Source organism: Micromonospora sp. DT4 (genome assembly GCF_049841675.1).
Classification (GTDB): domain Bacteria; phylum Actinomycetota; class Actinomycetes; order Mycobacteriales; family Micromonosporaceae; genus Micromonospora.
Map to the genome: position 1 here is coordinate 1 of NZ_JBNCKT010000013.1, position 57,105 is coordinate 57,105.

Here is a 57,105-nt window from a genome sequence, read left to right on the forward strand (position 1 = left end):
GTGAAATCCTTGTTCCGCAAGCCCGAAGTCCGCTACGCCGCCTCCTGACCATCAACTATTTGCCTTACGGGTCAATAGAAGCGGAAGTTCACGGCGGCGCTGGCCGGAACCAGCAGCCCGGCCAGTCGCCCGTCGTCGTGCAGCAGGGTGAGGGGCACGTCCGGGTCGTGGGCGACCCCGCGCAGGTCCGCGTACCGCCACTCGCGCCGGTGCTCGCGGCCGGCGAAGGCCACGCGGTGGCTGGTCACGACGGCCACGCCCGTGTCGACGGTCCGCAGGCCCGCCGGCAGCGCGGCGTCGACCGGGTCGGTGAAGGGACAGCCGCCGGGCGCGGGCAGGCCGGCGACGTGCCGGGCCTGGGCCTCGACCAGCTCTGCGAGGGGTACGACCCGGAAGACGAGTTCGTCGAGGTCGAGGTCGACGGGGAGGCCGGCGCGGGGCTGCGTACACCCGAGGAAGCCGGCGGCTTCGATCCGCAGCCGGACCAGGTGGTCCTCGCGTCGACGCCAGGCGGCGGTGGCGTCGCGGTACGCACGCCGACGCCGCTCGTTCTCGCGCTCGGCCCAGGCGAGCCGCCACGGGGAAGGTACCAGTGCGGTCACGGTCACACGCAGTACAACCGCTCACGTACGTGACAGGCAACGCCGGTCGAATCGATGTATCCCTTTGCGCCCGAAAGGAGAGAATTGGCGGGCGGGTCAGGCCGGGGCGGGCTGGAAGAGTTCGACGGGGTTGCCGGCCGGGTCGTCCAGGACGATCTGCCGACCGCCCGGGCCCTTGACCACGTCACTGCGGAAGGAGACTCCGGCCGCGCGCAGCCGGGCGACCTCCGCGTCGATATCGGCGACGATCAGATGGATGCGGTTCCAGCCGCCGGGCTGCGGACGACGACCGTCGGGCAGATCCCGGCCGGCCGAGCTGGCCGGGCCGGAGAGCAGCAGCCGCAGGTTGCCGCGCCGCACGTCGGCGAACGCGGGCAGGAGGGCGCTGTTCGAGGTGAAACCGAGGTGGACGGTGTAGAAGTCGATCGCGGCGGCGACATCGTCGACGAGGTACCGCACGCTGACCGTGCTGTCCTCGATGGGGCTGGTCATGATGCCCTCTCTCCTGGATGGACGAGCGTGTACAGCAGGAAGTCGATCCGCTCGGCGAGGTCGTCGGCGACCCGTTGGAACGCGGGCAGCCCGTCCGGGGCCACGGCCGGGTCCGGGATGCTCCAGTGCGCGCTGCGCGGGCATCCGGGGAACTCGGGACAGACCTCCTTGACCCGGTCGCACAGGGTGATCACGACGTCGAACCGTTCACCGGTGAACTCGTCGAGGTGTTTGGGTCGGGCCGAGCCCAGGTCGATGCCGCGCGCCGACATGACGCTCACCGCGTGCGGGTGGACCGGCTTCGGTCGACTCCCGGCGCTGTACGCCTGCACGGCACCGGCAGTGCGTTCCCGCAGCAGCGCTTCGGCCATCTGCGAGCGTGAGCTGTTGCCGGCACACAGGAACAGCACTCGTCCGGCCACCGAGGTGGCCGGCGACGGCGGGTCGAGCCGCAGCCCGGGATGCAGGGCCGCGCCAGCGCCGGACAGCAGGCCGGCGCAGTGGGCCAGGGCGAGCGAATAGTAGGTGTCGCGGCCGTCGGCGCTGCTGCGTCGGGCGGTCACCAGCGCGGCCTTGCGGAGTTTGCCGAGGTGGTACGAGACGAGGTTCTGCGGCTGGCCGAGGCGTGCGGTCAGTTCGTGCACGGCGAGGTCACCGCGGGCCAGCTCGCTGAGCAGACCCCACCGCACCGGGTGCCCGGCGGCGGTCACGAACCCGGGCGGCGCGCTGGTGCCGGATGACGTCACACCCGCGCATTACATCAAACTGATTTGATGCAATAGTGGTCAGCCCGCGCGTCGGCGGTGCGGCAGGGGGCCGAGCAGCGGGTCGTCGGCCGGGAACCGCGATCGGGCACGCGGCGGGTACGCCTCGCAGTGCCCGGCCCACTGGTCGGCGGCGACAGCGAGGGCGTCAGCCGACACGGTGAGGATCAACGGGTAGATGGCGGTGGCCGGTCGGCGCATCCACGGGGGCAGCGACTCGGCGGAGAACTCGACGATCAGCTCCAGCCGGCGGCGGCGGATCACCCGGGCACGCAGGGCCAGGTTGGGTTCGGTGAAGCGGACCATCGCCGGTGACGGATTCGGCCCGCCGGCCGCAGCCGCCTGGCCGTGCAGCCAACTGCCCAGCGCGCGGGCCTCCTCGACGAGGAGGCTCGGGTAGTGGTGCGACCACATCTGGCCGTCGGCGGTACGGGCGTCCACCTCGACGAGCAGCCAGTCCTGCCAGCCCGGCACGACCCGCTCGGGGTCGTCGGGCGGGTCGATGCCAGGCTGGTAGCCGACCGGGCGGATCCGCACCCGGGCGCCGTCGTCAGACCGGATCTCCACCCGATCATTCTCGCCGACCGAAGCGGACTATCACCCCAGAACGGCTACTTCGTGACGGTCCGCCGGACGCCCCGGTGCTCAGCGCACCCGCCCGCCCGGCCACCCGCGAGGCTGACCGAGCCGTCCCGGCACTGCACCAAATAGCCCCGGCCCGCCCAGAACTGCGGCACGCAGTCGAACCAGTCGCACACCTCGGCGGCGGGCCGACGGATACGTGTCCCGCCGCAGAAGTCGTACCCGAGGGGGTTCTCCGGCGCCCCACAGCGCGGCCCGGACGTCGCGCTGGGCGAGGGGCGTGGCGACGGCTTCCGCTTCGGCGCGGTGATGTGCGCGGGCGGCGGGATCGCCGGCCGCAGCAGCGCGGGAGGCGCGCTGGCGGCCAGTGCCGGTGTGGCCGCCACGGCGACCTCCGCGCCACCTTTCGGGTCCGACGGGTTCGAGTCGACAAGCGCCGCCGGCACCAGCAGCGCGACGGCCGCCGCCACCGCGATGGACCGACGGCCACCGGGCACGAGCGAGGAGAGCCGGGCCTGCGCCGGCGTGGCCGCCGCCGGCCGGAACGGCTTGAGCTGGTCGTGTTCCGCGATCAGCTCGTCGAGCTGGGCGAGCACCGCGGCGCGCTGCTCGATCGAGTCGGCGAAGGCCAGCGTCAGCTTGAACCGGAAGTCCGCCGCCGCGTCGGTGGGCAGCAACAGGCCGGAGGTACGCCGCCGGTCCAGCACCTGCACGAGAGTCACCGGGGCTGCCGGGTCGTGGGCCAGACCGGTCATCCGGCCGTACGCCCAGTCGCGCCGGCCCCGCCCGCCGAGCAGCACCAACCGACGGCTGGTAATGACGGCCATGCCGGCATCGGTGACGCGTACGCCGTCCGGCCGACGCGGACGCAGCGGCGCGGTCGGCACGGCGACCGTCAGGTCCGGTGCGGGAAGCACTGTCGTGTGCCGCACCTCGACCAGTTGCGCGGCGGGCAGCGCCCACAGCACCACCTCGTCGTCGACCAGTTCGAGTGGAAGGCCCGCGCCGGCCGCCGCGGAACCGTGGAAGTCGGCGGCCAGGGCGCGCAGCCGCCGCAACTCGTCGTCGCGTCGCCGCCAGGCCGTCTCCGCGCCTCGGTACGTGCTGACCCGCCGCACGTTCTGCCGCTGCGCCCAGCGGTACCGCCAAGTGGAACCCGTCGAATCAGTCTTTGCCACGCCGACTCCTTCGCCGCGCAGGCCACCAATCTGGGGTGCACTCGGACTAACAGTCGTGATGGTCGGCCGGGACACGCCAAGAAGGGCGAAATACCCGAACGATGGAGCAATCCGGACGATAGGGCGATACTGCTGCGTCAATTCACCTTCCCTCGTGTCGTGCGAGGCGGTCGCTGTCTCGGTAACGTCAGCCGCAGCCGGGTGGCGCCGCCGCCGCACCGCCCGCACGGAGGGGGTGAAGCTCATGCCGCCAGACACCCTGCCCGGTGTGGTGGTCGGGGTCGACATCGGCACCACGAGCACCAAGACCATGGCGTACGACACCGACGGGCGGCTGCTCGCCAGCCACTCCGCCGCCTACCCCCTCGACGACCCGCACCCCGGGTACGCCGAGCAGGACCCGGAGGTGATCCTCGCCGCCGTCGTCGAGTCCATCCGGACCGTGGTGACCGAGCTGACCGTTCCGGTCTCCGGCCTGGCCTTCTGCTCGGCCATGCACAGCCTCATCGGGCTCGACGCGGCCGGCAACCCACTCACGCCATCGGTGACCTGGGCCGACTCCCGGGCCACCCGCCAGGCCGAGCGGCTGCGGGCCGTGCCGTCCGGGCTGGCCCTGCACCGACGCACCGGTACGCCCATGCACCCGATGTCGCCGCTGCCCAAGCTGCTCTGGTTCGCCGAGCAGGAGCCCAGGCTCTTCGAACGCGTCGCGCACTGGGTCGGCATCAAGGACTGGGTGCTGCTGCGGCTCTGCGGAGCGCTGGTCACCGACCACTCGATCGCCTCGGCCACCGGCCTGATGGACATCCACACCCTCGAGTGGGACACCGAAGCGCTGACCGTCGCCGGCATCACCGAGGAGCAGTTGCCCCAACTGGTCGCCACCACCGCCGTCCTGCCCGGCCTCACCGCGCAGGCCGCCACCGCCCTCGGCCTACCTCAGTGCACCCCGGTGGTGGTCGGCGCCGGGGACGGACCGCTGGCCAACCTGGGTCTGGGCGCCGTGCACCCCGGCATCATGGCCTGCTCGATCGGCACCAGCGGCGCCCTGCGGGTCATGGTCGAACGCCCCGGCGTGGACCCGCTGGGCGGGGTGTTCTGCTACGCGCTGACCGAGGATCGCTGGTCGGTCGGCGGCGCGATCAACAACGGCGGCATCGTCCTCAAGTGGGCAGGCTCGACGCTCGCGCCCGACCTGGGCGAGCACTCCGAGGAGGAGCTGGTCGCCCTGGCGGCCCGCGCCCCGGCCGGCTCGGGCGGGCTCATCATGCTGCCGTACCTACACAGCGAACGCGCTCCACACTGGAGCGCGCTGCCCCGCGGTGCGTACGTCGGGTTGACCCACGGGCATCGTCGCGAACACCTCGTCCGAGCCGCGATGGAGGGGGTCTGCCAACAGCTCGCGCTGGTGCTCACCTCCGTACGTGCCGCCGGCAACGAGGTCCGCGAGATCCGGGCCGGTGGCGGCTTCGCCCGCAGTGGCCTGTGGCGGCAGATGCTCGCCGACGTGCTCGGCATGCCGGTGAGCTTCCCGGCCGGCCACGAGGGATCGAGCTTCGGCGCCGCGCTGCTCGGCATGCAGGCGCTGGGCCTGATCCCCAGCATCGACGTGGCGGCCGATCTGGTCCGCATCGAGGAGGTCATCCGCCCCGACCCGGCCGCCACGGCCACGTACGCGGCGCTACTGCCACTCTTCGCCGAGCTGTACGACGCGCTGGTGCCCACCTTCACGTCGATGCGTCGACTGGCGCCCGGCCTGCCCGCCGAGCCGACCACCCCCGCAGGACCACCGATGTAGGCCCTTCGGCCGGCCCCGCCCAGGGTCGACCCCCGCCCCGAAGGTCGTGATCGCCATGCTCCCACCCCTCGCCGAACCGCTGACCTCCCTCGCCGCGCCAGCCTCCCTCGCCACGCCGGCCTGGCTCACCACGCCGGCCTGGCTCACCACGCCGGCCGCTCTCGCTGCGCCGGCCGCGTTCGGGGCCCCGGCTTCGCTTGCGGCGCAAGCTTCGCTCGCCGCGCCGGCCGAGCCGGTCACCACCGCTGGCGACGGCCAACTCGTCCTCGCCGCGCTGCTCGGCATCGTCGCCGTGGTGCTGCTGATCGCCTGGGCCAAGGTCCACCCGTTCCTGTCGCTGATCCTCGGCGCGGCGGTACTCGGCGTGGTCGCCAGCGTCGCGCCCGACAAGATGATCACTTCGTTCACCGGTGGCGTCGGCACCACTGTGGGCGGCGTCGGGCTGCTGATCGCGCTGGGGGCCATGATCGGCGGTTTGCTCGCCGAATCCGGCGGCGCGGACGGCATCGTCAACCGGGTCGTCGGCCGGGTGTCCGGCCGCGCGCTGCCCTGGGCGATGGCCGGGGTGGCGGCGCTCATCGGGTTGCCGCTCTTCTTCGAGGTCGGCGTGGTGCTGCTGGTGCCGATCGTGCTGCTCGTCTCGATGCGGACCGACGTACCGCTGATGAAACTCGGCATCCCGGCACTGGCCGGCCTGTCGGTGCTGCACGGACTCGTGCCACCGCACCCTGGCCCACTGGTGGCGATCTCGTCGCTCGACGCCGACCTGGGCCTGACGCTCGGGCTGGGCCTGCTGGTGGCGATCCCCACGGTGATCATCTCGGGGCCGGTCTTCGGCAACCTCATCGCCCGGTACGTGCCGGCGACCGCACCCGCCGCGCTGCTGCCCACCCGCCGCCAGCCCGCCAACTCCACGGGCACAGCCGAATCGACCGGTACCGCCGGAACGACGGATCGGCGCGACGTGGATGGTGACCTGCTCACCGACGACGATCTCGTCAACCCGGGCGGCGGTCGACCGGGCGAGCCGGTGGACGACAGCGGCACGGAGGCCGCCCGGCGTACCCCGGCGTTCTGGCCAGCGGTGATCACCGTGCTGCTGCCGGTGGTGCTGATGCTGCTACGCGCGATCGGCGAGCTGACGCTGGACGAGGGCACGGCCGTCCGCAAGACGCTCGACATCGTCGGCACGCCGATCGTGGCGCTGCTCGCCGGGGTGATCCTGGCGATGTTCACCCTCGGCTACCAGGCCGGCTTCAGCCGGTCCCAGGTCTCGTCGGTGCTCAGCGGTTCGCTGCCCCCGATCGCCGGCATCCTGCTGATCGTGGCGGCCGGCGGCGGGTTCAAGCAGGTGCTGGTGGACGCCGGTGTGGGCAACCTGGTCGCCGACGCCGCCAAGGACGCGAACCTCTCCCCGCTGCTGCTGGGCTGGCTGGTCGCGGTCGGCATCCGGGTGGCCACCGGCTCGGCGACGGTCGCCACCATCATGGCGGCGGGCATCGTGGCACCGCTCGCCGCGACCCTGGACCGGCCCGGGGTGGCCCTGCTGGCGCTGGCCATCGGCTGCGGGTCGCTGTTCTTCTCGCACGTCAACGACGCCGGGTTCTGGCTGGTCAAGGAGTACTTCGGCTTGACCGTTGGCCAGACCATCAAGAGTTGGTCGGTGATGGAGACGCTCATCTCGGTGATCGGCTTAGCCGGCGTACTCCTGCTCGATCTGCTGGTGTAACGCCCGGGCGGGGTCAGGCCGCCTCGGGGCCGGTGTCGCTGATGCCCCTGATACCACCGAGTCATTTTTATACCTCTGAGGTATATCGCCCGGGACGCACCGACTCCCGGACGGGTGACGACGATCCCGGCAGCCCCATCCGTCTCCCACGCTTTTTATCGTGCAAACGTGAAAAAAAGCGACAAGAGGTGCTCATCTTCCCTGTTCGCGCCCCACCCCCACGTACCCCTCAGGTGGCTGGCGGCGGCGGTCGCGCTGGTCGTCGTCGCGACGACCGGGCCCGCCACCGCCGACGGCCCCGGCCCGGACCACCAGGGCGCGCCGGGATACGGAACCGGGCCAGCCAACGACGGGCCGGGCGACGACGGGCCCGGCGACGAGGGCGGGCCGGCCGACCACGGGCCCGGCGACGAGGGCGGGCCGGCCGACGAGAGCGGCCGAAGTGACGAACCGGGTCTGGAGCCCGCGCCGGAGCGGGCGCCGACCAGCGAGGTGTCCTGGCTGTCGTTCCCCGGCGGGGCGTTCGCGGTGGATTCGCTCGGTCACACCGTGCGGTACCGGGCCTGCGACGGCGACACCGGCCGGGTCGCCGATCCGGGCATGCGGGTCGCCGCCGCGGTGGCCAGCGGCGAGGTCACCGTCGACGGCAGGAGCTTCCGGTACCGGGTGCCGCTGGTCGGGCGCAGCACGGGCACGCTCGTGGTGTCCGGGCCGCAGGCCCAGCCGGTGGAGTTCTCCGGCGTCGTGGTCACCAGCCCACAGCCGCCCACCGACCCGGTCGAGGGCACCCGGCTGTTCCCGCTCAGCGGGCAGCTCGCCAGGGTCGTCGCCGACGCCAGCCTCAACCCCGCCGGCGCCACCGTCCGGGACCTGTCCGGCCGGTACGGCGACCAGCAGATCTCGGTCAACGGCGCGCTGCGCCCCAAGGCCGCGAGCGTCATCAAGCTGTGGATCCTGGTCGAACTCCTGCGTCGGGTCGACTGTGCACAGGTCTCTCTCGACGACGGTGTGCTGGTCACCCCGGCCGACGTGGTGGGTGGCACCGGCCAGCTCCAGTTCGAGACGTTCCCGCAGGTGGTCACGCTGCACCGGCTCGCCCAGTACCTGATCAAGTACAGCGACAACGTCGCGGCCAACGTGCTGATCACCTACCTGGGTGGGTTCGCGCCGGTCAACGCCCTGATCGACTCGATGAACCAGCGCTCCACGATCCTGGCCCGCCGGATGCTCGACACGGCGGCGGCGCAGCGCGGCGAGGAGAACTACACCAGCCCGGACGACGTGGTGTCGCTGCTCGGCGCGGTCTGGGACGGCGAGATCCTCACCCCGGCCTCCCGCGACCTGATGATCGGGTTCATGCGCGAACAGACCCTCAACACCAAGATCCCGGCGGCGCTGCCACCCGGCGTCCCGGTGGCCCACAAGACCGGTGACCTGCCGGACGCCTCCCACGACGTCGGCTACTACCTGATCCCCGGCACGGAGACCGCCGTAGCGTTCCTCACCGCCGGACCGATGGAGACCGGGGACGAGACCGTCCGCCGGATGGCCAGGACCGTCTACGACTTCCTGGTCACCCCATCCGGCGGGGCGCTCGAGGAGTGAGCCGCCGTCAGGCCCGGCTGATCGCGTTGGCGTGAATCGCCTCGCTCACGTACGCGGCAAGCCCGGGAGCGATGTTCTCGAAGTACGCGGTGAACCGCTCGTCGGCCAGGTACATGTCGGCCAGCCCGGTGTGTATCTCGTACGAGCACTCGTAGAACCAGCGGCTGATGAGCTGCCGGTGCTCCTCGGCCAGGTCCATCGCCTCCGGGCTGTCCGCCGGCACGCCCGAGGTCAGCAGTGCGACGATCCGCCGACCCCAGTCCTCGTTCTCCGCCTTGTTCCGGAGCCAGTCCTCCTTGCTGTACCGCGCGACCCGCCGGTTCGACTCCCGGTACGCGTCGGTGTCCCCCCAGCGCTGCTCCGCCTCGGCCTCGTACTCCTCCGGCCGGAAGTCACCGAAGACCTCGAACCGCTCCTCGGGTGTCAACTGGATGTTCAACTTGCTCGCCTCCATCGCGAACTCGATCGCCGTGACCATCTCCTGCAACCGCTTCATCCGTACCGTCAGCAGCTCGTGCTGGCGACGCAGGTGCGCGGCCGGATCGGCCGCCGGGTCGTCGATGATCGCGGTGATCTCCTCAAGCGGGAAACCCAGCTCGCGGTAGTACCGGACGAGTTGCAACCGTTGCAGGTCCGCGTCGTCGTAACGGCGGTAACCGGTCGAGGTCCGGCCGCTCGGCGAGAGCAGACCGATCCCGTCGTAGTGGTGCAGCGTCCGTACCGTCACGCCGGCGATCTTCGCCACCTGACCCACCGTGTACGCCATGGTTCCCCTCCCTTCCGGAAACCAGGCTCCCGCCTGCCGTTACGTCAGGGTCAAGCCCGATTCTGACCCACCGTGGCGGGGCTGTCCGGACGCCCGTACAGATAGCCCTGGCCGCGCGGGCAGCCGATGGCGGTGACCGCGTCGTGCTGGCGCTCGGTCTCCACCCCCTCGGCGATCACCGCCAGGTCGAACGCGCCGGCGAGTCGGGTGACCATCTCCACCGTGGCGTACGCCCGCTCGTCCGAGCCCAGCCGCGCCACGAACGAACGGTCGATCTTCAGCTCGGTGGCCGGGATGCGGTGCAGATAGCTCAACGAGGAGTAGCCCGTGCCGAAGTCGTCGATGGCGATCTGGATGCCCAACTCCCGGAGCTGGTGCAGACGTTCCAGCACCGAGTCGGTCCCCTCGATCAACGCCGACTCGGTCAGCTCCAGCGTCAACGCCCGTGGCGCCAGCCCGGCGCTGGCGGTGGCCGCCGTGACCGTGGCGATCAGGTCCGGCCGACGCAGGTGCGCCGCCGCGATGTTCACCGCGACCGTCGCCTCCGGCGCGCGGGCCCGCCACGTCGCCGCCGCCCGGCACGCCTCGTGGATCACCCAACGGTCGATCGGGAGGATCAAGCCGGTCTCCTCGGCCAGCGGCAGGAACCTCGCCGGCGGCAACATCCCCAGGCGGGGGTGCCGCCAGCGCACCAGCGCCTCGGCGCTGCGCACCGCGCCGGTCGCCAGGTCGACGATCGGCTGGAACTCCAGGCGCAGTTGCTCCTCGTCGACGGCCCGGCGCAGGTCGGCGATCAGCTCCGCCCGGGACACGGCCGACTCGCGCAACGCCGGGGTGCACGTCCGGTACGCGGACTTACCGGAGGCCTTCGCCGCGTACATGGCGATGTCGGCGTCGCGCAGCAGGTCGCTGTGGGAGGCGTGCTGCGGCCCGTACTCGGCGATGCCGATGCTCGCCGACGGGTGCACGCCCACGTCCTCCTCCCCCTCGGAGGGGCGCAGGGCGGCCAGCAACCGTTCGGCGAGGCGCTCGGGGGACACCTGCCGGTCCCCCTCGACCAGCACCGCGAACTCGTCGCCGCCGAGCCGGACGATCGTGCCGTCGCCGTCCACGGCAGTCCGCATCCGGGCCGCCAGTCCGGTCAGCAGGGTGTCCCCCGTGGCATGCCCGAACCGGTCGTTGACCTGCTTGAACCCGTCGAGGTCGAGCAGCAGGACGGCCACCGGTCGGCCATCGCGCAGAGCCAGCCGCAGCAGTCGGTTGAACAGCAGCCGATTCGGTAGGCCGGTGAGCTGGTCGCCGTACGCGAGCCGGCGCAGTCGCGCCACCAGGCGCAGGTTCTCGTTGGCGGCCAGCCCCTGGCGTACGGCGAGGGCGGCGAGCAGCGCCATCATGGTCACGAAGACCAGCGGCGGGGTCTGGCCGGTGGGCCGGCGGGCTAGCAGCACCGCGATGATCGCCCCTCCGACCGGCAGGTACGGCAGCGCCACCCGCCACCACGGCGGCAGCGGGGACTCGGCGGTCTCGTCGGTCCCGTCGCAGTCCGGCGGCGGACCGCTACCGGTGGCCAGGCCGATCAGGAGGTAGCTCAGCGGCCAGCACAGGTCGATGGGGTGACCGGCGGCGTAGTCACCACGGGCGACCAGCGAGACGTACACGACGTCGGCGACCACCCGGATGGTGAGGCTCGCCGCGAGCAGGCGCATGGGCCGCCATCGGGGCCATGCCGGACCGGCCACCGACACCAGGATGGTGAGCTGCATCAGGTCGAACATCGGGTAGAGCAGCCCCAGCGTGCGCGCCGGGTTGGCCAGCTCGGCGGAGGCGACCCCACGGAACACCAGCACCCAGCCCATCGGCACCAGGGCCAGGGCGACGATCACGCCGTCCAGCAGCGTCCGGGCACGCCCCACCGCCGTACGCGGCCCGGACGGCGAGCTGAGCAGCGCGGCCGTGCCGGTGAGGATGCCGGCGGTGAAGACCACCCCGACCAGCGGGGTGTGCGGCAGGTCGCCACCGGCGAGCCGCTGCACCGTCCAGAGCGCCCGACCCAGCGCGGCGAGAGCCATGGTGACGGCGAGCAGCGTCCAGAACCTGCGCAGTGGGGCGGGATGTCGACGGGCCACGCCGGCACAGGCGACTGTCGCCCAGCCGGCCACCAGGAGCGCGCCCACATCGCTGACCAGCGCGGCGCCGGGGAGCGCGGCGGCCAACCAGCCCGCCTCCACGGCCAGGACCGTAACCGCGACGATCGGGCCGGCGGGCTTTAGCTGCCCTGCGGCCTGCTTCACGTCCTGTCGCGACACGGTCGCTCCGGCTCTTGGTCGTATGTGCACAATCGGTCGGACCGGTCCACGGCAAACCCCGAAAGCCTAGCCACCGCCCGGGTACGTCGCCAGGGCCGAACATCCAAGTCGATGCGGCCTCCCCGGGCGATCATCGCGGCCTGAGTCCTTCGCCCCGGGTCGGGCACCACAAGTCCATGATCGGCAGCGCGCGGGCCGACGGATCAGGTCAGCGGCCGGCCGAGCGGTTCCAGGGTGAGCGGGGCAGCGCGGTCCCGGCCAGCGGGCGGCGGACGGGCCGGCGTCGACGCCGGCCGGGGGTGCACGGCGGGCGGGCGGCGGTGTGCACCCCTGGCCCGGCCGACGACGGTCGGCCGATCAGCCAGCACAGGAAGCGGGCCATGTGCGGCTCAGCCGACCGGGAGGCGCTGGGCGTCGGACTTGGCGATCTCGTACTGCGCTCCGCAGAACGTGCACTGCTGCGCGTACCGGGTGCGGATCGGGATGAGCGGAACGAAGAAGAGGGTGAATTTCGTCGACCGGCGGGTGATCACCTGCGCGGCGTGGTTACCGCAGTGGCGGCAGACCTCCTGCACGACACCGGACCTGTCGACCTTGGTACGCAGACCAAAGATGAAGAACATCGCCCGGCAGTACCCACTCCACCCCGAAAAGTCACCGAACCAGCCACACCTATCGGTTCGACAGCCGCAGCGACCTTGTATAGCTATTGGTATACTCGCTCAGTGCCGCAGGATGAGTGGGACGTCTTCGTCGTCGACGAGGTCCGTGCCTGGATCGACAGCCTGGACGAGGCGACATTCGTCCGGGTCGTCCAGGCCATCGACGCGCTCGCCGAAGCAGGACCCGGGCTCGGCCGCCCGCTGGTCGACACGATCAGGGGGTCGTCGCTGGCGAATCTCAAGGAGTTGCGACCCGGCACCGTCCGCATCCTCTTTGTCTTCGACCCGTGGCGTGCCAGCATTCTGCTGGTCGCGGGCGACAAGGCGGGCCAATGGCAGAGCTGGTATCAGCAAGCCATCCCGCTCGCCGAACAACGCTACGAGATCTACTTGAAGGAACGCGCACAGCAGGAGGGAGGTCAGCGGTGAGTGGACATGTGCGGTGGTCGGACATCCGCTCGGAGTACGTACAGCGGGCCGGCGGCGAGGAGGCCGTCGAAGCCGGAAAGCAGGAGCTGCTCGCGCAGGTCGTCGGGCACCGCCTGGCCGAGGTACGACGAGCCCGCGGCTTCACTCAGCAGCAGATCGCCGAGCGCATGGGCGTGACGAAGGGACGGGTGTCCCAGATCGAGCAGGGTCGGATTTCCGGCCAGGAAGTGGTGGCCCGGTACGCCGTCGCCCTCGGCGGTCGACTCCACCAGGCCATCTACTTCGACGACGGTGACATCGCCGCCATCGCGTGAGGCACCCGGCGCAAGCCCCACCGGAACCGCCTCGACAGGCGCTTGATCGTGCTCGATCCAGGAAAGAGTGCCCTCGGAACGCACCGGAGACCACCCCTTCCGTGATCGAGCACGATCAAGCGGACCGCGAACCCGTCAGACGGTGGGCTGGGGCTCCAGGCCGGGGACCTCGACGTCGACCCAGATCGGCTGCCAGGCCGGCATCTCGTGGAAGCGACGCAGCTCGGACAGGCCGGCCACCGACCCGGACCAGGCAGCGTACGGGGGGTTGGTGTCGTCGAAGCCGCTCTGCACGAAGGTGAGCGTGGTACGGCCACCGGATTCGGCCAGCTCCCAGCTCGTGACGCCGGGCGGTCCCCAGTCGACGGACATCCTGCGGCCGGGCTCCAGATCGACGATCTTGGCGGCGTACCCGTGGTAGTAGACGCGCTGTGGCGTCTGGTCGAGTCGGGCCGCGACCTCGGTGCAGGTGCGCGGTTCGGCCAGTTGCCGCAGCACCTCCACACGCTGCGGCTTGAGCAGGACCTCGGCCTGCTCGATCTGCTCCAGGTACAGGACGTCTCTCATGGCAAAATCAGTTTTGTACGTACAAAACTCGTTTATCAGCTGCTTCGCGAGAAGCCGCGCCGACGTTCTCGACGCGGCTTCAGGCGACGCTCAGCAGATGATCAGGGCAACCAGTCGGGACGCAGCGGGTAGCCGTTCACACCGTCCGGGCCGTTGTGGGTGGCCAGCACCTGGTGCAACTGGATGCCGTTGCGCTCGAACGCCATCCGCGAGCCGGCCATGTAGAGACCCCACACCCGGGCGGTCCCCGCGCCCACCTCCGAGGCGCAGAAGTCCCAGTGCTCCACCAGGTTGCGACACCACGCGGCCAGCGTCAGCGCGTAGTGCTGGCGCAGGTTCTCCTCGTGGTGCACCTCCAACCCGGCGTCGTGCACCTCGCTGATCAGCCGACCCGGGCCGGCCAGCTCGCCGTCCGGAAAGACGTACCTGTCGATGAACGCGCCCGAGCGGTGCGGCGCCCGGTTGTCGGCCCGCGTGATGGTGTGGTTGAGCAGCCGCCCACCCGTGCGCAGCCGCGACCGCAGCGCGCCAAAGTAGGACGGGTAGTTGCGCACACCGATGTGCTCGGTCAGCCCGATCGAGGAGATGGCGTCGAACTGCTCCGCCGGCGCGTCCCGGTAGTCCAGGTGCCGCACCTCGGCCAGCTCGCTCAGCCCCTCCCGCTCGATCGCGGCCTGCGCCCACTGCGCCTGCGCCTGCGACAGGGTCACCCCGAGCGCCTTGACCCCGTACTCGCGCGCGGCGTGCCGGACCATGCCGCCCCAGCCGCAGCCCACGTCCAGCAGCCGCATGCCCTTCTTCAGCGCCAGCTTGCCGGCGACCAGGTCGTACTTCGCCGCCTGGGCCTGCTCCAGGGTGGCGTCCGGGGACCGGTAGACCGCGCAGGTGTACGTCATCGACGGGCCGAGCACCTTCTCGTAGAAGGCGTTCGAGACGTCGTAGTGGTGCGAGATCGCCGTGCTGTCGCGGACCCGGGAGTGCCGCAGCCCGTTCATCACCCGCTTCCAGCGCGGCTGGGCCTCCTGCGGCGGAGCCGGCGGCGGCAGCAGTCGCTCCCAGCCCAGCCCCCGCACCAGCGCCACGCCGTCGACCACCGACGGTGGGCGCAGCCGCAGCTCGTCCTTGAGCACCCGCAGCGCCTCGTACGGGTCACCCGGGTGCACCCCCTGCAACGCCAGGTCGCCACTGACGTACGCCCGGGCCATACCCAGGTCACCAGGGGCCGTGAGCAGGTACGACAGACCCCGCTCGGAACGGATCGACAGGGTGATGCCGGCATCGGCCGGACCGACGGCGCTGCCGTCGTACCCGGTGATGCGGATCGGCAACGGCCCGCCGGTGACCGCGCGGACGACGTCCGCGACGGTCGGACCGGTGCGCCGGCCCCCCGCCGGCCCGTTGGCGGGGACGCTCCCCGCCCCCTGATCTCGGTCGGTCAGGCTCATGCTCGTGCTACCGCCTTTTCGTACAGTCCCGTCAGCCGGTGGTCCGGGTCGTAGCGGTCCTTCACCGCGCGCCAGGTCTCGCCGCCGTAGAGGCGATCGAAGGCGTCCCGGTCGTAGTACGCGTCGGAGTAGAGCGACTTGTGCCCACCCAACTCCGACACCCTGCGTTCGATCGTGCGGTTGACGTCGCCGTCGGCGGCGCCGGGCGCGATCGGCACGCTCCCCCAGAACCCGATGTTGACGTAGTCCTGCCCCGCGTGCAGCGGATACAGCGGCCACGACCGCGCGGAACCGGGACCCTCCGGCTCACGCAACCGCAACGGGCAGAGCCACACCGGGGTCATCCCCACGCTGGCCGAGAACCAGCGCAGGAAGTCGGCCATCCGGTCCAGCGGGATCTCCACGTCCTGCACGACCCGTTCCCGGGCCGGCTGGCCGCGCAGCCGGTCGATCCGGGCCGCCACCTGGTGCCGATGTTCGAGGCGGACCAGTCGGTGATAGACGTCGCTGCGCCGGTAACGCGCCGGCCAGAGTCGGCGCACGACCGGGTGCTGCGCGCCGAACGCCGCGGAGCACCAGAACCAGTCGGTGTCCCAGCGCCACAGGTAGTCGTACGCGGTCAGCACGTCGCGGGTGCGCTGACGCAGCGACCGGTAGTAGATCGCCTGGCCGGTGTAGTCGCTGGGCGGGTCGGCCGCATCGGTGAAGGTGCCCAGCACCAGGTACGCCTCACCGGGGCTGAACATCACGCCGTCCATCAGGTCGACCGGTTCGCCGGCCCAGGACCGGGTGGCGGTCACCTCGGCGATCGCGTCGGTGAGCGCCTCCAGTTGGGTGAACCGGATGTTGCGCAACGCCACGTACCGGCCGACCGGTTGCAGTTCGATGCGCAGCCGGGTGGCGTAGCCCAGGCTGCCCAGCGAGTTGGGGAACGCGCGGAACAGGTCGGCGTGCTCCCCGTCCGGGCGGGCCCTGACGATCGCGCCGGAGCCGGTGAGGATGTCCATCTCGCGTACCGACTCGTGGGGCAGGCCGTTGCGGAACGACGTCGACTCGATCCCGAGGCCGGTCACCGCGCCGCCCAGCGTGATGGTGCGCAGTTGCGGCACCACCAGCGGCATCAGCCCGTGCGGCAGCGTGGCGTCGACCAGGTCCTCGTACGTGCACATGCCCTGCACGTCGGCGGTACGCCCGGTCTCATCGACCGAGAGCACCCCGTCCAGGGCACTCACGTCGAGGCCAGGGGTACGGGGAGCGGATCGGGGACGGAACAGGTTGGAGGTGCGCTTGGCCAGCCGGACAGGCTCGCCCGTGGGCACCGCGGCGTACGACCGCCGCAACGTGTCCACCGCTTGATCATGGCCAATGGGGTGATCCACACGCTCAGCGCGCATGTGATCACCTTACGCCTGCACCCCGGAAATCGTGGGATGTCCTCGCCTGCCGTTTCCCGTCCGACCGCAGGTCCGACGGTTACCGTGGCGGACATGCCGTCGCCCGCGATCGCCGCCCTGGACTCCGCCGGACTGCCGTACCGGCTGGTGAGTCACGGCGCGGTCGGCAGCCTCGCGGAGGCCGCCGCCGCCCGCGGTGTGGCCATACCGGACGTGGTCAAGACGATCGTCGTGCGTCGTGGCGCGGACGACCACCTGTTCGTGCTCACCCCCGGCGACCGGGTCGTCTCCTGGCCCAAGCTGCGCGCCCTGCTCGGGGTGCAGCGCATCTCCATGCCGGACGCGGCTGGCGCGCTGGCCGCCACCGGGTACGAGCGCGGCACCATCACCCCGTTCGGCGCGAGCACGGCGTGGCCGGTGATCGCCGACGAGCGGCTGCGCGGCCGGGAGATCACCCTGGGTGCGGGCAAGCGGGGCCTCGCCGTCGCGGTCGACGCCGACGCCGCGATCACCGCCCTCGACGCCACTGTGGCCGACGTCACCGATCCGCAGCCCACCCGCTGAGCGCCGCCGTCGTCGCCGGGCTGGCTCCGGCGCGCCGCCGTGGGTGAGGATGGCGCCTATGCCCGCGATCGAGGAACGCCCCGACCCCGTCGGCACCGTGTACGGCGGCCGGCGCAGAGCCAACTCGGGCCCCCTGGCCGACCCGCTGCTGCGGGTGGCGTTGGCGGTCGGGCTGGTGGGCGTACTCCTTGGTGCGGTCTTCGCCACCGGTCTGCTCGACGGCGACGACGAGCCGGTGGTGCCGGCGGCCGTCGGCACGCCGTCCACCGCGGCCGAGCCGACCACCCCGGCGGCCGAGCCGAGCCCGACGCCCTCGGTCGAGCCGTCGCCGCCCCCGTCGGCCGTTCCCACCACCGGGCCCCACGTGCTGCGGTTGCCCTCCGGGCTCTGCCTCGGGCTCGACGGTGACGGGGAGAAGGCCGGGGCCGAGCTGGCCACCTGCACCGGCGGCCCGGAGCAGCAGTGGGTGGTCAACCCGGTCGGACCGGACTCGGCGACGCTGACCAACGCCGCCCACGGGCAGTGCCTCGACGTCGAGGGCGGCAGCGGTGACGACGGCGCGCGGGTGATGCAGTTCCCCTGCCACGGTCAGGCCAACCAGCAGTGGCGGGTCACCGCCACCGGCACCGGCCCGGTGCTGCTGGTGGCGGTGCACAGCGGCAAGTGCGCGCAGGCCGACGACGACGGCGCCGAGGCCGGGGACGAGATCCGGCAGCGGCCCTGCGATGGCCGCCCCGCCCAGCAGTGGACGATCGGCTAGCCCCGGAAGCTCCCTGCCCGCGGCGCGGTCGCGGCCACGAGGACGGCCTCGGGCACCGGCCGGCCCGGCCGTCGGCGCAGCAGCAACGACAGCCCCGCGGCGCCGATCGACAACGCGCCAGCCACGTACCAGGCCAGCGCGTAGTCGCCGAGCCGGTCGCGCACCAGCCCGTCGACGTACCGCCGGACCTTCCACCCCCGCGAAGAGCTGGCAACGCCCTGACCCCAGCGATCTTGCACTTCCGGTTGTTGAAACGCACCTTATGATCACTTTTATCGGCGCAGAAAACGCAAGATCGGCGATGTCCCCGGGGCGGGTCAGGGGCGGAGCATGTGTAGTTGCGCCTGGTGTTTGGGGAGGTGGACCCGGGTGTGCAGGTCGAGGGTGCGGGACCAGGGCAACGGCTCGTCGACATCGAGGTCGAAGCCCTCCCGCAGGCGGGTCTCGACCGGAGTCTCCGCCTCCAGGCCGAGCTGATCCACCAGCGCACAGAGCCGTTCACTCGTGCCGTGCAGCAGCGCGGTCAGGCCACGCAGGCCACCCTGCTCGGCCACCAGAGCGTCGAGCTGCGGACGGTGCATGTCATCCAGGTCGAAGTAGGCGAACGTCGACCCCGCCAACAACGCCTCGGTGGCCTGGATCATCAGCTCGTCGTTGGCGACCAGGTGCGCGACGATCTGCTCGGCACTGAGCTGCCCCTGCGGGGCGGGCCCGAATGTCGCCCCGTCGATCTCGGCGAACACCCCGTCATAGGCCCGCCGCAAGCCACCAGTCTCCACCACACCCCCACCCCACCCGCCCGCCGTGTCGATCATGGCGTTGTAGTGCCCGGTTCACCCGGATGAGCGGCATTTGCCACCCACCACAACTCCTTGATCGACACGATGGACTTTCAGCGGCGGGATTGGCGGGAGCGGAGGTAGTCACTGACCACGTACTCGCCCAGGTCGCCGGTGTCCGGGGTGAACATGCGGCCCCGGCTGCGCCTCGCCACCGCGTCGACGAAGCGGCGCAGACCCGGGTCGTCGCCGAGCATGAACAGGTTGAGGGTGGCGCCGTACCGGCTGAGCTTATCCACCTCGCGGACGGTCGCCTCGATCGTCTCCAGCAGCGGCGGCCAGTGGAACAGCGCCTCGCCGTCGTCCGGGTCCAGGTGGGCGGTCGGCTCCCCGTCGGTGACCACCAGGACGACCGGCTCGGCGTCCGGATGGCGGCGCAGGTGCCGGGCGGCCAGCCGCAGCGCGTGCTGGAGGTTGGTGCCCTGCTCCAGGTCCGGCTCCACGGCGGCCAACTCCTGCTGGGTGAGCAGCATCGCCTCCCGGCCGAAGCCCACGATCTGCAGGGCGTCCTGCGGAAAACGCGTCTCCATCAGGTGCGCCAACGCCAGCGCCGTCTGCTTCATCGGCCCCCAACGACCCTGAGAGATCATCGAGTACGACAGGTCGACGCAGAGCACCACCGCCGCCGAGGCACGCTTCTCGGTCTCCACCACCTCGAAGTCGTCCGCCTCGAGTTGCAGCGGAACCGTCGGCCCGGCCCGGCGTACCGCCCGCGTGAGCGTGCGGACCACGTCCAACGGCTGCTCGTCGCCGTACTCCCAGGGGCGGGACGCGCCGCTGACCTCGCCGGCCGCGCCTGCCGAACGCAGGTCGTGCTGGCCGCGCGGCCCGGCCGTCAGGTCGGCGAAGACCCGCCGCAGCGCGATGCCACCGAGCCGGCGCAGCGCCTTCGGGCTCAGCGTGAGCCCGTCCGCGTCCCGGCCCACCCAGCCCTGGCGGCGCAGCTCCCGTTCCAGCTCACGCAGCCGGCGGACGTCGTCGGTCGCGTCCCGGCCCAGCGTCCGGGCCACCGCGTCGACGTCCACGTCGTCCAGCGTGGCCCCGGGGTACTCCTGGTCGAGCTGGTCCAGCAGGTCGTCCAGCTCACCGATCTCACCGAGCGCGCCGGCCGCGTCCGCGTAGTCCAGGGGCTGGTCGCCTCGCACCCGCTCGCCACGCCCCCAGCGCAGCTCCGGCCGCAGCGCCCGCAGGTTCGCGTCGAGCGCCGACAGCTCACCGGCGAGGCGGTCGCCGAGCGACTGCTGCATCAGGCCGGCCAGCTCGGCGCGCTGCCGCTCGGACAGCGAGTTCATCAGGCGCTCACCGGCCGCCGAACGGCGGGCCAGCACGTCGATCAACTCGTCGACCGTCTCCGGCTTCTCCGGGAAGAAGTCGCCGTGCCGGCGCATGAACTCGGCGAACGCATCGGTGGTGTCCTCCGCGCGGCCGTGCCGGGCCAGCAGGTCGTTCAGGTCCCCCATCATCTCGGCGAGCCGCTGCTGCACGGCCGGGTCGGCGGACACGCGCACCGCGTCGCGCAGCCCCGCGAACCGCTGACCGAGTACGTCGTCCCGGAGCTGGTCGAGGATCTGCTGGTACGAACGACGGGCGTCCTCGCTGGCCCACTGGTAGCCGGACAGCTCTTCGACCGCACGGGCGGTCGAGCGGGGCAGATTATCCAGTATCGACTCGGCGAACCGCGCGCCGTCGTCGTCGCGCCCCCGCAGTTCGTCACGCTCGGCGGCGAGGGCCTGGTCGAGCAGGGCCCGTGCCCGGGTCACCGCGCCGTCGAGGTCGCCGCGACGAAGCGCCTCGCGGCGCAGCCGTCGCGCCCGGGCGGCCAGGTCGTCCAACCCGCCACGCCCCTGCGGGCCCCGGCGCAGCAGGTCGCGCAGTGCCTGCCGCAGGCTGCCGCCGGCCAGCACCTCGGAGCCGACCGCGTCCACCGCCTCGCGCACGTCGTACGGGGGTGCCAGTGGGTCGGGCCCGCCGTCCCACTGCCCGTACCGGAACCGGTTGCCGGCCACGGTCAGCCCCGGCCACCGTAGACGGTGCGCCCCGACTCGGTGACGTCCTTGCCGAGCCGGCGGGTCAGGTGCAGCCCCTCCAGCACGAACTCGACGGCCGCGGCGGCCTCCTCCGGGGTTGGCGCGTCGCCCAGGCCGAGCCGGTCCAGAACCTTGGCCAGGCCGGGCACGGTGCCCACCTGGCGCAGCAACTCGGCGGAACCGACCAGCTCGCCGGTCTCGATCGCCGCCCCGTCCTCGACGAGGGCGGTGAACCCGGACAGGTCGAGGCCGGCCAGGTGGGCGCGGAACGTCTCGGCGGTCGCGGTCCTCAGCAGGTGGGCCAGGATCTCGATCTCCCGCCCCTCCTCGCCGCTCTCGAACTCCACCTTGCCCCGCAGCGTGCTGGTCACCGACACCGCGTCGCCGACCCGGGCCACCGCGGCCTCCGGCCGGCCGTCCGGATCGGCGGCGGCGGCGAGCAGGCCGGCACGGCGCAGCGCGGCACCGGCGACCGTCTCGGCGGCGGCGATCGCGAACCGGGCGGAGACTCCGGAGCGCGGGTCCACCGACGGGGATTCCCGCACCGCGCGGGCGAAGCGGGCCAGCACCTCCAGCACGTGCTCGGGGACGTCGGCGACCAGATCCGCCTCCTGGCGGATCAGCGCCAGCTCCAACTCCAGGTCGACCGGGTAGTGGGTACGGATCTCCGCGCCGAACCGGTCCTTGAGCGGGGTGATGATCCGGCCCCGGTTGGTGTAGTCCTCCGGGTTGGCGCTGGCCACCAGGAGCAGGTCCAGTGGCAGCCGGAGCTGGTAGCCCCGGACCTGGATGTCCCGCTCCTCGAGCACGTTGAGCAGCGCCACCTGGATGCGTTCGGCCAGGTCGGGCAGCTCGTTGACGGCGAAGATGCCCCGGTTGGTACGTGGCACCAGCCCGAAGTGGATGGTCTCCGGGTCACCGAGGGTGCGACCCTGGGCGATCCGGATCGGGTCGACGTCACCGATCAGGTCACCGACGCTGGTGTCGGGGGTGGCCAGCTTCTCGCCGTAGCGCATCGAGCGGTGCAGCCAGCCGACCGGCAGCTCGTCGCCGGCCTCGGCGACCCGGGCCGCCGACGCGGGGGTGAGCGGACGCATCGGGTGCTCGTTGAGGACCGAGCCCGCGATGACGGGGGTCCACTCGTCGAGCAGCGTGCCCAGAGCGCGGATCAGTCGGGTCTTGCCCTGGCCGCGCTCGCCGAGCAGCACCATGTCGTGCCCGGCGAGCAGAGCCCGCTCGACCTCGGGCAGGACGGTGTCGTCGTAGCCGACGATGCCGGGGAAACGGGTCTCGCCGGAGCGCATCCGGGCGAGGAGGTTGTCGCGGAGTTCCTGCTTGACGGTGCGGTACTGGTAACCGGCCGCCCGTAGCGCGCCGAGCGTGCCGGGCAGGTCGGCCGGTGGAACCGGGATTACCGGGGTGGGCGCAGTCACCCGAGTAACGCTAGCTCACATTCGCGGGGGTGCCTCCGGCTTCGGGTGGCACCCCCACCGCCACCCTCAGCCCCGGCCGCAGCGCCGGCAGGCGCCCCGACGGCGCAGGTGGTACGCGTACGTGGCCGCGCCGAGCGCCACGCCCCACAGCGGCCAGAGCAGCGGGGGGATCTCAGCGGTGGTCGGCCACGTACCCCTGCGGGTCCTTGTCGCGGAACGGCAGGTCGCGCCCGTTCTTGTGTTCGCCGTAGAAGGTCAGCCAGCGCTGGCCCAGCTCGGCACGCAGTTCGAAGCTGGCGTGCCGGCGGAAGTCGGGCAGCGCCTCGTCCTCCTCCTCGGCCAGGTGCTCGCTGTTCTCCCGGCGGGCCGTGCCGACCGCCTCCCACCAGGGCTTCGAGCCGACCGGGTGCAGTTTGGACTCGGCGATGGCATCCCGGATCTTGTTGTGGTCGCCGATGGCGTCGGCGGTCTCGTCCTCGCCGTCGTCGCCGTGCTTGACCAGGTGCGGGTAGAGGATCGCCTCCTCCGCCTCGGCGTGAATGTCGAGGTGCAGGGCGAGGGCGTCCCAGATGGCCAGCAGCTCCTGCTCGTCGCGGGCGTCGTCGAGGCGGGCGAAGCCGCGCCGGAAGGCGGCGTGGTCGTCCAGGATCAGTGCGGTGATGTCGTCCACGTCGCTCACTTTCCGCAGGCTGGGCCGGTCGTCGCGTCGAAACTACCCCGATGTCCGGCTTCCCACGCCCGATCTCTGGCACGCCGGACCGCGGCTAGGCTCACGATCGTGACCTACCTCGCCGCGGAAGACCGCTACGACACCATGACCTACCGGCGCAGCGGACGCAGTGGCCTGCGGCTGCCCGCCGTCTCCCTCGGGCTGTGGCACAACTTCGGCCCGGACCGCCCGTACGAGCGCCAGCGCGACATCGTCCGACGCGCGTTCGACCTGGGCGTCACCCACTTCGATCTGGCCAACAACTACGGCCCGCCGCCCGGCTCGGCGGAGGAGAACTTCGGCCGGATGCTCGCCACCGACCTGCGGCCGTACCGCGACGAGCTGGTCATCTCCAGCAAGGCCGGCTACCTCATGTGGCCCGGCCCGTACGGCGAGTGGGGCTCGCGCAAGAACCTCATCTCGTCGCTCGACCAGTCGCTGGGCCGGATGGGCCTGGACTACGTCGACATCTTCTACTCGCACCGCTTCGACCCGGACACCCCGCTGGAAGAGACGATGGGCGCGCTGGACGCGATCGTCCGCTCCGGCAAGGCGCTCTACGTGGGCATCTCCAACTACAACTCGGAGCAGACCGCGAAGGCCGCGGCGATCCTGCGCGAGCTGGGCACGCCGCTGCTGATCAACCAGCCGTCGTACTCGATGCTCAACCGGTGGACCGAGGACGACGGCCTGCTCGACACGCTGGAGCAGGCCGGCGCCGGTTGCATCGCGTACAGCCCACTGGCGCAGGGCCTGCTGACCGACCGCTACCTGGGCGGCATCCCGGACGACTCGCGCGTGCGGACCAGTGTCTTCCTCAACGAGAGCGACCTCAGCGACGAGAAGATGGCCACCATCCGGGGGCTCGGCGCGGTCGCCGAGCGGCGCGGCCAGTCCCTGGCCCAGCTCGCGCTGACCTGGGCGCTGCGCGACCCGCGGATGACGAGCCTCATCATCGGGGCGAGCAGCGTCGAGCAGTTGGAGACCAACATCGCCGCCGTGCACAACCTCGACCTCACCGCCGAGGACCTGGCCGAGATCGACCGACTGCTGGGCTGACCCCCGGAGCACGGGCGGGCCGGGTCACCAGATCCGGCGTCGCCAGGACCAGCACGCCTGCGCCGCCGGCCAGTACCGGCCACCGGCCGTCGAGGTCGCTCACCGACGCCACCGGCACGCCCGGGTCGGCCGCCGCCGCGACCGCCGACTCGGTGGCGGCCGGCCGGCTCGCGGGGGTACGCGCTGAGGCCTCCGTCGCCGCCGCGCGCGGCGGTGGAGACCACGTCCGAGCAGGAGTAGCAGGTATCCGGGGTGTTGGAGTTCTGCCAGATCGTGTAGGTCAGGTGACGGCCGGCACGACCGGTCGGCAGCCGGCCAGTTGGTACGCCCCGGCCCGCACCGGGGGTCGGTCCGGGAATCGCGCGCTGGGCCCCGGCGTTCCGATAACCGGCGCGGATGCGGGCCAGACCCCTAGGCCGAGGAGGCAGACATGAAGGTACGTAGCTCGTTGCGTGCGCTCAAGCAGAAGCCCGGTTCGGTGGTGGTCCGTCGTCGCGGTCGGGTCGTGGTGGTGAACCGCGCGAATCCGCAGTGGAAGAGCCGCCAGGGCTGATCAACCCGCAACGTACATACAGTCGACAGCGCCCCGACCCGGACCATCCGGTCGGTCTTACGCGCGAATCGTCGAAGGTCAGCATTTGAGAACTGCTTCGGCGAGTTTGTGGAGGTTGTGGAGGTTGTGGCGGTCTTGGATTTGTGGTGCGAGGTCTTTGATGGCGTTGACCCAGTGCTGTTTTTCTTCGGTGTCTAGTGTGACGGCACGTTTGTGAAGGTTTGTGAGGGCGACTGGCAGTTGGTTGTTGAGCATTAGGTTGACGGCTTCCATGACGGCGCCGGCGCCGGCGGCCGGGTGGCCGGTGTCCTCGATCAGTGCGACACGTTGGTTGAGTTCGATGGCGCGGCCTTGGTCGCTGATGAGTAGGCGTTTGCGGTCGATCGGGTCTTGTAGTTCTTGGTAGTCGAGGACGAATTCGACTGTGTCTGGGTTGCCGAGGCCTTCTAGTAGTGGGGTGTATTTGCGGAACCATGGGTCGCTCTCGACTTGTCGGACGATCTTGGCGAGGTCGTTGTGGGCTTGTTGGGTGGCGAGTTCTCGCCGGCAGGTGGTGAGGATGTCGAGTTTCGCGTTTCGGTCTGGTGCGAGGAGGAGTTGGCTGACGGCTCGGCTGGTCGAGTCCTTGGCCGGTTTGCCGCGCTTGGCTGCCAGGGTGAGCGATGCTGTGGTCAGCTTTCCCAGTTCCGTGATGCTGCCGTCGCTGTCGCGAGCCCGCCATGTCGGGTCCAGTTGGTCGATGGCGGATTTGGGTACGAGATGGGCGATGCTGAAGCCGTATGTGGTGGACATCCTCGCCAGGGGGGCGTCCAGTGTCGCTTGGGTCACTACGACGGGTTGTTGTTTTTTGAGGGCGAATTGCTGTATGAGGCGTCGTGTGTCCCGTAGGGCGTCGGTCGAGGCGGTCTGACCTCGTTCGGCCCCGAGGAAGATGATCGGGGCGCCGGGTCCGGCGGCGGCTGCGCGGATGGTGCCGGCCAGTGCGTTGGGTGGGGTTTGACCGACCCAGTAGAGGCGGTCTGGGTGGTGCTCGTCGGTGTGGGCGCTGGGGGGCAGGATCACGTCTTCGGTCAGTGCGTCGTGTTGGCCGCTGAGGTGTCGCTCGGCTACGCCGAGGCCGCGCAGCGCGTGTCGTGCGGCTTCGCGTGCGGTGCTGCTGGTGTTGTCGTTCGCGGTGGTGGCCGTGGCGTCGGTGAGCGTGTACGCGTGATGGTAGGCGTGCAGTGCCTTACCCAGCGGGTTGGACAACGTCGGTGTCGCCCTCACGGCGGCGGGTGTGGCGTCACTTAGGCGTGAGCGGTCTTTCACCAGGCGTATCGAGGTGGTCAGTGCCTCGTCGCCGAGGACGATGTCCAGCGGCGCGGAGCGGTTGATTGCCCCGCGTCCGTTACCGCGCCAGACGTATTTGTTGTCATCTTGGCGGAGGTCGCTGAGTGTGTAGACGAACAGGTCAACCATCCACTGTGGGTTGACCACGAAGGCGAACGACACCCCCTGGTTGCCGCCCTGCAGGTGCATGTGGCGAGCGTGGTTGAGTGCCAGCGTGCCGAGGCGCTTACTGCCGACACCACCCTCGGCGAGTTCTTCAAGGTCGGCGTGGTCTCTGGTGTCGAACTCATCCCGGATGACAAGGCTACTGAAACGGACCTTGCCGCTGAACTCCCAGGTGGTGAAATCAACAGAGTCCAAACGGGCACGCCGTTCGGCGACCAGCGTGGCCTGCCGCGTCTCTTGCGCGACACGTTCGGCCCGGGTGAAGTCCCATACCGCGCGGGCATGGGACCTCAAGGGCGCGTCGAGGGCGACGTCGACGGCGGCGGCCCAGGCGTCCACGGCCTGGTCGAATTTTGTCACCTCGCGTCCGCCGCCGTCGAGGTATGAGCCAAAGGTGTGCTCGGCGGCCCGGGCAGGCTCAGCGGCCACCAAGTCGGCGAGGTCACAGCGCCAGCGGAGTTGGTATAACAGATCCGGCGAACGGAGCAACACCCGCGCGAGGTCCGCCCCACCCGGCTCGCGTAGCCAGCTCAGCAGGGCGGGCACCTCGTTGAGCCAGCTACCCTCGTCGCCCGCCACAGGAGTGTGGACAACCAATCCGGACGCCGGTTGTGCCGACGCTCTCTCCGGCAGTTGCGCAGCCGGTTCGGAGGTGGCCGCCAGGACCGGCCGCGGCGACGCCACCTCGGCGAGGCGAGCGCGGAACCGCACCGCGAGCTCCGGCAAGGAGCGACTCTTGCGGGCGATTTCGTTGAGGTGACCAAGGGTGGCATCGTCGGTCAGCAGCCGCTCCCACTCGCGCTCGGCCAACGCGCTTTCCCCAGCGCTGAGCGCGTTGACCAGGTGTCGATTGCGGTCCAACGCCCGCAACCCCACGGCAGTCAACTGCCGCGCGAGCCGGGGATTGTGGAACAACGCATGCCACACAGGAGCCGGACCCACGCCGCCACGCGTGCCAAACCGAGTCATCAACTGCCGGTTGCGTTTGAGCGCGTCCACGAGATCCGGCCGGCCATGCAACCATCGAGTGAAATGATCACTGGCCGCCAATGCCTCCGCGACCCCGGACAACACCACCACCCCGCGCAACGGCTCGGAGGCGACAAGGTGTTCCACCACCTTCGGCTGCTCCTCGACGAGCGTACGCACAGACTTGTAAGTCAACAGCGTCGCCAACTGCGGCTTCGCGTTCAGAGCCGAAGCCAGTTGAGGCCGCGCCGCCACGAAAGCAAGTACCTCATCGGTGCCGAACAACGCCTTGTTCACCTCAGGAATCTGCTCGTCTTCGATGAGGTTCAGCAACACCTCGGCTTTCAACAGGTTCCGCACATCCGCCGCCTCGGAGAGCAAACCCGGACGCGAGTTCAAACCCGCCACCAACACCGGCCGGCTCCAGAGCATCTCCAGAAGATCATCCGACTGCTCCACGAACACCCTGAAGACCTCACGGCTGGACACCACCACACGATTGACCTCCGGCGGGGCGGGGACAGGACTCACCAATTTTTCCAACACTGGCTTGCCATGTACCGTCTTACGCACATGCTCGTGGTTGGCGACGGCAGCGGCGACGACTGGATCCCAGCGCAGAAAGTGCCCCAAAGCGGTGTCTCGCAGGACGAACATTCGCACCCAAGGGTCTGCGCAGCCGCGAATCACCTCAGGATTGCGGAGAAACGCCAGGCGCAGATCTTGTTGGGATTCGACCGCTTCGCGGACCGTGGCGTCGTCGACGAGTAGGGCGTGGAATTGGTCGTTGGTCATTAGCGCCGTGACGACCTCGGCGTCCGCAAGAATCGACCGCGTGATGGCCTCCTTGACCGCCAACTCCCGCACCCGAGGGCGGCCTTGCAGCAGCACCGGCACGTCCGGATTCCTCACCGCCAGCACCGCCAGGGACAGATTCTCCACAACCGCCGCCCGTACCTCCTTGGCGCTTTCCAAGAACGTGTGCAGCTCGCGCAGAGCATCCCGGCCTTCGGGCCGTGCATGCTCATTGACGGCACCCATGAAACTGTTACGATCTCCCGCGAGGCTCGCCGCGATCGCGAACTCATCGACCGAGGCGGCTATGCCATCGCGGGTCAGGGACAACCCGAACACATCGAGACCGGCCCGATCCCCCGCCGCGCTCAATATCTCGACCAACCGCGGATCGTCCAGCGCCAATAACGGATCAGCCAACCCGAGGAACGGCGCGATAAGCTCCTCGCCAAGAACCCTGCGCGCCACCGTCGCTGCATGATCGTCCCCGGCGAGCTTCTCGTCCAACCCCGCCATCAACTTCTGGCGAGAGAACAACGCGTGCCAGTGGCGCCAACCAACACCATCCAGAAGCGGCAACTCGGCCAGCACCGCCAGCAAATGCTCATGCCGAATCAACCCTTCAATAACCTCCGGACCAATTAATTTCTCAGTCGGACCGGAGGATGCCAGCTCTACGATCCCATACTGAGAAGTCGGATTATACGCCGTCAAAGCCACCAAATCCGGCGAACTCAGGTACAAAGACTCCGCCCTGCCAGAAAGGCGAGCACGCATTTCGTCTTCCGTGCCTGAAAAAATCCGCTCATAACTTCCATCCCCGCCCGCGCAGTTGATGAAATCGGACGACACTTGGTTATAGAACGGAAGAGGTGGAAGATTGTATATCTGACTATCGACCAGGGCGGGACTGGTGCGCATTGCCTTCAGAATAGCATCTACTTTAGCCGGGTTCGATTTGCCGTAACCCTTCAGCCAATACAACCGCCTGTCAACATCGCCACTCGTCAGTTCCTCGGCAATAGCTGGGTGGGCGAGGATGAGGCGTAGAAGTCGGGTTTCCGGAAAAGGTGGTACCAGCTTGTTGTTTGTGACCGCCGCTATGAGCTTGCGGTACTCGTGTGGCAGCAGTTCGAGCGGCTCCTCGGCCAGTAGGCGCAGCAGCGACTCGTTAGCCGACAGCAACTCACGGAGGTTGCGGTCACCCTGCTCTGGGTTGGACTCCAGGGCGGCTCTGAGGCCAGGGTTCTTTCTGAACACGCGGTGCTCACGGGGACCGAGCGAGGCGGGCCTGGTGGCCGTCCGTGAGGGAGGGGGCGAAAACTTGCGGAACGCAGCGGTGAGATCCTTGGCGTCGTCAAAGGCGTGTGGGTTGGCCGACAGGTGATCCACGAGGTGCGGGTTCTCGACCGCTGCCTGCAGTGCCTCTACACCACCCGTGACGACGAACCGCTTCATCAGTTGCGGCGCCTCGGCGAGCACGTTGGCGAGTTCGGGTGCCTTGGACAGCAGGCTCAGTAACCTCTTCCGATGCCGGTATGCAGGTGGTGCACCTAACACCTCGAGGACGCCGGGCGCCACGAGCGCCCGAAGAGCGCCCTGAGCCCGGTTGAGATCATGCAGCAGCGCAGTGTTCCGCAGGAGACCACTCCACCAGAGCGCATTCCTGTTCAGCACCGGGTGGTCGACAAACACCATCGCGAGGCCAGAGTGGTGACGTAGCCGCCGCGCGATCTTTAGCCGATCTTCGGCGGTTCGCCGGTCATCGGCGGCGCGCAGAAATTCGCGAAGCGCCGGATGAGTGCCTGCCACCTGCCCCCATGCCGTGCCGGCCAGCGCATGAAACAGCTCCGCATTGTGTCCCAGCTCATTATAGAGAGCCGGGTACGCTTGTAGCAGAGCCCAATCCATGCCACCTGGCGCGAGGATGTAGGACTCCAGCACCGGATCGGACATCTCGGCGTCGAAAAACGTCGCATCCTTCGACAACAGGAGATGCGATGAATTTCCGCGAAAGATTGACCTCCACCGCGGATAGCGGAGCTGGGTGATACGCGCTTCATCTCGGCGCAGCAACAACACGAAGACTACATTAGCCTCCGCAGCTTTGGCGACTTGCGGATTTTTGACGAGCGCGCGAGTGACCGCCGAATCGAGATACGGCACTGCCCGGCCTGCAAGTTTCTCTGCAACGAAATACACAATGTAGGCGACGGTGGGCCACCATTCGTTCCAACCGCCATCGCGTCTAGCCTGCTCACGCAGGAAGCCCCCCAGCAGCTGTCCATCCGGGCACCGCCCTTTTTTGATATCGAGCCGCCTGAGGATAGCGTCGATGACGTGATCCGGCGGGCCTGCCCGCAGTGACGTGGCTGGCGGGGGTGGTTCTGCGGTGCGCGACGCGGGGGCGGCCACGCTGCTGCCGGGTGAAGGCGGCATTCCAGGCGAGCCCCCCGACGGATCAACCAGGGTGGCAACAGTCCTGTCTATCGTGGTGGACGTGGTTTCCGCACCCAGCACACCGTCCTTGTTCGCTTGACCGAGCCCACCATCGGCCCGCAACGGCAGAGCGATCGGCGCCCTGAGCTGCTTCGGCAACCCGTACGGATGATCCCGGTCAAGGCGCTGATGCAAATAGTCGTTCAGGGTGAAACGGGCGAGCACGGCCGACCCGAGGACCTTATCGCCCGATTCCGCGACCACAGTGGCATCCACAACAGTGAACGCGTCGTCGTCCTGCCGTTCGACCAACACCAAATGCGGCCGCCTATTGGGATGATCCACACGGACGGCCGTCAACGCCCCCTGCTCTAGGCCCTTGAGATGCTCAATACCCGCCCGCTGAAAACGCCCCTCCAACCGGCCTGCGACGTTGTCAATAGAACGATCGGCATCCTCACGCACGACCCGCAGCCCATAATCGTATAACACCGAATCGACCCGAACCACGCAGTCCGGACCCTCTTTCCAATCGGGCAGCTTCTCAAGAGCCTCAGCCAGCCCAAGAGACACGCCGATCGGCCCACCCCTTAGCGCCTGCCTGAACGGCAGGCCCGCCAACACCCGTCCCGGACCCCCGACAGAGATACACTCGGCAAGCAAATGCCTCTCCGGAAACACAAGAACAAAATCAACCCCACCGGCCCCAGCCGGCCGACCCCCCGCGTCGAACAGCAACACCCGATCGCCACCAGAACCAGCCAGCGCACCCCCCGGAACACGAACCGGCAGACCCACCTCGTCAGCACGAGCAGCCGCCCCCGCCACGTCCAACCCAGCAAGCTCCGACACCGACGGAACATCCACCATCCGCGCCAGCACATTCAACGGCTGCCGTAACAACCTCGCCCTGTCCACCATGGACTTTCCCACTACCGACCCACGATGAACCAATTGCCAACCCTGCACCACGCCAGCCGTCCGCACCTCAGACGGCACCTCGCCCTCGCCCAGGAACACACCAGAGGGCACCCACGTCACACCAAACTCCGGACAATCCACAGCCACAACGTTCGTCACTAGCTCACGCCTCCCCTCAACACCCCGACCGATCCCAGCATCCCACCCAAACCCAACCCCCGAAACAGATTGCTCCGCCCCGAATTCGATCGAGATATCGAACGCCCGGAGGATTGGCTGCCATGGCGGCACCACGGAAGCACTCCGACAAGTCGCCTGAGCGGCCACGCGGTTGGCGGTCAAGGCAAGGCGGGATCCGGCCTCGAATGTCGGGGCGCTCAGGCGGATCGCCGACCAACTCGGTGGGCGCTGTCAGCAGACGGGGGCCTTCGCCGAGCCCGACGACGACATCACTGTGCGCACCTACCAGCCGAGGTCGAAGGCGACGGGTGCCGTTCTTCCTGGAGTGTGACCTCGGCACCGAACGGCCGCTGTCCCGTCTGGTCGACAAGAGATCGACGAGTACCGAAGCCTCGCCCACGTTACCGGCCGGATCTGGCCGGTGCTGTTCTGGCTGCACTCCCCAGCACGGGAGCGGCACCTACACCAGTAACTCGCCGCGGCCGGGACCTCTACCCGGTGGCCACCGCCATGCCCACCGCCATCACCGGCATCAACCCGGCCGAGGCGGTGTGGTGGCTGCACCGCCACCACGGGACGCCGACGGCCCAGCCCGGGCCCCCGCCGCCCGGCACCGGCGACCACCTCAGCACCATCATGGCCAGCGGTGCCGCCACCGAACGCAAGGCGGCCATCGAAGCCCTCCTCGCCGGAGTCCAACTCACCCACCAGGGAGTCGTACCGTGTTCAAGATCCCCACAGACACGACAATGCCCCCGCCCGAAACGGACGGGGGCATTTCAGGAGTACCACCGGTTCGCACAATGGTGCGGTCGGTGGAGCCGAGGGGACTCGAACCCCTGACCCCCACACTGCCAGTGTGGTGCGCTACCAGCTGCGCCACGGCCCCTTGCTGTCGTCCCGGTCGCCCGGGCACTGGGAAACTATACACAGACCCGCCCGCATGGTCATCTCGCGGGGGGTCCCCGCCCGACCGGCTCAGTTCAACGCCACGTCGGGCGGGAAGTGGGCGACCGCGGCCATCATCCCGCCCTGCCGCCGCAGCACCATCGGCCACAGGTCGTCGGGGCGGTCGACGAAGGCGTCGCCGGGCAGGGCGTCCAGCAGGAACCAGGAGCCGTCGGCGATCTCCTGCTCCAACTGGCCGCTGCCCCAGCCGGAGTAGCCGGCGAAGACCCGAATCCCGCCGATGCTCTCCCGCAGCTTCTCCGGGTCGACGGAGAGGTCGATCGTGCCGACCGCCCCGGACACCTGGTGGAAGCCCTTGAGCCGGCGCAGCGGTTGCCGCATCCGGGCCAGGCAGATCGCCGAGTCGGGTTGCACCGGGCCGCCCTCGAAGAGCACCGCCGGGTGGCGGGCCAAATCGCTCCAGTCACCCAGCACCTCGGCCACCGGCACCTCGGTCGCCCGGTTCAGGACGACGCCGAGCGCGCCGCCCGGCTCGTGGGCGACCAGCAGCACCACCGTACGGTCGAAGTTCGGGTCCTTCAGCGCCGGCGTCGCGACCAGCAGCCGCCCGGTCATCGACTCCATCGCTCGTCCGCCGATCGCCTGACCCTCTCCCTGCATCCCACCTACCCGTCAGCCGTGAGCCCGCACCCGGGATCCGTCATTCGCCGCCTCCGCACGGTGCATCGGTGTCAGCCGCGCTGTCAACGCCATGCCTGGCACCATAGCCTGCGTCCCGGGCGCTGGCTAAGGTCTGAGCGGCGGGTGATCGGACAGTTGCGACGGAGGCTCGATGGCACCGACGGCGGACCTCGCGGTGATCGGCGGCTCGGGGCTCTACGCCCTCCTCGACGGCACCCCGCATGAGCTGGGCACCCCTTACGGTCCGCCGTCTGACGCAGTGACCATCGCGGAGGTGGCCGGGCGACGGGTCGCGTTCCTGCCCCGGCACGGTTCCGACCACCGGTATCCACCACACCGGATCCCGTACCGGGCCAACCTGTGGGCGCTGCGCTCCCTCGGCGTACGCCAGGTGCTGGCGCCGTGCGCGGTCGGTGGGCTGCGCCCGGAGCTGGGGCCGGGCACGTTCGTCGTGCCGGATCAGCTCGTTGACCGCACCAGCGGGCGGGTGCAGACCTACTACCACGAGGGCGCGGTGCACGTGCCGTTCGCCGACCCGTACTGCCCGAAGGGCCGCCATGCCCTGCTCGCCGCAGCGGCCGGCCGGGACGTGACGGCGGTGGACGGCGGGACGGTGGTGGTGGTCGAGGGCCCACGGTTCTCGACCCGCGCCGAGTCCCGCTGGTACGCGTCGATCGGCGGCACTGTCGTGAACATGACTGGCCACCCGGAGGCGGTGCTCGCCCGGGAGATGGCGCTCTGCTACTCGTCGATCGCCTTGGTCACCGACCTGGACGCCGGGGTGCAGGCGGGCGAGTCGGTGACCCAGGACGAGGTGTTCCGGGTCTTCGCGGCCAATACCGAGCGCCTACGGGACGTGCTGCTGGACGCGGTGGCCGCGCTGCCCGCCGAGCAGGACTGCGTCTGTGGTCGGGCGTTGGACGGGATCACTCTGCCCTTCGCGCTGCCCTGACCGGTGTGGCCCATCCGGTGGGCCGGACCCCCGACGGCGGAGAAACGCCCGAAAGGTCTGTCACATCCCGATAGATTCGGCTGATCGGGAGGGCGGACGCAGTCGCCCCTGCGCGCGAGACGGAGGCAGGCGACGATGGCAACGGTCCGGGACGCGACGTACGACGTGCTCCGCGCCCTCGGCATGACCACCGTCTTCGGCAACCCCGGCTCCACCGAGGAACCGTTCCTGCGGGACTTCCCGGCCGACTTCCACTACGTCCACGCGCTGCACGAGGCCACGGCCGTGGCGATGGCCGACGGGTACGCCCAGGCAGCCGGCACGCCCGCGCACGTCAACCTGCACACCGCTCCGGGCATGGGCAACGGCATGGGCAACCTGGTGACCGCCTGGCACAACAAGACGCCACTGATCGTCACCGCCGGCCAGCAGACCCGGGAGATGCTGCTCCTGGAGCCCCGACTGACCAACCGGCGAGCCGTGCAACTGCCCGAGCCGTACGTCAAGTGGAGCTACGAGCCGGTCCGCGCGCAGGACATCCCGGCGGCGCTGCTGCGGGCGTACGCGACCGCCGTGCAGCCCCCGGTCGGGCCGGTCTTCCTCTCCCTGCCGATGGACGACTGGGCCAAGCCCGCCGAGACGCCGCCCACACCGCGCTCGGTGGCAACCCGTTTCGCGCCGGACCCGCAGCGGTTGGCGATGTTCGCCCGGATACTGGCCGACAGCCGCGACCCGGTACTGGTGTTCGGGCCCGGCGTGGACCGCTCCGGCAGTTGGCCGGAGGCCGTCGCGCTGGCCGAGCGGCTGGCCGCACCGGTGTGGTCGGCCCCGGCACCGGAACGGGCCGTGTTCCCGGAGGGCCACCCGCAGTTCCGGGGCGTCCTGCCGTTCGCGATCGGACCGCTGGCGGAGGCGCTGCACGGGCACGACACCGTCCTGGTCGTCGGCGCGCCGGTGTTCCGCTACTACCCGCACGTGCCGGGCGACCACCTGCCCGAGGGCGCCCGGCTGCTACACGTCACGGACGACCCGGACGAGGCCGCCCGAGCCCCGGTCGGGGACAGCCTGCTCGGCGACCCCGGACTGGCTCTCGCCGCCCTGCTCGACCTGGTCCCGGCCGCCAACCGGCAGCCGCCGGCGCCCCGGGCCGTCCCGACGCCGCCGGAGGTCACCGTGCCGCTGAGCGCCGACGCGATGTTCGCCGCGCTCGCCGCACACTGGCCGGCGAGCGGCGTGCTGGTCCAGGAGTCACCGTCCAACCTGGCCGCGCTCCGTCGCCACCTGCGCATCAACCGACCAGCGTCGTACTTCACGATGGCCAGCGGCGGGCTTGGCTACGGCCTGCCGGCCGCGATCGGGGTGGCGCTGGCCGAGCGGGACACCGGCCGCGGCCGGCCGGTGGTGGCGGTGATCGGCGACGGCTCGTTCCACTACTCGGTGCAGGCGCTCTGGACCGCCGCGCGCCTGTCCCTGCCCGTCGTGGTCGTCGTCCCGATCAATCAGCAGTACGCGATCCTCAAGTCCTTCGCCGAGCTGAAGGACACTCCGGGGGTGCCCGGGCTGGACCTGCCGGGGCTGGACGTCACCGCGATCGCGGCCGGCTACGGCTGCGCGACCGAGGTGGTGCAGACCCCCGACGAACTCGGCGCGGCCCTGGCTGCCGGGCTGCGCGCCGCGGGTCCCACCGTGCTGCCGGTGCCGATCAGCACCGACGTGCCCGCGATCCTCTGACCGAGCCCCGACAGGTGGTCGCCTCAGCACCGACGTGCCCGCGATCCTCTGACCGAGCCCCGACAGGTGGTCGCCTCAGCACCGACGTGCCCACGATCCTCTGACCGAGCGCCGACAGGTGGTCGCCTCGCGCCCGGGGACGCGGCACGGGCCCTGCGGCCGTCACCGTGGGGCGATCGACAGCGGGGTACCGCTGAAGACGTCCAGCACCGGCCGCGCGCCCAACGGGGCGGCCAGGGTGACGGTGACCGGCTCCCGCTTGAGCACGGCGGTGCAGACGCCGGTGGACCGGGTGGCCGTGCCGCCGACCACCACCACGTCCGGCCGTTCGGAGACCATCGGGGTGAAGCGCGGGTCTCCGGTGAGCACGGTCGGTCCCTGCAGAGGGACGTACCCGTCGCGCCAGGCTGGACCGGGCCGCCACGCCGCGGCGACCGCGGAGGACCGCTCGTCGAACGCAGGTTCGCGCCACGCCGCCGATGCCGGGCGAGCACCCGGTCGCACCGGCGAAGTGTCGTCAGCGGGCCACTCAGGCGTCCGCCAGTCGGCGCAGTTCGGCGGCGACGGCGCGAGCGTCGGGCGCAGCCTCGGAACCACCGGCAACGAACGCGTCGGCCAGCGCGCGCAGCTAGTAGCGTGTCGCTGCTAAGTTCTGGGGTGTCTTGTTGGGAGGGTGGGGGAGGCAGATTTCCCCTTCCCTCTGCCGGTCAGGATCCTCATGTCGTCTCGGAAGAAGCGGCCAGTCACGTTGACCTCGGCCTGCCGCGAAGCGTTGGTCAAGGTGACTACCACCGGTGTGCATCCGGCTTGATGATCAGACGGGCGCAGGTGCTGCTCGCGTTGGACACCTCCGCTGGCGAGGTAGACCCGGTAGAGGTGATCGCGGCCCGGCTGAGCGTGTCGGGTGAGACGCTGCGACTGGTGGCCAAGCGGTTCACCGAGACTGGCGGTGACATCTGGGCCACGGTCGGCCGCAAGAAGCGTGACGCCCCGCCGGTGCCTTCCCCGGTGACCGGGGAGGTCGAGGCCCGGTTGATCGCGCTGGCCTGCACCGCGCCGCCGACCGGGCATGCCCGGTGGAGCCTGCGGCTGCTGGAGAAGCGCGTGGCACTGGTCGACGACATTCCTGGCCTGGACCACTCCACCATCGGGCGGGTGTTAAAAAAACGAAACTTCGCCCTCATCTGAAGAAGTGCTGGAACATCCCGCCCAAGCAGAACGCGGCGTTCGTGGCAGCGATGGAGGATGTGCTCGCGGTCTACGCCCGCCCCCACGACCCGGCGCGGCCGGTGGTGTGCATGGACGAGAAGCCCTACCAGCTACTGGCCGATGCCCGCGAACCGGTGCCCGCCGCTGCCGGTCATGACCGCAAGGAGGACTCGGAGTACGTGCGTCACGGGACCTGCTCGATCTTCTGCTGGGTCGAGCCCCTGGCAGGATGGCGCCGCGTCGATGCCCAACCCCACCGCAAACGTGTCGACTGGGCCCACCAGGTCCACGAGCTGCTGACTGTGGACTATCCCGACGCTGCGACCGTCGTGCTGGTCATGGACAACCTCAACACCCACAACACCGCCTCGCTGTATGAGGCCTTCGACGCCGAGACCGCCTTCGCTCTGGCCCAGCGCCTGGAGATCCACCACACCCCCAAGCACGGCTCCTGGCTCAACATCGCCGAGATCGAGCTCTCCGCCCTGTCCCGCCAGTGCCTGGACCGCCGCATCGAGGACCTGGACCTCCTCAACACCGAACTGGCCGCCTGGCAGGCCGACGTCAACGCCGACCAGCGTCAGGTCCAGTGGCATTTCACGACCGGCGATGCCCGCACCAAGCTCCGCCACCTATACCCCAAGTATTAGCAGCGACAGACTACTAGGACGGCGGCAGGACGGGCAGACCCATGCCCCGCAGCGGGATCGTGGCCCGCTGCCCGCCGACCTGATCGGTGACGACGATGGCCGACCGGTCACCACGGGCCGAAGCGTCGTCCCCCGCCGCACGGTACGACCCGGGGTCGACGCGGGCGGTGGCGAGATCGACGGTACGGCTGCGCAGGGCACCTCGCACGTGCACGCGGGTGCCGTCCAACCACGCGGCCGTCCGCAGCACCCGCAGTACCAGGTAGACGCCGAGCAGCACGAACGGGAGCCCGCACACCCCGAGAAACAGTCCCCGTCCCGAGCCCTCTTCGGACTTCCGCAGGGCGGGCGGGAGCATTCCCGGCGGCAGATCGCGGGCGTCCTCATAGGAGGCGAACCCGTCGCCCGGGCCGGTGAGGCGCCGCAGCAGCCCGCCGGCGATCAGGGGCACCAGCACGAACGCCGCACCGATCGCCGCGACGAGCACCCCCGTCACCACCGCGAGCGTGCGCTGACCGGCCGACGCGCCGACCGACAGGCGCAGTTCCTGGTTCGCCACAGCGGCAGCGTAGGCGGCGACGACCTGGCCTCGGCGCCCGGCGTCGGTCCCACGCGCGGCGCGGTTAGGCGCGCGGCGCGGGGTGGATCAACCACCCCGGGCCGCGACCGCCGGCGCGACGCCACTGTCCGCTTCCGAGGTCGCACCTCGGATACGACGATGCGCCCCGGCCGGTCGGCCGGGGCGCATCGCTTCGAGGTGGTGGAGGTGCCGGGAATCGAACCCGGGTCCTTCGCCGGTTTGTCAGGGCTTCTCCGAGCGCAGCTCGCTGTGCCTCTACTCGGCCCCACCGCTCACGCGAGCAAGTTGGTGTGACGGGCCCAGTCGCTGATTGATCTCGCCGCACGGACCCCGCGACCGGGTCCGATTGGCCAGCCTTCTAGCTGATGTCGGCTACTGGGACGAAGGCGTTCCCAGGCCGACAGACTTAGCTACTCGCCTCAGGCGGCGAGAGCGAAGTCAGCGCGATTGTTCTTGGCGCTTATAAGTTTCCGACGACCGATTCTCGAGACGACGTCGGCTTCCTCGGCTCGCTTCCCCTGTCGCTGCGTACGAAGTCGAAACCAGTCACCCCCTCGACGGGCCGCCTTGTGGCGGCACTGACAAGACTAACGCCTGCCGCAACGGCTTTCATCCCGAGCCCCGAGCCACCGCGCTGACCTGGACAAATGGGATGAATCAGTCGTCCATTCCCTTGCCGCGCCGACCGGACACCCGGGCGATCTCCCGGTCCGCGTCGCGCTTGGCGAGGTCCTGGCGCTTGTCGTACGACTTCTTACCCTTAGCCAGGGCGATCTCCACCTTGGCCCAGCCGTCGGAGAAGTAGACCTGCAACGGGACGATCGTCAGACCGCCCTCGCGGGTCTTGCCGACGAGCTTGTCGATCTCACCGCGGTTGAGCAGCAGCTTGCGCGTACGCCGGGGCTCGTGGTTGGTCCAGGTGCCCTGGGTGTACTCCGGGATGTGCATCGCGTGCAGGTACAGCTCGCCGTCGCGCTCCTGGGCGAAGGCGTCGACCAGCGACGCCCGCCCGGCCCGCAGCGACTTGACCTCGGTGCCGGTCAGCGCCATGCCCGCCTCGTACGTGTCGAGGATCGCGTAGTCGTGGCGCGCCTTCTTGTTGGAGGCGACCACCTTGCGCCCCTTTTCCCGTGGCATCGGCGCCACCCCCTCCCCTGGTCCGTCCGACGCCGGAGTCACCCCGGCCGGACAACCGATCATGCTACCCGAATGAGGCTTATTCGGGCTCTGGCCGTCGGGCAGGTCGCGCCATCGTGAGGGCCGCCCGAATAAGCCTCATTGACAAGGACCCTCCCGCGCCGCTTATTCCGGCGGCGGGAGGGTCCCCGACAGACGACGGGCGCGACCCGTACGGCCCCTAGACCCGCAGGTAGAAGCGCAGGGTGATCCAGGCAGTGGCGGCGCTGACCAGGCCACCGACGATGGCCATGAACGGGAAGATGAACAGGATGTCACCCCAGGTGATCGGCGACAGCAGGCCCTGCAACGCCTTGAGTGACCCGTCGAAGAGCAGATATTTCGCTGCCACCAGGGCCACCAGGCCGAGCAGTGCGCCGATCAGGCCGGCCACGACGGCCTCCAGTACGAACGGCGCCTGGATGAACCAGTTGGACGCGCCGACCAGCTTCATGACCGCCACCTCGCGCCGCTTGCTGTACGCGGCGACCTGGATGGTGTTGGCCACCAGGAGCAGTGCGGCGATGGCCATCACGACCGCGGCTGCCAGAGCAATGTTCTGGATCGCGGTGAGGACGTCGAAGATCTTGTCCAGGAGGCGACTCTGGTCGACGATCTCGTCGACGCCCTCGGTGTCCTTGTACTGGTCGTAGATGTTCTTGTACTGCTCCGGGTTGTTCAGCTTGAGCCGGAAAGACTCCGGCAGCTGATCCGGCTTGACCGCGTTCACCAGGTCCGGCGCATCCTGGTACATCTCCTGGAACTTCTTGTACGCCTCATCTTTGTTGACGTAGATGACGTCCTTGACCAGGGGGTCGTTCTTCAACTTGGCGTCCAGGTCGGTGCGCTGCTGCTCGCTCACCTCCTGACTCAGGAAGATCGAGACCTCGATGTTCTTGTAATAGAGGTCCTTCATGTCGTCAACCTGGCGGTACAAGAGACCGCTGGCGCCGAGCATGGTCAGCGAGACCGCCATCGTGATGATCATCGCGATGGTCATGGTCACGTTGCGCCACAGTCCGACCAGTACCTCGGACAGGACGTATTTCACGCGCATCGGGATTTCCTCCGGGTCTCCGGCATGAGGTGTTCGTCGTCAGGCTGCGTGCGGGATGGAGCGCCGGCTCACCCGTAGACGCCGCGGGCCTGGTCACGCACGATGCGGCCACTCTCGATCTCGATGACGCGGCGGCGCATCTGGTTCACGATGTTGGAGTCGTGGGTGACCATCACGACGGTCGTGCCGGTGCGGTTGATCCGGTCCAGCAGACGCATGATCTCGATCGAGGTGTCCGGGTCCAGGTTTCCGGTCGGCTCGTCCGCCAGCAGGATCAGCGGACGGTTCACGAACGCCCGGGCGACGGCGACCCGCTGCTGCTCACCGCCGGAGAGTTCGTGCGGGTAGCGGTGCTCCTTGCCACCGAGCCCGACCAGCTCCAGCACCTCCGGCACGACCCGGCGGGCAACCGCCTTGGTCTTGCCGATCACCTCGAGAGCGAATGCCACGTTCTCGTAGGCGGTACGGTTCGGCAGCAGCCGGAAGTCCTGGAAGACGCAGCCGATCGAACGCCGGAAGTGGGGTCGCTTCCAGGAGCGCATCGACGTGACGTCCTTGCTGTTGACGATGACGCGCCCCTTGTTGGGGGTCACCTCGTGCAGCAGCATCTTGATGATCGTGGACTTGCCGGAGCCGGATGGACCGATGAAGAAGACGAACTCGCCCTTCTCGATCGAGACGGACACGTTGTCGAGCGAAGGCCGGGACGCCTTCGGGTACGTCTTCGTCACTTGCTCAAGCTGAATCACGGGTCGTGAGTCTACGCGGTGTAACAACTGAGCCAAGCCCCACGCCCCACAGAAGGGGCGCGCGTCGTCGAATCAGACTCTCACCTGGAGATCGACGACGCGCTCCGCCCGCGTGCCGTCACACACTGTCGCCGGCGAGCTGTCGCTGCTTACGCCAACGAATACCGGCCTCGATGAAACCGTCCAGCTCGCCGTCGAAGACCGCGCTCGGATTGCCGGTCTCCTGCTCGGTTCGGAGATCCTTCACCATCTGATACGGGTGCAGGACGTACGAGCGCATCTGGTCGCCCCACGAACCGGCGGCGTTCTCCTTCAGGCCCTCCAGCTTGGCCTGCTCCTCCTGGCGCTTGCGCTCCAACAGTCGCGCCTGGAGCACCCGCAGCGCGGAGGCCTTGTTCTGTAGCTGGGACTTCTCGTTCTGGCAGGTCACCACGATGCCGGTGGGGATGTGGGTGAGCCGGACCGCCGAGTCGGTGGTGTTGACGCTCTGCCCACCCGGGCCCGAGGAGCGGTAGACGTCGGTCCGGACCTCGTTCTCCGGAATGTCGATGTGGTCGGTCTGCTCGGTGACCGGCAGCACCTCGACGCCCGCGAAGCTGGTCTGCCGGCGGCCCTGGTTGTCGAACGGGCTGATCCGGACCAGCCGGTGGGTGCCCGACTCGACGCTGAGCGTGCCGTACGCGTACGGCACCTTGACCGCGAAGGTGGCCGACTTGAGGCCCGCCTCCTCGGCGTACGAGGTCTCGTAGACCTCGGTCGGGTAGCCGTGCCGCTCGGCCCAGCGCAGGTACATCCGCAGCAGCATCTCGGCGAAGTCCGCCGCGTCCACGCCACCGGCGCCGGCCCGGATGGCGACCAGCGCCTCGCGGGAGTCGTACTCGCCGGAGAGCAGGGTGCGGACCTCCATCTCCTGGATGGCCTTGGTCAACCCGGTGATCTCCGCCTCGACCTCGGTCAGCACACCTGGGTCGGACTCGGCCTCGGCCAACTCCAGCAGCACCCGGGCGTCGTCGAGCTGCGAGCGCAGGCTGCCCAGCTTGCTGATCTCGCCGTTGACGTACGACAGCTGCGAGGTCACCTGCTGAGCCTTGGCCTGGTCGTCCCACAGGTCAGGGGCGGACGCCTCCTGCTCCAGGCGGGCCTTGTCCTCGTGCAGCCGGTCCAGATTGAGGACGGCCTCGATGTTGCGCAGGGTCGCGTCGAGTTCCTTGAGCTGTTCGGCGTAATCGGCAGCGGTCACGACAGCCAAGCGTACTGCGCGGACGAGGAGTGAGCTTGCGAGCCCCGCAGGTCGACGCCAAATCGGCACTGCGTCCCGGAAGGCGCAGCTCGTTCCGCGTCCGGGAACCCGCCGGTGCTCACCCGACGGGGGCGGACTTCAGCCACGAAAGGGCCGCCCGGTGGTAGGCGACGGCGAACTCCAGCGCGCTGGCGTCGTACGTCTCGCCGTCCCGTTTGGCGTTCTTGACCTGTTCCCGAACCTGGGCGAGGGCCTCGGTGTGGTATTCGTTGGCTGAGGCGTACAGGCCCTTGAGTTGGCTGGCCGAGTGGAGGTTGCCGAAGGCCATCCGGAGCGCGACCGGGTTGCGGATGGTGTCCCGCCCCGGGTTCTCCGCCAGCCAGCGGGAGAACGTCCGTTTCCCACTGGCGGTGAGCGCGTACGGCTGGCTCATTCGGGGGCCCGGCTTGCCGAGCCGCACGTACCCGCGCTCGGCCAGGACCGGCAACTCGCGGTAGACCTGACTGCGGGTCATCGACCAGTAGGGCGCCAGCCGGCGCTCTGCGGCGGCCATCAACTGACCGCCTGTCATGGGACCCTCGTGGAGCAGCCCGAGAAGGGCTGCCGCCGTGGGGTTGACTCCGGATTCCGCCATGCCCGTTACGCTGCCACTTTGTGCTGCCGGCGTCCAGGATTTGGCAGTTTGCCACCCGGCAGGACTTCCTATGTGCACTGTCGGCGGCAGACTGTCCGTTGAGGACTATCGATGGATGCTCGCCCTCGGCCGACCGCCGGCGGCGCTACGCACGCCGCCGGCGGATCACCACAGGTCACCCCATGTGGGGGTACGTGTGGTCGGTCGGCGGCACGAAGGTCTCCTTGATCGTCCGCGGCGACACCCAGCGGACCAGGTTCAGCCAGGAGCCGGCCTTGTCGTTCGTGCCGCTGGCGCGGGCACCACCGAAGGGCTGCTGCCCCACCACGGCACCGGTCGGCTTGTCGTTGATGTAGAAGTTGCCTGCCGCGTACCGCATGCGTTCGCCGACTGCGTCGACGACCCGGCGGTCGGTGGCGAACACCGACCCGGTCAGCGCGTACGGGGCGATCGACTCGGCCTGCGCGACCACCTCGTCGAAGCGGGCGTCGTCGAACACGTGCACGCCCAGGATCGGCCCGAAGTACTCGGTGGTGAACGTCTCGTGCGCGGCGTCGGAGCACTCGAAGAGCGTCGGCCGGACGAAGTAGCCGACCGAGTCGTCGGCCGTGCCGCCGGCCAGCACCCGACAGCTGTCGTCACCGGCGATCAGGTCCAGCGCCGCAGTGTGCCGGGCGAACGCCTTGTCGTCGATCACCGCGCCGCCGAAGTTGCCGAAGTCGGCCACGTCGCCGTAGGTCAGCGAGTCGGCGGTCGCGGCCAGGCGGTCACGCAGGCCACCCTCCCAGATCGAGCGCGGCACGTACGCCCGGGAGGCGGCCGAGCACTTCTGGCCCTGGTACTCGTACGCGCCGCGGATCAGCGCGGTGTGCAGCGCGTCCACGTCGGCGCTGGTGTGCGCGACCACGAAGTCCTTGCCGCCGGTCTCGCCGACCAGTCGCGGGTAGCCCCGGTAGCGCGCGATGTTGTCGCCGACGGTCTTCCACAACTGCTGGAAGACCTTGGTCGAACCGGTGAAGTGGATACCGGCCAGATCCGGGTCGGCGAGCACGACGTCCGAGACCTCCTCGCCCCGGCCGGTCACCATGTTGATCACACCGGGCGGCAGGCCGGCGGCCTCGAACAGCCGCATGGTGAAGTGCGCGGCGAACTGCTGGGTCGGGCCCGGCTTCCAGATCACGGTGTTGCCCAGCAGCGCCGGCGCCGACGGCAGGTTGCCGGCGATGGCGGTGAAGTTGAACGGGGTGACCGCGTAGACGAAGCCCTCCAGCGGGCGGTGGTCGAGGCGGTTCCACACGCCGGGCGACGATGCCGGCTGCTCCTCGAGCAGACGCCGCGCGAAGTGCACGTTGAAGCGCAGGAAGTCGATGAACTCACAAGCCGCGTCGATCTCCGCCTGGATCGCGGTCTTCGACTGGCCGAGCATGGTGGCGGCGTTGAGGGTGTCCCGCCAGGGGCCGGCGAGCAGTTCGGCGGCGCGCAGGAAGATCGCGGCGCGCTCCTCGAACGGCAGCGCCCGCCACATCGGCGCGGCGTCCTTGGCCGCCTTGATCGCGGCGCGGGCATCCTCATGGGTGGCGTGCGCGGTCACGCCGAGCATGTGGGCGTGCTTGTGCGGCTGCACCACGTCGATCGGGTCACCGGCCGCCATCCGCTGCTCCCCGCCGATGGTCATCGGCAGGTCGACACGCTCGGCGGCCAGCTCGGTCAGCCGCCGCTGGAGCCGTTCCCGGTCTGCGCTGCCCGGCTCGTAGTTGCGAACCGGCTCGTTGCGCGGCTCGGGAACGGAGAACACGGCATCCATCAAGGCTCCTGGCGATCTCGACAGCGGTGGCGAAACCGGACCCGCGGGCACCGACCGGATAGCCGGACACCGGACGCCGCACGGGTGGCCGAGCAGCGGCGGGACCTCCCGCGATTGTTTCACGCGAAGGTGCTGGTCCTGCCGCCACCGTCACCCGATCGAAGGACCGGCCGGCCCTTCTCCCCTTACCGGTCGCGGCGGTGGGACGTCGGTCGAGGTTCGTGGGGCCGTTGCGGTTCCTTCGGGGGTACGTCGCTGGCGCGTACCCGTCGGGTGTGGCTCGTGCGGTGGGGGTCGCGGCGGCCCGCGTACCCTGAATGGTCGGTGACCTGGCGCCTCGAAGGGGAGACGATGACCAAGCAGCCCGGCCGCGCCTCAGCCGCGGAGTCGGACCAGCCAGCGGTCGACGCGACCGGCCCGAGCGGCCGGCCCACCCCGGCGCCCGGCGCGGCGGTGCTCGCGGTGCTGGCGCTCGGCTGGCTGGCCGCCATGCTCTGGTCGACCCGGGAGGCCATCACCTCGGCGGCGGCCGGCATCACCGCGATCAGCCTGTCCGCGTTCGCCCTGCCCGGCGTGATCTCGGCCGCGCTCGTCGCGGGCGCGGCCACCGCGCTGGCCTTCGGCAACCTGCTGTCCCGCCGGTACGGCGACTCGACGACCCTGCGCTTCGTTGGGGCGATCGGGGCCGGGATGCTGGTCGGGCTGGCCGCCGCGGTGGCGATCAACCTTACCTACTTCGACACCTCGACCACGAACGTGATCGCCGGTACCACCGCAGCGGCAGCGATCATCGGTGGAGCGGTCGCGGGCGCACGGACCGCCCCGGCGGTCGGCGCGGTGGTGACCGCCGCGCTGGGCACGCTGATCTTCGTGGTGGCGTTCAGTCGTGCACGGGACCCGCTGTTCGACCTCTTCGGCGCGGGCGACACCCAGCAGTCGCTTGTCGACGCGGCCAAGTGGGTGTCGCGCACCGAGTCGCTCCTCGGCGGCCTGCTGGCCGGGCTGCTCGCCTTCGGCTACCTCACCTGGGCGCGGCGGCGAGCCCTGCGGCGCGACCCACGGACGCCCGCGCTGCGCTGGCCGGCGTACCTGCTGGCCGGTGCCGGGCCGGGTCTGCTCCTGCTGCTCGCCGAGGTGATCATCCGGATCGGCGGTCGGTCGCTGCTGGACCTGGCCAGCGCGCTCAGCGAGGCGGACGCGGTGGCGCAGACCTCGCTGGGCACCTCGCGGGTGGACAACGGCATCTGGGTGCTCTTCGTGGGGGCGCTGACCGCGCTCGTCGCGTTCGGCCGGACGCTCGGCCCGTCGCACACCGACGACGAGCCGGACACGGTGACCCGCGACGCGGATGGCGACCCGGCCCAGGCCGACGCCGCCCACTGACCGGTACCGCCTGCCGCGGCGGCTTCAGTCGGCACTGCGCAGCAGAAGATCCAGCTCCGTCACGTCGTACCACTCCAACTCGTGATCCTCGGCGCCGTCGACGGTGAACTGCGCGTCCGGGTCGCCGGCGGCGGCCTCGGCCACCACGTCGGCCGCCGCGGCGACCTCCTCGACGGCATCCGTGCCGTCGACGTGGATCGCCGCGACAGCGCTCACCGGCACGGTGTCGGCCAACGTCACCATGCTGGAACCCAGCTCACCGTCGCCACGGCCGAGCGCGGCGGGCGGCAGGTCGACCGAGACGACCACGCGGCGGCGGGGCGCGGCCGGATCGGCTCGGAGCAGGTGCAGGGCATCCTGTGCGGCCCGGGTGAACGCGACGTACTCCAACTCCTCCTCGTCACCCTCGGCGTACCACTCGCGTAGCGCCGGCGTCACCGCGTGCGCGCTGTCTGCGGTCAGCCCCTGCTCACGCAGACGGGCCAGCATCGGTACGGTCGCCGGCACGTACACCCGGACAAGCTCGTCGGTCACCGGTCGTCTCCCCGCTCGGTTCCGTGCCGGCGGTAGCCGGTACGGGCGCAGATCATTCCGCACGCCGTGACCGTCATACACCTCGCCTCCGTTCGGTGAAAGTTTCCCGCCGGTGTGTCCGGCACCGGTTGGCCGTGATGGACGCTGGGCGGTGAGCGTCGCCGGTGGCAAACTGAGGCAAACGACGTCAACCCCGGGAGTTTCCGTGGAGCCGAGGTTCCTGCTGCTCTCCGACGTGGCCGCCGAGCTGAACGTGTCGGACTCGCAGGTCTACCACATGGTCCGCAGCGGGGAGCTGCCGGCGATCAAGATCGGCGGGCGTGGCCAGTGGCGGGTCGAGCGGGCCCGGCTGGAGGAGTACATCGCGCAGAAGTACGCCGAGACCGCCGACTGGGTACGCGGCAACCCCCTCGTCGACCGCGATCCGGAGTAGCCGCCCGGCTCCCTGCGCGGTAATCGACTCCAGGTCACCGAAGTGGGGCTGTCCGAGCCGCTTGGATACCGCCACGTTCACGATCTGGAGTGGATCATGCTGGCCTGCGGCTGGTTCGCTGCCTTGCGCATTGACCGGAGCCGCTATGTCGCTCAGAATCTATGCAGTAGAAGGCAAACGAAGGCAAACGCAAGATCAATGGGAGGCAGCGATGAGCGGACGGCGACCCGGGCCCTCCCGACCACCCGTGCGTCTGCGCCCCGTCCCGCCGATCGACCCGCCGTACCCGGACGAGACGTACTGGCCCGGGCCGACCCACGGCCAGCTCGCCCTCGACCTCTTCGCCTCGACACGACCGGATCCGGTCCGGCCTGCGGAGCGCCGCACTGCCCCGCGCCAGACGACCGTGCGTCCGGCCAGCCACCCCGGCGCACCCCTGCCACCGGCGACCGCCCCCGAGGCCACCCGGGCCGCGCACCGCTTCGTCGGCACCTGTCTGGAGGTGGTCAACGGCTATCGGTCGCCGGCCCAGGTACGCCCCCTGCTCGACCCGGGCCGAGCCGTCGAACTGCTCACCGAACTAGCGCGGGCGACCGGGCGGGCCGGGCCGGTGCGCCGTCGGGCGACGCGGCCGGCTCTGCGACTGCTACGACTGCGGGTCTGCGAACCTCGGGAGGCCGCGGTGGAGGCAGCCGCCGTGCTGAGCGGTCCCGGTGGCCGGAGCTGGGCCATGGCGCTGCGCCTGGAACACCGGCGAGGCCGCTGGCTGTGCACCGCCCTGCACGTCCTCTGACCCCGCCGCCGCGCGCCGAGGCCAGGCGGGGCCGAGCGGGACCAGGCGGGGCCGAGCGGGACCAGGCGGGGCCGAGCGGGACCAGGCGGGGCCGGAGACGACGATGGGCCCCGGCCTTGTTGGCCGGGGCCCATCGGGACGCGCGGAAGGTCAGTTGCCGCCGTTGGGCGCGCCGTGGCACCGCTTGTACTTGCGGCCCGAGCCGCACGGGCACGGCGCGTTGCGGGACGGGCCGTTGCTGGCGTCGGCCTGGTTGGGGGCCGGACGCCGCGATTCCGCGGTCGGGAGCATCGGGCCACGCAGCCCCGAGGCCGGCCGCTGCGGGGCGGACGGCGCGCTCTGCCCGGGTGCCGCCGGAGCGCCCTGGGCCGGGCGGCCCACACCGAGCGCCGGGGCCTGCTGCTGCTCCTGCTCGATGGCGACGGCACCGGGGCTGGCCTCGCCGTCGATGGTCGGAGCGGAGTACTGCAGGCCCTGCCGCTGCGGCGCGCGGTTGAGGCCCTTGGCCCGGATCTCCACCGGCTTGTCGAGCAGCGTGACCTCTTCCGAGTCGGCTGCCGGCTCCGGCTCGGTGACCTGCACGTCCACGTTGTAGAGGAAACCGACGGTCTCCTCCTTGATGCCTTCCATCATGGTGGCGAACATGTCGAAGCCCTCGCGCTGGTACTCCACGACCGGGTCGCGCTGGGCGTACGCCCGGAGGTTGATGCCCTCCTGGAGGTAGTCCATCTCGTAGAGGTGCTCGCGCCACTTGCGGTCGATTACCTGGAGCAGCACCATCCGCTCGAGCTGGCGCACCCCCTCGGTGCCGAGCTGCTCCTCACGACGGTCGTACGCGGCGTTCGCGTCCTCCTTGAGGCGGGCGACCAAAAAGTCGGCGTCCATGCCGGCCCGGGAACCGCCGGCCTCCTCCTCCAGCTCCTCGATCGTGATGCCGACCGGGTAGAGCTGCTTGAGGCTGGACCAGAGCTGCTCAAGGTCCCAGTCCTCGCCGTAGCCCTCGGAGGTGGCACCCCGCACGTACGCCTCGACGGTGTCGTCGATCATGTTGCGGACCTGGTCGGAGAGGTCCTCGCCGTTGAGCACCCGCAGCCGCTCGGCGTAGACGACCTGGCGCTGCTTGTTGAGCACCTCGTCGTACTTCAGAACGTTCTTGCGGATCTCGGCATTCTGGCCCTCGATCTGGGCCTGGGCGCTCTTGATCTGGCGGGTGACCATCTTCGACTCGATGGGCACGTCCTCCGGGATGTTGAAGCGCTCCATCACCGCCTCGACCGCGCCGGCCCGGAAGCGACGCATCAGCTCGTCCTGCAGGGACAGGTAGAACCGGGACTCACCCGGGTCGCCCTGCCGGCCGGCGCGACCGCGCAGCTGGTTGTCGATCCGCCGGGACTCGTGTCGCTCGGTGCCCAGCACGTACAGGCCACCGGCGGCGGCGACCTCGTCCGCCTCGGCGTCGCAGGCCTGCTTCCAGGTGGGCAGGACCTCCTCCATCGCCTTGGCGTAGTCCTCCTCGTTCTCCAGCGGGTCGAGACCGCGCTGGCGCAGCTCGTTGGCCGCGAGGAACTCGGGGTTGCCGCCGAGCAGGATGTCGGTGCCACGACCGGCCATGTTGGTGGCGACGGTGACCGCGCCCTTGCGCCCGGCCTGAGCGACGATCTCGGCCTCCCGGGCGTGGAACTTGGCGTTCAGCACGTTGTGCGGGATGCCCCGGCGCCGCAGGAGCTGGGAGAGGATCTCGGAGTTTTCCACCGAGACGGTGCCGACGAGCACCGGCTGGCCCATCTGGTGCCGCTCGGCGATGTCCTCGATGACGGCGTTGAACTTGGCCTTCTCCGTCTTGTAGATGACGTCCGGCCGGTCCTCGCGGACCATCGGGCGGTGGGTCGGGATGCTCACGACGCCGACCTTGTAGACCTTGTTGAACTCGCTCGCCTCGGTCTGCGCCGTACCGGTCATCCCGGACAGCTTGTTGTAGAGGCGGAAGTAGTTCTGGAGGGTGATCGTGGCCAGGGTCTGGTTCTCCTGCTTGATCTCCACCCCCTCCTTGGCCTCGATCGCCTGGTGCATGCCCTCGTTGTAGCGACGGCCGTGCAGGATGCGACCGGTGAACTCGTCGACGATCAGGACCTCACCGTCGCTGACGATGTAGTCCTTGTCGCGCTTGTAGAGCTCCTTGGCCTTGATGGCGTTGTTGAGGTAGCCGACCAGCGGAGTGTTCACCGACTCGTACAGGTTGTCGATGCCGAGCCGGTCCTCGACCTTGGCGACGCCGCGCTCGGTGACCGCGATGGTGCGCTTGGAGTGGTCGACCTCGTAGTCGCCCTCGCCGTCGGTGCCGGGCTGGAGCCGGGCCACGACGCCCGCGAACTCGCCGTACCAACGGGCCGAGTGCTCGGCCGGACCGGAAATGATCAGCGGGGTGCGTGCCTCGTCGATGAGAATCGAGTCGACCTCGTCGACGACCGCGAAGTTGTGACCGCGCTGGACCAGCTCGTCCTTCGACCAGGCCATGTTGTCGCGCAGGTAGTCGAAGCCGAACTCGTTGTTGGTGCCGTACGTGATGTCGCACTCGTAGGCGGCCTTGTGCTCGCTGGCCGGCCGGTTGGGCAGCACCACGCCGACGGTCAGCCCGAGGAACTCGTGCACGCGACCCATCCAGGCCGCGTCGCGCTGGGCGAGGTAGTCGTTGACGGTGACCACGTGCACGCCGTCGCCGGAGAGCGCGTTGAGGTAGACGGCCATGACCGAGGTCAGTGTCTTACCCTCACCGGTCTTCATCTCGGCGATGTTGCCGAAGTGCAGCGCGGCGCCGCCCATCACCTGGACGTCGTACGGCCGCTGGCCGAGCACCCGGTCGGCCGCCTCGCGGGCCACCGCGAACGCCTCCGGCAGGAGGTCGTCGAGGGTCTCGCCATCGGCGAGCCGCTCCCGGAACTGCTCGGTCATGCCGCGCAGTTCCTCGTCGGTGAGGTTGACGTAGTCGTCCTCGATCGAGCTGACGGCGGCGGCGATGGCCTTGAGCCGGCGCACCATGCGGCCTTCGCCCGCGTTAAGGACCTTTTCCAGAATCGACACGGATCAACGCTCCCCTAGACAGTCTCGAACCATCGTAGGCGCTCCATCGGCGCGATGGTCACTGGTGGCGGCGGTCCACTCCGCCGAACCCGACATAACACGCGCACGGGATGCGCCCGGGACGTTATCCGGTTACGCCCAGGGCGAACGTTCCGGCACGATGCACGGGTGGAGCCTGTGGAGATCGTCGAGGACGGGGTGCTGCTGCGACCCTGGCGGGAGGCTGACGCCGACGGCGTACACCGCGCCTGCCAGGACCGGGACATTCAGCGTTGGACCACCGTACCCCGCCCATACCTTTCCGAACACGCCCACGACTTCGTCACGCGGATGAGCGCGCAAGCGTGGGCGGACGGCTCGCCGGGCCGGCGCATTCGGCCGCCCACAGCCGACCCTGTCCGCCACCTCGGCGGCCGGTGAGCTGCGACTGCGACCGATGGAGGAGCGGGATCTGGACGCCGTGGTGCAGACCTGCCGGGACCCGGAGACGATCCACTGGACCACGGTTCCGGACCCGTACGACCGTTCCGACGCGCAGGGATACCGGGGCTCCGTCCTGAACGCCTGGGCCCGGGGAAACGCGGCCTGCTTCGTGATCGCCGACCTGGACGACAGGTACGTCGGCACGCTGGATCTGCGGCTCTCCCCCGCCGACCCGCTGCTCGCGGACGTGGGCTTCATGACCGCCCCGGCCGTCCGCGGGCGGGGTCATCTGCCGGCGGCGCTGATCGCGCTGAGCGCCTGGGGCTTCACCACGCTGGGACTGGCCCGCATCGAGTGGAAGGCGAACGTGGGCAACACCTCGTCCCGGCGAGCCGCCGAGAAGGCGGGCTTCACGTTCGAGGGGACGGCCCGGGGCGGGGTCCAGCACCGGGGTGAGCGGGTCGACGCCTGGGTGGCCGCGCTGCTCGCCGAGGACCTGGCGTGACGGGCTCGCCGCCGGTCGTCGAGGCGCACGGGGTACGACTCCGGCCGTTTCACGCCGGCGACATCGCGGACCTGGTCGACGGCTGCGCTGACCCGCTCAGCCAGCGGTTCGTGTCCACCATGCCGTCCCCGTACACCGAGGTCGACGCCCGCTGGTGGGTCGAGGCCGGCGCACCGGCGGTCTGGGCCGGCGGCGGCGCCGTGTACGCCATCGCGGACCCGGCCACCGACCGGCTGCTCGGCGGTACCGGGTTGAGCAACCCGGCGCCCGCCCGGAGTCAGGCGGAGATCGGCTACTGGCTGCGGCCGGCGGCGCGGGGACGCGGACGGGCCACCGCCGCGACCCGCGCGCTGAGCGAGCACGCCTTCAACGCGGGAACGCGGCGGCTGGAGCTGCACACCGAGCCGGAGAACACGGCCAGTCAGCGGGTCGCGCTGGCCGCCGGCTTCCGCTACGAGGGCCTGCGTCGGTCGGCCGGCCAGCGCCGGGACGGCGGCCAGCACGACCTGCTGACCTGGGTACGCCTCTCCGGCGATCCGCCCGGCCCGACCCCACGGCTGCTGCCCGACCTGCCCGACGGGGTGCTCATCGATCAGGTGGTGGTGCTGCGCCGGCTCGCGCCGGACGACGCGGAGACGATGTACGGGCTGCACAGCCGGCCGGAGTGTGTGGCCAACCAGGCCCCGCCGGTGCCACCGACGCGGGAGTCGATCGACCGGCGCTGCCGGCTGGCGGAGAGTTCCTGGCTGACTGGTGACATCGCCCGGCTCCTGATCGTCGACGTGGCGACCGGTGAGCCGGCGGGTAGCTGCGGCCTGTCGTACACCGAGGTGACCAGCGGCGAGGGGTCGATCGGCTACGCCCTGCTGCCGCGCTGGCGGGGGCACGGGTACGCCACCCGCGCGGTCCGGCTGCTGGCGGCCTGGGCGTTCGGGCCCGCCGGTCTCGCCCGGCTGACGGCCGGCACGGTACCGGAGAACACCGCCTCGCACCGCGTGCTGGAGCGGGTCGGCTTCCAGCGCGAGGGCCTGCAACGCGGTCGTCTGCCCGGTTTGGCAGGCGCTCGCCTCGACGACCTGACCTTCGCTCTGCTGCCGGCCGACCTGCGCTGACGAAGCATGGGGCCGTGACGGGCGACCGCCACGACCCCGTGCTCGGCGGGATCGAACCCTGCTCAGGTGTCGAGGGAAATGATGCCGTAGTCGTAGGCGTGACGTCGGTAGACGACGCTGGGGCGGCCGGTTTCCTTGTCCTGGAAGAGGTAGAAGTCGTGGCCGACAAGCTCCATCTGGAACAGCGCGTCGTCGATCGTCATGGGCTCGGCCGGGTGCACCTTCTCCCGGGCGATGTGCCACGGCTGGTCGGGCTCCTCCTCGACGCGCTCCGCGACGGCGGTGCCGGCGCGGGCGGCCGGCGCGGACAGCGGGGCGGTCACCAGGTCCGTGACCGGCAGGTCGGCGGTGGCGGCGGCCACGGAGATAGGCGCGTGCCGACCACGGTGTACGCGCCGGCGGTCCGCCGCGCGGCGTAGCCGGGTGTCGAGTTTCGCGATGGCGGCGTCGAGCGCGCTGTAGAAATCGTTCGTGCAGGCCTCGGCCCGGATCACCGGACCACGGGAAACGCAGGTGATCTCCACCCGCTGGCAGTGCTCGGCCTGGCGCGGATTGCGCTCGTGAAACAGCTCGACATCGATGCGAATAATCTTGTGGTCGTAGCGTTCGACCTTTGCGAGTTTCTCGGCTACGTGTACCCGGTAATGGTCCGGCACTTCGACGTTGCGGCCCTTGACCACGATGTCCACGTGACCTCCCTTGTTCGGACGTCTTCGATCCGGTTTCCCGGTCGTGCGCCGTGGGAAGACCCGCTGGCGTCGACCGGTCAGTACGGCTACGCCTCCTCTCACCGCCAGGGACGGGATGGAACGACTCCTACCCCCGACAGCGAAACGCTAACTGCTGTTCGCCCGGCAGTCACCCCATGTCGCCAAGACCGCCCAGAATTTTTCGCACCTCATACACCAACGGGTGAAACGGAAACACGGTCGGTTACAAGTGGTGTCTTTTCTCGGTCGCGGCGAGCACCGCGGCGACATTCGGTCGCCATCCGGTCGCGGTCAGCACCCGGGCCGCCGCGGCCAACGTCACGCCGGTGGTGACGATGTCGTCCAGCAGCACCACGACGGGCCCGCCGCCCGAGTGGCCGGGTCCACCGGACGCGCCGGAGCGGGGACGGAAAGCCGCCTCGGCGGCCGCGGCACGGCCCGCGCTGTCCAGGGTCACGGAGTCGGGTCGGGGCAGGGCGCGCAGCGGGCGATGCACCCGCACGGGCCAGCCGGACCGGCTCAGCCGGGTCGCGCAGTGCCGGGCCAACCGGTCCAGGTGGTCGCCGTAGCGGGCGCGCGCCGCCGCGGCGGTGTCCGGCACCGGCACCAGCGCCACCGGGCGTACCTCACCGACCGCCACCGCGACCACCTCCGCCAGCAACGCGCCGAGCGGACGGGCCAGACCGTGCCGACCATGCTCCTTGTACGCCAGCAGCGCCTCGCGCAGCGGGCCGGCGTACGGGCCGAGGGCGACGCAGCGCGGCAGGCCCGGCGGAGCGGGCGTGGGCCGGGCCGCCCGGGGGCGCAACGCGTCCAGCGCCGTCACACAGGCCGGGCAGACCCCCTGTCGCATCCGTTGGTGACGCGCCCGGCAGCCGGCGCAGTCCGCGGGGAGGACCAGGTCGGCGAGGTCCGCCCAGAGCTCCCGCACGACGTCAGTAGAGGAAGAACGGGGCCGACGGGTTGCTCGGGCGGACTCCGGCCGGCGGCGTGGGGACATCCCGCACACGCTCGGGCTCGATCCGTTCGAACGGGCTGCTGCGGTACGCCACCTTGTTCGCCTCGTACATGTACGACCCGGTGGGCACCCGCACGCTGCGGTTGGTGGGGTACGCCGTCAGGTGGTTGACCTTGGCGCCCACGTCGGTGCGCAGCGGCGTCTCCAGGGCGCCGTCCACGCTGATCTCGTAGATCGCCGGCTGGCCGGCCGAACCGGCCACCACCAGCCGGTCCTCCCCGATCCAGTCCACCGCGGTCAGGTTGGTCAACGAGGTGGCCAGTGCCCGGGGCGGGCCGATGGACACCCCGCTGCCGGAACCGTCGAGGTTGAGCGCCGCGACGTAGAGCCGTCCGCCGGCGATCAACGCGACCCGCTGACCGTCCAGCGCGGCGGCGACCGCGGTGACCTCCGGCGAGGGCAGGTTGAGCGGCACCTCCGACATCCGGGCGGCCTCGTCGAAGCGGTAGAGGCGGCCGTCGGCCACCACCAGCCCCTGCGCGGGACGTGAGTCGACGGTACGCAGCCAGACCGGACGGCTGATCGAGGCGTACTCCCCGGCGCTGCGGCTGACCGCGGCCACGGTGTCCGCCCCGGCGCCCACCGCGAGTCGCTGCCGGTCGTTGCCGCCGGTCACCACCAGCGCGGCGAGCACCCGGTTGACGCCCCGCGCGAGACCGGCCGACACGATGGTGCGGTTGACCTCGGGCGTCAGGGGCACCACGCCGCTGGGCTCGCCGGCGAAGTCGAGCGGGCGGATCGCGCCCTCGTAGACGCCGTACCGCTGCGGGCTCTCCCGGACGGGGTAGAGCGGTTGGGCGACCCGGCGCTCGTCGAGGTCCTGCACGGGCTGCGAGTTGTTCCGGATCTTCAGCTCCAGCTCGCCCGGCAGGTCACCCAGCGACCAGGCGAGCTGCGTGATCACCTGGTCGACCCGGCTCTGGTCGTCGCCGGACATGTCCAGGTTGACCTCCCACCGGTTGTTCGCGCCGGTGGCGTTGTTGATCAGCTCGGTGCCGTCGGGCAACCCGACGACACCCGGACGCAGCCAGTCGGACGGGCCGCCCACCAGCCAGCGCACGACCTCGTTGACCCGGCGCTCGTCCGGCACCGCGTACGGCAGGTAGCGCTGGTCGGGCACCAGCCGGGTGCGGTCCGAACTCCAGAAGTAGATCGACTCGTCCTGGTAGTACTGCTGGAGGGCCACGTCGCTGAGCAGCAGCACGTTCGGCGGGTCGAGCAGGTACTGGCCGGCGCGCTCGTCGTTGCCGGTGCCGCCGAGGGCCGCGCTGCGCAGCCGGAACTCGTACTGCGTCTCGGTCGCCACCGGGGGCGCCAGGGTGCCGTTGGTCCGCAGCACGCCGATCTGCTGCACCGTGATCTTGACGGTGGTGGTGGAGTCGCTGTTGAAGGTGAAGACCGTCTCGCGCAGCCGGACCACGGTCAGCGCGACCTCGCTGCCCTTCTTGTCCTGTAGGCGGGGCCGGTGCTCGGGGGCGATGAACGCCTTCACCCGCTCGTACGCCCGATCCGGCTCGCCGGCGGCGGCGGACAGGAAGTTGCGCACGAAGGCCGCGTTGTCGCTCCCGCTGGCGGTCCGCGACGGCGGCTCGCTACTGCGGCCGTTGCTCGACCCGGCCTCGGTCGCGGTGCCGGCCTTGCCGTCGACCCGTACGTCGGACGAGGCCGGGATGCCGCACCCGGCGCTGAGAAGCAGGGCCGCGCCGAACGCGCCGAGCAGTGGTCGAGCCCTCACGAGCGCACCTCCTCCCGCTCGCCGCTGTCGGCCGGCGCCGGGCCGATCGCCCGCGCTGGGCCGCCGCCCGGGCCGATGGCCAGCGGGCCACCGTCGCGGGGGCCGCCGAACGGAAGGGCCGCGTCGGCGGGTACCAGCCGCAGCGGCGACGTGGTGAGCCGGTCACCGGCGCGGGCCGGCAGGGTGAGCCGGAACTGGGCGCCCTGGCCGGGCGCTCCCCAGGCCTCCAGCCAGCCACCGTGCAGGCGGGCGTCCTCCAGGCTGATCGACAGGCCGAGCCCGGTACCGCCGGTCTGGCGGGCCCGCGACGGGTCCGCCCGCCAGAACCTGTTGAACACCAGCTTCTCCTCGCCCACCTTCAGCCCCACCCCGTGGTCACGGACGGTGATGGCCACGGCGGTCTCGTCGATGCCGAGGGTGATCAGCACCGGGCGTGCCTCGCCGTGTTCGACGGCGTTGCCGACCAGGTTGCGCAGCACCCGCTCGACACGGCGGGGGTCGACCTCGGCGATCACCGGGGTGCCCGGCAGGTCCAGCTCGATCTCCACGCCCACCCGCTCGGCCAGCCCGGCCAACCGGTCGACGACCCGGTGCACCACCGGCACCAGGTCGGTCGGCTCGGCGTCCAGCATGG

52 protein-coding genes, 1 tRNA gene, 1 other RNA gene and 2 pseudogenes (1 of these 56 only partly in view) are annotated in these 57,105 nt (G+C 70.3%); 19 read left to right on the forward strand and 37 right to left on the reverse strand.

Going from position 1 to position 57,105, the window contains the following annotated elements:
* Positions 1–71: 71 nt before the first annotated feature.
* The 5 genes from ACLQ24_RS06715 to ACLQ24_RS06735 form a co-directional block, all read right to left on the reverse strand.
* Positions 72–602, reverse strand: coding sequence for a hypothetical protein (locus tag ACLQ24_RS06715; protein WP_425889684.1), 531 nt, complete (start codon positions 600–602; stop codon positions 72–74).
* 96 nt (positions 603–698) lie between these two features.
* Complete coding sequence (locus ACLQ24_RS06720; protein ID WP_425889685.1) at positions 699–1,094, reverse strand: VOC family protein; 396 nt, start codon at positions 1,092–1,094, stop codon at positions 699–701.
* Positions 1,091–1,840 carry a MarR family transcriptional regulator gene (locus ACLQ24_RS06725; protein WP_425889687.1) on the reverse strand — a complete coding sequence of 250 codons (750 nt, stop codon included), beginning with the start codon at positions 1,838–1,840 and terminating at the stop codon, positions 1,091–1,093. The genes ACLQ24_RS06720 and ACLQ24_RS06725 overlap by 4 nt, the downstream gene beginning before the upstream one ends.
* A 39-nt stretch (positions 1,841–1,879) precedes the next feature.
* A complete protein-coding gene (locus ACLQ24_RS06730) occupies positions 1,880–2,425 on the reverse strand; it encodes a WapI family immunity protein (protein ID WP_425889689.1) in 546 nt (181 codons plus the stop codon).
* 44 nt (positions 2,426–2,469) lie between these two features.
* Positions 2,470–3,618, reverse strand: coding sequence for a hypothetical protein (locus ACLQ24_RS06735; protein WP_425889691.1), 1,149 nt, complete (start codon positions 3,616–3,618; stop codon positions 2,470–2,472).
* A gap of 244 nt (positions 3,619–3,862) precedes the next feature.
* On the opposite strand from ACLQ24_RS06735, the gene ACLQ24_RS06740 reads away from it, so the two are divergent.
* From ACLQ24_RS06740 to ACLQ24_RS06750, 3 genes are all read left to right on the forward strand, one after another.
* Positions 3,863–5,416, forward strand: coding sequence for a gluconokinase (locus ACLQ24_RS06740; protein WP_425889693.1), 1,554 nt, complete (start codon positions 3,863–3,865; stop codon positions 5,414–5,416).
* A 55-nt stretch (positions 5,417–5,471) separates the two neighbouring features.
* On the forward strand, positions 5,472–7,145 hold the full coding sequence (locus ACLQ24_RS06745; RefSeq protein WP_425889694.1) for an SLC13 family permease: 1,674 nt from the start codon (positions 5,472–5,474) through the stop codon (positions 7,143–7,145).
* 168 nt (positions 7,146–7,313) lie between these two features.
* Complete coding sequence (locus tag ACLQ24_RS06750) at positions 7,314–8,750, forward strand: serine hydrolase (RefSeq protein ID WP_425889696.1); 1,437 nt, start codon at positions 7,314–7,316, stop codon at positions 8,748–8,750.
* A 7-nt stretch (positions 8,751–8,757) separates the two neighbouring features.
* Here the strand turns inward: ACLQ24_RS06750 and ACLQ24_RS06755 are convergent, their stop codons facing one another.
* The 4 genes from ACLQ24_RS06755 to ACLQ24_RS06770 all read right to left on the reverse strand — a co-directional run bounded on the left by ACLQ24_RS06755 (position 8,758) and on the right by ACLQ24_RS06770 (position 12,445).
* On the reverse strand, positions 8,758–9,516 hold the full coding sequence (locus ACLQ24_RS06755; protein ID WP_425889698.1) for a MerR family transcriptional regulator: 759 nt from the start codon (positions 9,514–9,516) through the stop codon (positions 8,758–8,760).
* 50 nt (positions 9,517–9,566) lie between these two features.
* Entirely contained in the window at positions 9,567–11,822 is a 2,256-nt protein-coding gene (locus tag ACLQ24_RS06760; RefSeq protein ID WP_425889700.1) for a putative bifunctional diguanylate cyclase/phosphodiesterase, read from the reverse strand.
* Positions 11,823–12,030: 208 nt separating this feature from the next.
* On the reverse strand, positions 12,031–12,204 hold the full coding sequence (locus tag ACLQ24_RS06765; protein ID WP_425889702.1) for a hypothetical protein: 174 nt from the start codon (positions 12,202–12,204) through the stop codon (positions 12,031–12,033).
* Positions 12,205–12,211: 7 nt separating this feature from the next.
* Positions 12,212–12,445 carry a zinc-ribbon domain-containing protein gene (locus ACLQ24_RS06770; protein WP_425889703.1) on the reverse strand — a complete coding sequence of 78 codons (234 nt, stop codon included), beginning with the start codon at positions 12,443–12,445 and terminating at the stop codon, positions 12,212–12,214.
* A 102-nt stretch (positions 12,446–12,547) separates the two neighbouring features.
* On the opposite strand from ACLQ24_RS06770, the gene ACLQ24_RS06775 reads away from it, so the two are divergent.
* Positions 12,548–12,913, forward strand: a complete 366-nt coding sequence (locus ACLQ24_RS06775) for a type II toxin-antitoxin system RelE/ParE family toxin (RefSeq protein WP_354863256.1) — start codon at positions 12,548–12,550, stop codon at positions 12,911–12,913.
* Positions 12,910–13,227 (forward strand): helix-turn-helix domain-containing protein, encoded by a 318-nt coding sequence (locus ACLQ24_RS06780; protein ID WP_357172870.1) that lies wholly within the window; start codon positions 12,910–12,912, stop codon positions 13,225–13,227. Before ACLQ24_RS06775 ends, ACLQ24_RS06780 begins: the two co-directional genes overlap by 4 nt.
* A 135-nt stretch (positions 13,228–13,362) precedes the next feature.
* On the opposite strand, the gene ACLQ24_RS06785 is transcribed toward ACLQ24_RS06780, so the two are convergent.
* The 3 genes from ACLQ24_RS06785 to ACLQ24_RS06795 form a co-directional block, all read right to left on the reverse strand.
* Positions 13,363–13,794 (reverse strand): helix-turn-helix domain-containing protein, encoded by a 432-nt coding sequence (locus ACLQ24_RS06785; protein ID WP_425889705.1) that lies wholly within the window; start codon positions 13,792–13,794, stop codon positions 13,363–13,365.
* 101 nt (positions 13,795–13,895) lie between these two features.
* A complete protein-coding gene (locus ACLQ24_RS06790) occupies positions 13,896–15,239 on the reverse strand; it encodes a class I SAM-dependent methyltransferase (RefSeq protein ID WP_425889707.1) in 1,344 nt (447 codons plus the stop codon).
* Positions 15,236–16,633, reverse strand: a complete 1,398-nt coding sequence (locus ACLQ24_RS06795) for an FAD-binding oxidoreductase (protein WP_425889708.1) — start codon at positions 16,631–16,633, stop codon at positions 15,236–15,238. The genes ACLQ24_RS06790 and ACLQ24_RS06795 overlap by 4 nt, the downstream gene beginning before the upstream one ends.
* A 93-nt stretch (positions 16,634–16,726) precedes the next feature.
* Between ACLQ24_RS06795 and ACLQ24_RS06800 the strand changes: the two genes are divergently transcribed.
* Both ACLQ24_RS06800 and ACLQ24_RS06805 read left to right on the forward strand, forming a co-directional pair.
* On the forward strand, positions 16,727–17,197 hold the full coding sequence (locus ACLQ24_RS06800; protein WP_425889710.1) for an aminoacyl-tRNA deacylase: 471 nt from the start codon (positions 16,727–16,729) through the stop codon (positions 17,195–17,197).
* Between the two features lie 58 nt (positions 17,198–17,255).
* A complete protein-coding gene (locus ACLQ24_RS06805) occupies positions 17,256–17,957 on the forward strand; it encodes an RICIN domain-containing protein (protein WP_425889712.1) in 702 nt (233 codons plus the stop codon).
* Here the strand turns inward: ACLQ24_RS06805 and ACLQ24_RS06810 are convergent.
* The 5 genes from ACLQ24_RS06810 to ACLQ24_RS06830 all read right to left on the reverse strand — a co-directional run bounded on the left by ACLQ24_RS06810 (position 17,954) and on the right by ACLQ24_RS06830 (position 22,935).
* On the reverse strand, positions 17,954–18,196 hold the full coding sequence (locus tag ACLQ24_RS06810) for a hypothetical protein (protein ID WP_425889714.1): 243 nt from the start codon (positions 18,194–18,196) through the stop codon (positions 17,954–17,956). The two genes, ACLQ24_RS06805 and ACLQ24_RS06810, sit on opposite strands and share 4 nt — an antisense overlap.
* 78 nt (positions 18,197–18,274) lie before the next feature.
* A complete protein-coding gene (locus ACLQ24_RS06815) occupies positions 18,275–18,772 on the reverse strand; it encodes a hypothetical protein (protein ID WP_425889716.1) in 498 nt (165 codons plus the stop codon).
* 77 nt (positions 18,773–18,849) lie between these two features.
* Entirely contained in the window at positions 18,850–20,802 is a 1,953-nt protein-coding gene (locus tag ACLQ24_RS06820; RefSeq protein ID WP_425889718.1) for a vWA domain-containing protein, read from the reverse strand.
* A gap of 2 nt (positions 20,803–20,804) precedes the next feature.
* Positions 20,805–22,256 (reverse strand): magnesium chelatase, encoded by a 1,452-nt coding sequence (locus ACLQ24_RS06825; RefSeq protein WP_425889719.1) that lies wholly within the window; start codon positions 22,254–22,256, stop codon positions 20,805–20,807.
* A 172-nt stretch (positions 22,257–22,428) separates the two neighbouring features.
* Positions 22,429–22,935 carry a hemerythrin domain-containing protein gene (locus tag ACLQ24_RS06830; protein WP_425889720.1) on the reverse strand — a complete coding sequence of 169 codons (507 nt, stop codon included), beginning with the start codon at positions 22,933–22,935 and terminating at the stop codon, positions 22,429–22,431.
* A gap of 99 nt (positions 22,936–23,034) precedes the next feature.
* On the opposite strand from ACLQ24_RS06830, the gene mgrA reads away from it, so the two are divergent.
* Positions 23,035–24,024: an L-glyceraldehyde 3-phosphate reductase gene (mgrA, locus tag ACLQ24_RS06835; RefSeq protein ID WP_425889721.1), complete on the forward strand. Its 990-nt coding sequence runs from the start codon at positions 23,035–23,037 to the stop codon at positions 24,022–24,024.
* Between the two features lie 266 nt (positions 24,025–24,290).
* Here the strand turns inward: mgrA and ACLQ24_RS06840 are convergent.
* Positions 24,291–24,452: pseudogene (locus ACLQ24_RS06840) on the reverse strand (hypothetical protein); the annotation flags it as partial.
* 2 nt (positions 24,453–24,454) lie between these two features.
* Between ACLQ24_RS06840 and ACLQ24_RS06845 the strand changes: the two are divergent.
* The gene (locus ACLQ24_RS06845; RefSeq protein ID WP_030490864.1) at positions 24,455–24,577 is read left to right on the forward strand and encodes a 50S ribosomal protein L36; all 123 of its coding nucleotides are present in this window, start codon (positions 24,455–24,457) and stop codon (positions 24,575–24,577) included.
* Positions 24,578–24,655: 78 nt separating this feature from the next.
* Here the strand turns inward: ACLQ24_RS06845 and ACLQ24_RS06850 are convergent, their stop codons facing one another.
* The 4 genes from ACLQ24_RS06850 to ACLQ24_RS06865 form a co-directional block, all read right to left on the reverse strand.
* Positions 24,656–31,354 carry a hypothetical protein gene (locus ACLQ24_RS06850; RefSeq protein WP_425889722.1) on the reverse strand — a complete coding sequence of 2,233 codons (6,699 nt, stop codon included), beginning with the start codon at positions 31,352–31,354 and terminating at the stop codon, positions 24,656–24,658.
* 512 nt (positions 31,355–31,866) lie between these two features.
* The gene (locus ACLQ24_RS06855; RefSeq protein ID WP_425889724.1) at positions 31,867–32,049 is read right to left on the reverse strand and encodes a hypothetical protein; all 183 of its coding nucleotides are present in this window, start codon (positions 32,047–32,049) and stop codon (positions 31,867–31,869) included.
* 142 nt (positions 32,050–32,191) lie between these two features.
* Positions 32,192–32,264, reverse strand: a tRNA-Ala gene (locus tag ACLQ24_RS06860).
* An 89-nt stretch (positions 32,265–32,353) separates the two neighbouring features.
* Positions 32,354–32,944, reverse strand: coding sequence for a YqgE/AlgH family protein (locus ACLQ24_RS06865; RefSeq protein WP_234583082.1), 591 nt, complete (start codon positions 32,942–32,944; stop codon positions 32,354–32,356).
* Positions 32,945–33,116: 172 nt separating this feature from the next.
* Here ACLQ24_RS06865 and ACLQ24_RS06870 point away from each other — a divergent pair, with 172 nt between their 5' ends.
* Positions 33,117–33,917 (forward strand): S-methyl-5'-thioadenosine phosphorylase, encoded by an 801-nt coding sequence (locus ACLQ24_RS06870; protein ID WP_425889726.1) that lies wholly within the window; start codon positions 33,117–33,119, stop codon positions 33,915–33,917.
* 135 nt (positions 33,918–34,052) lie between these two features.
* Positions 34,053–35,648: a benzoylformate decarboxylase gene (mdlC, locus tag ACLQ24_RS06875; protein WP_425889728.1), complete on the forward strand. Its 1,596-nt coding sequence runs from the start codon at positions 34,053–34,055 to the stop codon at positions 35,646–35,648.
* 162 nt (positions 35,649–35,810) lie between these two features.
* On the opposite strand, the pseudogene ACLQ24_RS06880 reads toward mdlC, so the two are convergent.
* A pseudogene (locus ACLQ24_RS06880) lies at positions 35,811–36,005 on the reverse strand (hypothetical protein); the annotation flags it as partial.
* Positions 36,006–36,458: 453 nt separating this feature from the next.
* Here ACLQ24_RS06880 and ACLQ24_RS06885 point away from each other — a divergent pair.
* Positions 36,459–36,836: a helix-turn-helix domain-containing protein gene (locus tag ACLQ24_RS06885; RefSeq protein ID WP_425889730.1), complete on the forward strand. Its 378-nt coding sequence runs from the start codon at positions 36,459–36,461 to the stop codon at positions 36,834–36,836.
* Positions 36,725–37,507, forward strand: coding sequence for an IS630 family transposase (locus tag ACLQ24_RS06890; RefSeq protein WP_425889732.1), 783 nt, complete (start codon positions 36,725–36,727; stop codon positions 37,505–37,507). The genes ACLQ24_RS06885 and ACLQ24_RS06890 overlap by 112 nt, the downstream gene beginning before the upstream one ends.
* A 13-nt stretch (positions 37,508–37,520) precedes the next feature.
* Here ACLQ24_RS06890 and ACLQ24_RS06895 read toward each other — a convergent pair whose 3' ends face one another.
* The 8 genes from ACLQ24_RS06895 to pruA form a co-directional block, all read right to left on the reverse strand.
* The gene (locus ACLQ24_RS06895; protein ID WP_425889733.1) at positions 37,521–38,066 is read right to left on the reverse strand and encodes a hypothetical protein; all 546 of its coding nucleotides are present in this window, start codon (positions 38,064–38,066) and stop codon (positions 37,521–37,523) included.
* A gap of 199 nt (positions 38,067–38,265) precedes the next feature.
* Positions 38,266–38,641: a transfer-messenger RNA gene (gene ssrA / locus ACLQ24_RS06900) on the reverse strand.
* Between the two features lie 103 nt (positions 38,642–38,744).
* Positions 38,745–39,224, reverse strand: a complete 480-nt coding sequence (smpB, locus tag ACLQ24_RS06905; protein ID WP_124775313.1) for an SsrA-binding protein SmpB — start codon at positions 39,222–39,224, stop codon at positions 38,745–38,747.
* A 220-nt stretch (positions 39,225–39,444) separates the two neighbouring features.
* The gene (ftsX, locus tag ACLQ24_RS06910; RefSeq protein WP_425889735.1) at positions 39,445–40,320 is read right to left on the reverse strand and encodes a permease-like cell division protein FtsX; all 876 of its coding nucleotides are present in this window, start codon (positions 40,318–40,320) and stop codon (positions 39,445–39,447) included.
* Positions 40,321–40,388: 68 nt separating this feature from the next.
* Positions 40,389–41,069: a cell division ATP-binding protein FtsE gene (gene ftsE / locus ACLQ24_RS06915; RefSeq protein WP_007455859.1), complete on the reverse strand. Its 681-nt coding sequence runs from the start codon at positions 41,067–41,069 to the stop codon at positions 40,389–40,391.
* A 118-nt stretch (positions 41,070–41,187) separates the two neighbouring features.
* Positions 41,188–42,309: a peptide chain release factor 2 gene (prfB, locus tag ACLQ24_RS06920; RefSeq protein ID WP_425889737.1), complete on the reverse strand. Its 1,122-nt coding sequence runs from the start codon at positions 42,307–42,309 to the stop codon at positions 41,188–41,190.
* A gap of 118 nt (positions 42,310–42,427) precedes the next feature.
* Positions 42,428–42,943 carry a PadR family transcriptional regulator gene (locus ACLQ24_RS06925; RefSeq protein WP_425889739.1) on the reverse strand — a complete coding sequence of 172 codons (516 nt, stop codon included), beginning with the start codon at positions 42,941–42,943 and terminating at the stop codon, positions 42,428–42,430.
* Positions 42,944–43,118: 175 nt separating this feature from the next.
* On the reverse strand, positions 43,119–44,747 hold the full coding sequence (gene pruA, locus ACLQ24_RS06930; protein ID WP_425889740.1) for an L-glutamate gamma-semialdehyde dehydrogenase: 1,629 nt from the start codon (positions 44,745–44,747) through the stop codon (positions 43,119–43,121).
* A 351-nt stretch (positions 44,748–45,098) separates the two neighbouring features.
* Between pruA and ACLQ24_RS06935 the strand changes: the two genes are divergently transcribed.
* Entirely contained in the window at positions 45,099–46,130 is a 1,032-nt protein-coding gene (locus tag ACLQ24_RS06935; RefSeq protein WP_425889742.1) for a hypothetical protein, read from the forward strand.
* Positions 46,131–46,154: 24 nt separating this feature from the next.
* On the opposite strand, the gene ACLQ24_RS06940 is transcribed toward ACLQ24_RS06935, so the two are convergent.
* Positions 46,155–46,664 carry a DUF6912 family protein gene (locus ACLQ24_RS06940; RefSeq protein WP_425889744.1) on the reverse strand — a complete coding sequence of 170 codons (510 nt, stop codon included), beginning with the start codon at positions 46,662–46,664 and terminating at the stop codon, positions 46,155–46,157.
* A gap of 205 nt (positions 46,665–46,869) precedes the next feature.
* On the opposite strand from ACLQ24_RS06940, the gene ACLQ24_RS06945 reads away from it, so the two are divergent.
* On the forward strand, positions 46,870–47,097 hold the full coding sequence (locus tag ACLQ24_RS06945) for a helix-turn-helix transcriptional regulator (protein WP_053657286.1): 228 nt from the start codon (positions 46,870–46,872) through the stop codon (positions 47,095–47,097).
* A gap of 211 nt (positions 47,098–47,308) precedes the next feature.
* The gene (locus tag ACLQ24_RS06950) at positions 47,309–47,890 is read left to right on the forward strand and encodes an Rv3235 family protein (protein WP_425889746.1); all 582 of its coding nucleotides are present in this window, start codon (positions 47,309–47,311) and stop codon (positions 47,888–47,890) included.
* Between the two features lie 150 nt (positions 47,891–48,040).
* Here ACLQ24_RS06950 and secA read toward each other — a convergent pair whose 3' ends face one another.
* On the reverse strand, positions 48,041–50,968 hold the full coding sequence (gene secA / locus ACLQ24_RS06955; protein ID WP_425889748.1) for a preprotein translocase subunit SecA: 2,928 nt from the start codon (positions 50,966–50,968) through the stop codon (positions 48,041–48,043).
* Positions 50,969–51,136: 168 nt separating this feature from the next.
* Between secA and ACLQ24_RS06960 the strand changes: the two genes are divergently transcribed.
* The 3 genes from ACLQ24_RS06960 to ACLQ24_RS06970 are packed head-to-tail and all read left to right on the forward strand — an operon-like array spanning position 51,137 to position 53,008.
* Positions 51,137–51,388, forward strand: coding sequence for a GNAT family N-acetyltransferase (locus tag ACLQ24_RS06960; RefSeq protein ID WP_425889749.1), 252 nt, complete (start codon positions 51,137–51,139; stop codon positions 51,386–51,388).
* A gap of 16 nt (positions 51,389–51,404) precedes the next feature.
* Positions 51,405–51,896, forward strand: a complete 492-nt coding sequence (locus tag ACLQ24_RS06965) for a GNAT family N-acetyltransferase (protein ID WP_425889750.1) — start codon at positions 51,405–51,407, stop codon at positions 51,894–51,896.
* Positions 51,893–53,008, forward strand: coding sequence for a GNAT family N-acetyltransferase (locus ACLQ24_RS06970; RefSeq protein ID WP_425889751.1), 1,116 nt, complete (start codon positions 51,893–51,895; stop codon positions 53,006–53,008). The genes ACLQ24_RS06965 and ACLQ24_RS06970 overlap by 4 nt, the downstream gene beginning before the upstream one ends.
* Before the next feature lie 62 nt (positions 53,009–53,070).
* Here the strand turns inward: ACLQ24_RS06970 and hpf are convergent, their stop codons facing one another.
* The 4 genes from hpf to mtrB form a co-directional block, all read right to left on the reverse strand.
* Positions 53,071–53,697 carry a ribosome hibernation-promoting factor, HPF/YfiA family gene (gene hpf, locus ACLQ24_RS06975; RefSeq protein ID WP_425889753.1) on the reverse strand — a complete coding sequence of 209 codons (627 nt, stop codon included), beginning with the start codon at positions 53,695–53,697 and terminating at the stop codon, positions 53,071–53,073.
* A 244-nt stretch (positions 53,698–53,941) separates the two neighbouring features.
* Entirely contained in the window at positions 53,942–54,649 is a 708-nt protein-coding gene (locus tag ACLQ24_RS06980) for a ComF family protein (protein WP_425889755.1), read from the reverse strand.
* Positions 54,650–54,653: 4 nt separating this feature from the next.
* The gene (locus ACLQ24_RS06985) at positions 54,654–56,471 is read right to left on the reverse strand and encodes an LpqB family beta-propeller domain-containing protein (RefSeq protein ID WP_425889756.1); all 1,818 of its coding nucleotides are present in this window, start codon (positions 56,469–56,471) and stop codon (positions 54,654–54,656) included.
* Positions 56,468–57,105 carry the 3' portion of an MtrAB system histidine kinase MtrB gene (gene mtrB / locus ACLQ24_RS06990; RefSeq protein WP_425889758.1) on the reverse strand. 1,120 nt of this gene lie beyond the right edge of the window, so the window shows 638 of its 1,758 coding nt (coding positions 1,121–1,758); the start codon falls outside the window, past its right edge — the gene reads right to left on this strand; its stop codon occupies positions 56,468–56,470. The genes ACLQ24_RS06985 and mtrB overlap by 4 nt, the downstream gene beginning before the upstream one ends.

Bases quoted from the DNA above. Each gene is read 5' to 3' on its own strand.
- ACLQ24_RS06885 (WP_425889730.1), top strand. From the start codon at position 36,459: ATGATCAGACGGGCGCAGGTGCTGCTCGCGTTGGACACCTCCGCTGGC.
- ACLQ24_RS06865 (WP_234583082.1), bottom strand. From the start codon at position 32,944: ATGCAGGGAGAGGGTCAGGCGATCGGCGGACGAGCGATGGAGTCGATG.
- smpB (WP_124775313.1), bottom strand. From the start codon at position 39,224: ATGCCACGGGAAAAGGGGCGCAAGGTGGTCGCCTCCAACAAGAAGGCG.
- ACLQ24_RS06855 (WP_425889724.1), bottom strand. From the start codon at position 32,049: ATGGCCGCCTTGCGTTCGGTGGCGGCACCGCTGGCCATGATGGTGCTG.
- ACLQ24_RS06740 (WP_425889693.1), top strand. From the start codon at position 3,863: ATGCCGCCAGACACCCTGCCCGGTGTGGTGGTCGGGGTCGACATCGGC.
- ACLQ24_RS06755 (WP_425889698.1), bottom strand. From the start codon at position 9,516: ATGGCGTACACGGTGGGTCAGGTGGCGAAGATCGCCGGCGTGACGGTA.
- ACLQ24_RS06790 (WP_425889707.1), bottom strand. From the start codon at position 15,239: ATGAGCCTGACCGACCGAGATCAGGGGGCGGGGAGCGTCCCCGCCAAC.
- ftsX (WP_425889735.1), bottom strand. From the start codon at position 40,320: ATGCGCGTGAAATACGTCCTGTCCGAGGTACTGGTCGGACTGTGGCGC.
- ACLQ24_RS06935 (WP_425889742.1), top strand. From the start codon at position 45,099: ATGACCAAGCAGCCCGGCCGCGCCTCAGCCGCGGAGTCGGACCAGCCA.
- mdlC (WP_425889728.1), top strand. From the start codon at position 34,053: ATGGCAACGGTCCGGGACGCGACGTACGACGTGCTCCGCGCCCTCGGC.
- ACLQ24_RS06795 (WP_425889708.1), bottom strand. From the start codon at position 16,633: ATGCGCGCTGAGCGTGTGGATCACCCCATTGGCCATGATCAAGCGGTG.
- ACLQ24_RS06745 (WP_425889694.1), top strand. From the start codon at position 5,472: ATGCTCCCACCCCTCGCCGAACCGCTGACCTCCCTCGCCGCGCCAGCC.
- ACLQ24_RS06720 (WP_425889685.1), bottom strand. From the start codon at position 1,094: ATGACCAGCCCCATCGAGGACAGCACGGTCAGCGTGCGGTACCTCGTC.
- ACLQ24_RS06765 (WP_425889702.1), bottom strand. From the start codon at position 12,204: ATGGCCCGCTTCCTGTGCTGGCTGATCGGCCGACCGTCGTCGGCCGGG.
- ACLQ24_RS06950 (WP_425889746.1), top strand. From the start codon at position 47,309: ATGAGCGGACGGCGACCCGGGCCCTCCCGACCACCCGTGCGTCTGCGC.
- pruA (WP_425889740.1), bottom strand. From the start codon at position 44,747: ATGGATGCCGTGTTCTCCGTTCCCGAGCCGCGCAACGAGCCGGTTCGC.
- ACLQ24_RS06815 (WP_425889716.1), bottom strand. From the start codon at position 18,772: ATGATCGACACGGCGGGCGGGTGGGGTGGGGGTGTGGTGGAGACTGGT.
- ACLQ24_RS06925 (WP_425889739.1), bottom strand. From the start codon at position 42,943: ATGGCGGAATCCGGAGTCAACCCCACGGCGGCAGCCCTTCTCGGGCTG.
- ACLQ24_RS06785 (WP_425889705.1), bottom strand. From the start codon at position 13,794: ATGAGAGACGTCCTGTACCTGGAGCAGATCGAGCAGGCCGAGGTCCTG.
- ACLQ24_RS06870 (WP_425889726.1), top strand. From the start codon at position 33,117: ATGGCACCGACGGCGGACCTCGCGGTGATCGGCGGCTCGGGGCTCTAC.
- ACLQ24_RS06805 (WP_425889712.1), top strand. From the start codon at position 17,256: ATGCCCGCGATCGAGGAACGCCCCGACCCCGTCGGCACCGTGTACGGC.
- ACLQ24_RS06965 (WP_425889750.1), top strand. From the start codon at position 51,405: ATGGAGGAGCGGGATCTGGACGCCGTGGTGCAGACCTGCCGGGACCCG.
- ACLQ24_RS06845 (WP_030490864.1), top strand. From the start codon at position 24,455: ATGAAGGTACGTAGCTCGTTGCGTGCGCTCAAGCAGAAGCCCGGTTCG.
- ACLQ24_RS06800 (WP_425889710.1), top strand. From the start codon at position 16,727: ATGCCGTCGCCCGCGATCGCCGCCCTGGACTCCGCCGGACTGCCGTAC.
- ACLQ24_RS06770 (WP_425889703.1), bottom strand. From the start codon at position 12,445: ATGTTCTTCATCTTTGGTCTGCGTACCAAGGTCGACAGGTCCGGTGTC.